The following is a 57,671-nucleotide window of genomic DNA, read 5'->3' as shown; positions in this document are numbered from 1 at the left end:
ATCCACTCCCCTTCGCCACTCGCTGACCAGCGTGTGTTAAGATCGCCGTCGATTGTATATGCGACGATATTGCCATCATCTCCGCTGGCCATAAGTTGTGGTAAGGTAATCGCCAACTTGCTTGCGCCTGGCGGAGATCCGTTCGCGGTGCCGTAGAGTTCAACTTCAGAATAACTGTTCCACAGGTTGGAGGAATTGCCGTGCCCAACGATCCTCACATAGCGGGTAGAATCGACATCCGGAAAATCGAACGTTTGCAGACCTTCCACAAGGCTGCTCACAACTCCGCTGCTGACGGTCGTAAAGGTGGAACCGTCCATTGACGTCAAAATATCAAAAGTAGAAGTGCGGCTTGACCCATTCAGAAATGCAATTTTGATGAAAGACAATTTGCGATTTACGCCCAAATCGTACTGGATCCATTGCATGTCGCCATTCGCCGACCAACGTGTTAAGAAATCGCCGTCCACCGTGTTGGCTGGAACGTTGCCGTCATCTCCGCTCGCCGTCACGTCGGAGCTGCCAATTGTGAACTTTGTATCAGCCGCACTTGCCGTTCCTGGTATTAACGCAACCAGCATACAGATCAAAATAATGAACGTCATACTTTTGGTTCCCATAATTCATTTTCATCCTTTCCATTATGAAATGATGGTTATTGAATCATTCCCTTCGTTCCGTCCGGCACCTCCTCTCAAGAATACGAAAGCCGGGAGGAGCTTCCTGTCCTCCCGGCTTCGTGATTATGGCCTTTGACCCCGCTTAAAAAACATGCTGGCTCCAGCCTTTGCTCTTCGCCAAAGCTTCAATATAATAGTAATCGCCGTATATCAGCGATACGTTGATGTTGGTATTGACTGGTTTATGACCGGTTGCGCCGAGCAGGATGCCTTCATACTCCGGCTTGTCGAGCGCACTGTAGTTGTTCGACAGCGAGCGAAGAATGCGCGTGGCCGCGCGCTGATATAAAGCGGCTTCCTCAGGAGCCACCTGCGACGCGATATCGATCAAGCCAGATGCTGCGCAGCTCGCCGCTGAGGTGTCGCGCGGCTCGTCCGTCAAGTCGGTCGCCGCACGGAAATCCCAATGCGGCACATCGTCTTCCGCCAACGCGCTGATGAAATAATGTGCCACCCCCTTCGCCGCATTCAAGTAACGTGCTTCTCCCGTATAGCGGTAAGCGCAGCTCATCCCGTAGAGCGCCCAAGCTTGGCCCCGCGACCAGGACGAATGCGGCGCGAAGCCCTGTCCGCCGTCATAACGCTCCACTTCGCCCGTCTCCGGATCAAAAATAACGATATGACGCACCGAGCCGTCGCCTCGGATGAATGAGCGAAGCACCATATCTGCATGGGCGACCGCAATATGCTTGAAGCGCGGATCATCGCTTTCTTCACTCGCCCAGAACAGAAGCGGCAAATTCATCATCGAATCGATGATCGACCAACCCGTCTGGTTGCGGGGCCAGGCTCGAATGAACTGTCCTGCCGGGTTGTACCTGCCCGCCAGATAGTTGGCGGCGAACAGGCCGCGCCGCCGAGCGTCCGGGTCGCCGGTCAGCTTGTAGCGGATAACCGATGTCGGCAGGAACTGAAAGCCAACATCGTGGTGGAAATGGTTGTCCCGCAAGTAACATTGCTCCATGCGTTCGTCCCAAGGCTCCGCCTCCTCCCGATAACGTTGCTCGCCGGTCATATCGTACAGAATCCACAGAATGCCCGGCCAGAAGCCTGAAATCCACTGATCCACTTTGATCTGGTCATATTTGCCCGCCGCCGAAACATGTGGCGCTTCTGTCCAGCCCGCTTCGATCATATGATCAACTTTAATCTTCACTTTATCCCACCAAGCCGTCAGCTCGGATGGTTTCAGGTTCACATTTTCATTGCTCATCTCTGAATTCCACCCCTTCTCTAACCTTTAATGGCACCGATCAAGGCGCCTTTCACAAAATATTTTTGCAATAGCGGATAGACCAAAAAAATCGGAAGGGTTGCTACCATAATCGTGGCGTATTTCAATGTTTCGCCCAATATGATGATCTCATCCTGGGAGGCTCCTTCCGCCATGGAGTTTGCCTCGCCAATAATCAAAATTTCTCGCAGGATCAACTGCAACGGATACAGCGACCGATCCTGAAGGAAGATCATGGCGTTAAACCAGGAGTTCCAGTGGCTTACTCCGTAATACAGGCCTACCACTGCAAGCACGGGCTTGCATAGCGGCAGGAAGATGCGGAACAGAATGCCAAAGTCATTGGCGCCGTCGATCTTGGCCGACTCTTCTAGCGCATCCGGCACTGCCTCGAACGATGTTCGCATGATAATGAGGTTAAATGCGCTTATTGCGGTAGGCAGGATCAGCGCCCACAGTGTGTCCGTAATGCCCAACCCTCTGACCAGCAAGTAGAACGGAATTAATCCACCGCTGAAAAACATGGTAAATACGATAAACAACGTAAGCTGCTTGCGATATTGCAATGTTTTTCTGGACAAGGCGTATGCGGCAAAAGAAGTAAGCAGCAAATTGAGAGCCACGCCTACAATGACAATAAATAATGTGTTGCGGTAGCCGAGCAGGATCATCGGGTTGCTGAATACCGCCTCATATGTTTCAAGCGAGAAGCCCAGCGGCTTCCAAAGAATGCCCTTATGCGCCATCATCAGCGCTGGTTCGCTGAATGAAGCAAATGCCACGTATAGAATTGGGTACACTGTTACAATCATGAGCGCGGACAAAAACAGCGTATTGCAAACCCGGAATATATGTTCACCCAAGCTTACTCGCATGCGAACCCTCCTCTACCACAAACCCGTATTGTTCAACTTCCGGCTTATCCAGTTGGAGCCGATAACAAGCGCGAAGTTAATCACGGAGTTGAACAATCCGACAGCGGAGCTGAAACTGAATTGAAAATCTTGAAGCCCGATCCGGTACACATACGAGGAAATGACATCCCCTGTCACATAAGTGGTCGGGTTGTACAACAGAATAACTTTCTCGAAGCCAACGCTCATAATTCGGCCAATGTTCAGGATGAGCAATATAACGAAAACGGGAAGCAGACCGGGTAGGGTAATATGAAGCATCTGCTTCCAGCGTCCACCCCCGTCGATCTTGCAAGCTTCATATTGCTCGAGATCGATCGCAGACAGCGCGGCCAAATAAATAATTGTACCCCAGCCTATATGCTGCCATATATTCGACGAAACGAAGATTGTCCGGAAAAAAGACGGCTCCAGCAGCATCGTAACCCTCTCACCACCGAAAAATGCGATAATATCGTTAATGACGCCGTCACTGCTCGTAAAATCTTTGATCATGCCGCAAATAATGACAAGCGAAATAAAATGCGGCAAATAAGTAATCGTCTGAACCGAACGCTTGAACAGTGCATTTTTCACCTCATTAAGCAACAAGGCGAGAATAAGCGGAGCGGGAAAACCGAAAATGAGATCGTACAAGCTAATCATCAGAGTGTTTTTTAACACCCGCCAAAAATACATACCGCCAAAAAAGTCTTTGAAATGCTCAAGTCCTACCCACGCGCTGCCCCCGATTCCAAGCCGGGGGTTAAAATCCTTGAACGCAATAATCGAACCGTACATCGGGAAATAATGAAAAATAATGAAATATAACAAAACAGGAGTAAGCATCATGTACAAATACTTGTTCTTAACCATGTCTTTCGCAATATTAAGCGGCAGACGACCGGCATGCGTGACTTTGCTGCGTCCCAGCTTCAATTGAGCCATCTCCTACTCCTCCTATCCAAATCCAGAATTATCAGCAGGGGATGGCTGCACCATTCCCTTGCCCCACGGCAGCCTGCAGCCAGCCGTGGGACGATACATGGAGTTATCTGTTGTTGTAGCGATCCAAAGCGCCTTGATAGATATCGATTACATCACGAATCCCCATATCTTCCAGCTGCTTCACAAAGCTGTCGAACTTGTCGAGCGGCTCGTTGCCCATTACAAATTTGATGAACATTTCTTCCAGATACGTGTTGATTGCCGTCATCGTCTGCGCTACCTTCTTGCTCTCATCTACAGTAGGCGTAATGAACGCGGGCAAAATATGTTTCGCCGCATCAGTCTCCGACCAAATCTGGACCGCCTCGTCCTGTTGTGGGAACGTGTTGGTCGTTTTTTGCTCATGCATCGGAAATGGACCGTTCGGAACCGTATACTGCGCCAACATCTGCTGTGAAGTGTACTTATCGTTTTTTACGATCATATCGGTAAATTTCGGAACGCCGTTGTCCATTGTGTAGCTTTCGCCTTCAACGCCGAAGTTGTACATCATGGTTCCTTGCTCGCTAAATGCGAAGTCCAGCCATTTTACGATCGTTTCTAGGTCTTTTGCCGATGTCGTCACGGCCGCGCTTGCTTTCGGGTTATATTTGAAATCGCGCTGTCCGGTGAACGGTTTTTCGCCTGCTTTCAATACCGGATAAGGAGCCGCTACAAGATCAAAAGCCGGATTTTGGGCTTTACCGGACTCCAGCCATTTGCCCATGCCGCCGCCCAGCAGGAAAACAGTCGCGCCGGACTCACCGTTCAGAAGCCGCTTATCCAGCGTGTCGCGTTCGACGATCGGGAAGTCTTTATCAATCAGCCCTTCGGAATACCACTGGCGGAACAGCGTCATAACATCCTTGTATTGCGGATCTAACGGACCGTATTTCACTTTGCCTAGGTCGTCAATATAGAAGCCGTGCGATGTTTTGTATGCGCCGAAGAACGCGTCCTGCAAATTCATTTTGTTCGCGTATAGCGCCGTCAGCGGTGCTACGGCGCCTTTTTTCTCTTTGAACGCCGTCAGAACCTTATGCCAATCGTCTATCGTTACAGGCAATTGCAGCCCTAGCTCATCCAACCAATCTTTGCGCAGCATTGGTCCGCGGAAGACTAATCCTTCCTCGTTTCGCACCATCGGGAAGACGTAATATTGGCCACTGTCGGTCTTCACCATTTTATCCAGCTCTGGATTAGCTTCCAGCATCTTCTTCAGGTTAGGCGCATATTGGTCGATCAAATCGTTTAGCGGTACGATAACCCCGTCTGAAATCGCCTTTTCCGGTCCACCCGGATAAATACTCCAGTCGTACTCCAGCACATCCGGCAGCTTGCTGGAAGCCAGCAACAAATTAAACTGCTCTTCAGCTTGACTTTCGGTCGGATGGATGTAATTCACTTTCACGCCGGTAGCTTCTGCAATCGCCTTCCCGATCGGCGCTTCCGCCAGATTCGTTGTAAATGTAATCAGGTTTCCGTTGATTGGAGCCCAGTATGAGAAAGTATCTTTTGTATCCAGCGGATACACCGGCATATCCGTTCCCTTGTTGCCTTTGCTTACGCCATCGCCGCCCTTATTGCTGACGGCGCTTTGAGTCGGCTCTGTCTTATCCTTGTTTCCAGAGCCCCCATTACTGGAGCATGCGGTTAACAACAATGAAAGTACCATTGCGATCCCCAGTGTGAGCTGCAGCCTCTTATGAGTCTTGACGTTGCGATTTTTCGCCATTGTGCCCTCCGTTCTTTTCGTCTCGAATATGTTGGTGTGAATACGCTTTCAACATATCGTTAATCCGGTGCCGCAAGCTATCGTTAAAACCTAAAATATACTGCAATTTCTCAAAAATGAGGGTAACAAAACCGCATGTATGCCACTTTTTCTTGAAAAGAAAAGCCCTAGAGCTACTTGACTTCCCTGTAGCGCCCGGGCGTTATCCCTTCAAATTTTTTGAATATACGATGGAAGGTATTCACATCGTTGTAACCAACCTTCAGCGATATTTCGCTGACCGTATATTTCCCGCCGATAAGCAGCAATTTGGCCTGCACCAGCCGCGTCTTGTTAATATAATCGAGCAGAGATTCGCCGGCAAGTTCCTTGAACAGTTTGGAAACATACGACGGCGTCATGGAGAAGGCTTCCCCGATCATCGAAATGTTCAGGTTCTCGTCCTGATAATACTCGTTGACATATTTCATGACCTTATCGATTAGCGGATTGCTGCAGTATTCGCGGTTATTATTAACGTAGCCGCACAGAAGCTCTAGCATATCGTAAAGCTGGCTGCGCATCTCCCCTACCGTCTGGCATTGCATCAGGCGTTCGATGGCGCGCACTCCGTCAGGCATATCCGGCTTGCCTGCGATGCGGATTTCGCCGATTACTTTTTGCAGCGTAGCCATTAGATCGAACATGAGACATTTGGCAGTATGAAAAGGAAACGGCTCCTTCGTCACATTTTTCTGAATGATCTCCCCGACGAACGCTTTTGCCTTATCGAGCTGCCCTTCGCGAACCATAACGATCAATTGCTGCTCGACCTTGAGCGGATAAAAATAACCACCTGGAGCAGCCCCTAGGTTGTCGTTACCGCTCAGGTCCCCATAATGAATAATGCCCCCGCTACCTACAATGATTCGGTATTCCATCGCCTCGATCGCTTCCTGGAACGCCTGGAAGATGCCATATTCGCCCTCCTGTTGCGCGCTGATGGCAGCGGTCAACTGTACATGAGCATAATTGGAGATGAACGACATCGTTTCTTCCGCGATGTGCCCCAGCTCCCCCCGCTGTTCCGTCGGCGATGCAAGCTGATGGTTGACGATGCAGGCGAGCAACTCCTGGTCCAGCTCTACCGCATAGGCGTTTACTGACTTTCGAGCGACCTCCTCGACCACGTTGGCGATCAGGAAGTGCAGCAATCGCTTATTATGGACCTGATCCTCATCCTTCCGATGGAACTTGCCGAAGTGCTCGATGCGCAGCAAAATAACAGAAAATCCGCCCAGCGGGAAACGCAGATCATAGGCTGAGAAAGATTCGTGCAACGGGATATGGCTGTCGAGTTGCCCCTTCAGCAGCCGCTGCAAAAAGTGCGATCTGAGTGTATTGTTATGCTGATTCAGCTTGTAATGAAGCTCCTCCTTCTCATGGAAGGTGCTGCTCAGCGCCTGCTCTAGAAAGGAGTATTCATTGGAGCCGCGATCAAAGGTAAAACCCGCCTTGAACGACAAGCTCTGGATCAGTGCATGGATCGGCAGGTAGTTCCGTTTGAGGAGCCAATACGTCACGCCACCGCCAACAATAAGGCAAAGCAAGATGCTGGCGATCGTCAATTGCTCTACCACGTTCATTTTCTGGTGATATACGTTCTCCGGCAGCGTCATCACATATTTCCATCCCGTAATGGATGAGGTTGTGTAGGATGCAACAAGCCGGTGACCGTCAGTCTCGATCTCAAGTTGCCCCGATTCTTTCGACATATCGCTGTATAATAGAGCAGGTTCCGACAGCGAATCGCCCGTAGACGCAATGAACCGGTTGTCTTTATCCAGAATAAAGATCGTACCTTTCTCAGGCGCCGAAGCTTGCTCTAGCAGCTTACTGCGGTCAATCATGAACAGTAAGACAGCTCCAGGTTGATTCATGATTGTTGAGTTCACATTTTGGGCATACATGACCGTTGGCCGCCACTCATTCTCTTCAGACACAACAACGGAGTGGTAGCCTTTAATGTACCCTTGGTCAAAATATTCTCGTAACGACTGGAAGGGCATATGCTCTTCAAGGCGAATATGGTCGTATAACGCTTCGATGTTCATACGGTTGTTGCGTGCGATGACCGTATCGCTATTTTTGTAGTAAATATAAATACCTTCAAGAAAATCGTTAGCGATTTCGTATACGCGCAAATCATTAGCGATTTGGTATACATCGTAGTGGTCCGAATCAGACAGATTGGTATCGGCCGAAATAAATGCTGCGATTCGCCTGTTGAGGCTCACCTCGAGGCTTAGATTCTCGATTCCTTTGAACTGGCTATCTATGGCTTGCTCCATCTGAAGAAGAATAGATTGGTTGGCACGGTTAATTTCAGCCTTTACAACGTTCAGCGTCGCGCCGTATATAACGCCGCTGATCAGAATGGGCACGAGCAGCACCGAGACGTAAGAAAGCATCCAGGTCATGTATACACTGCGATTTTTATGCCGGAGCTGCTTCAGATAGATTGTCCACCGGTTTCGAGTTTGGGCCATAGGTTCTCCTCCATGTTAGCTTTAGTCGGAGTCGGGACCGACGTCAATTCTTGTCAGAATAGCCGGACAACGAATATCCGCGACATCCGCTTTATGATTGTTAATACAAACCGCCGGAGACGGCCGGTATTCATAGATGGCCGGCTGCTCTTTGCCGCATATTCGATTGTAAGCGATTACACATTGCTCCGGCGCATAAGGAATCCGCTTGCCGAGCGTAATGCCGTGACGACAATTGACAATCGTATTATTCACTACGCTGGCTCGATAGACGCGCCAATGTTTCCTCAGTTCCTCCTGCGTCGGCGCCTCGGGATAGCCGTCCGATCCGCCATCGTAGTTGCCGCCATCAATGAGCAGCGCATCCAACGTCAAGTTTTCCATATAGTTTTCAAAAATGTGATGGTCGTTGCCGTAAATGCGAAATCCGCCCATTTCTTCCTTCACGCCATCGCCGATAAATACATTATTATGAAAGCGATTTCCATGTCCGTGACGCGCTGTCACTTGGCCGGCGGAGTTAAGGAACGTGTTGTACCGGACTGTATTATAGCAGCTTTTTACCGAAATAATCTCGGGCTCTCCGTCGCAATTTTCAAACAGGTTGTGTTGAATGGTAATATAGCCGTTCGAGAGAGAGATGCCGGACAGGCCGAGCCGGATCGCTTCAAGCCCATTGACGACACGCGGGCCTATATGATGAAAATAATTATATTCAATGACATCATGCTGCGAGATTTGTTCACCGTCGCCATCAAAAACAACGAGCGGTCCAAGGTCGGCCTTTGGCCCGAACTCGTTGCGTTCGATCCGGTTCCAGCCGCTGCCGCTTCCCAGCACTGACAGCAGGCTATACTCCGCCCCAACCTGTCGCGGCTCAAATCTATTCCGCGCAATCCTCACATGCTGCGAACCGTCCAGAATGATAGATTCGCGCTGCCCGACCTGGAAATGCAGTCCCCATACCTCTACATAAGCAGAGTTCAAGATGCGTATACTTGATTCTCCAGCGATCGTCGCTTTTCCTTTATTTACAGCGCGAATGCTTAATATTGCGGTGTCCGATCCTACTTTGCCTTCAATAATATAATCTTCATTCCGTTCGTAAACGCCGTCTGCCAACAAGATCGAAGAACCAGGTTCTGCCCGGCCAATGGCTGCCGCCAATTCGTCGCTACTCGATACCCAATAAATAGTAGTCATTTTCCCACCTGCTTCCTATAGAATAGGCGGATATGAACCGCAGCCTCTTCAGGATCATATCCGCAACTTCACAACCTCTATTATGAAAGATACGTTTCCCATGCCATAGTGTAAAAAAATGAAGCAATCATAAAAATGTAAACTGAGGCACAAAATGAGCGGGAATTACCGCCTTGCCAGCTGTAAATCGCAACCTGCCGGTGTACAATAAATGAGAAAGGACGTATCCCGACACCAAATCGTGGATACGTCCCCATTGTTGTTGCCTGCTCTGCCGCCCGCTTACCCGAAAAAGAAGTACGCAACCTTCATCTCTTCTTCTTTCAACAGCAACTTTTGTGCCGCTTCGAGCAAAGGCGTGCGGTCATAGACAAGACTTTTCATCGCTATTTTGCCATCACTAATCGTGAAATAGTGAGCTTCTTTCGATGGATCGTCGCGACGGCGGTAGGACACGCTTCCTGGATTCAGCCACAAACTGTCGTCACTCAAATAATGAATGCATCTGCGATGTGTATGTCCGAAAATAATGCGGCGATCTTCTTTGGCCCCAATTGTCCTGACGTTGCGTTCCGCCCAGAAAGCATCGTACTTGGGCAAGCTATCAATCGTCAAATAGTTTTCGTACAGATGTTGCATTGTATAGCTATAGCCGTCCATCTCGAATGTGCGGTAGACCGGTATGCTTTCGAGGAAGGAAATTTCCGCTTCGCCGAGCAGCCTTGCATTGTAATGCGCCCACTTGATCTCATCCTCCGCCACATCGTGACCGCTATTGCCGTTTCGGTACAGGTCGATAATAATGTCGTCATGGTTACCGCGAACACAATTCGCATCGTTCTTATGCACCCATTCGATAACTTCCCGCGGGAAAGGCCCGTAGTCTACAAGATCTCCCGCGCAATAAATCACGTCACAGTCGGATTCTGCCTTGCGGATCGATTCCAGCGCTTTGACGTTGCTGTGAATATCCGAAATAATTAAAGCTTTCATAATCGATTCAACTCCCTAAGATTCAACATTCTCAGCAGTACCGTCACCACATCCGCCACGTAGCTTTATCGTCTGGCATGAAATGGTCCCGCGGCAGACGCACCTCAATGATTCCGGCGGCAGACGCCAAGGAAACAGCCTGTCTTTCCCAGTCGGGGGTGTCTCCACTGTCCTCAAACCACTGCGGCGCAGGGGCGCCGTCCACAACATTGGCCGGGACATAATTGGAGGCTGGTTGCGACGAATTGGCCGTAACGGAACATGCGTGTAACCCTATTTGACGATTCCCTTCAGTCGGTAGCCTTCGGACAATATTCTGTTGACATTGCGTATCAGGCTGTTCTCCCATTTGTCGAGTGCACTCTCCCTCCTTTATATAAAAAGATGGAACCTTGATAAATCGTCAAAAGCTAAAATCGCCATCAAATAGTCCAACTTCTTATCTCCAATTTTTGGAATGAACATCAAATCTTAAAAAAGTCACTCACATCTCACGAATATGCATAGAAACATCTTTGTAGCTATTTTTATATACAGCATTCAATGTTCTTAAAACAAAAGTATCAACAACATGATCCTTTTTATTTGGAGAAGTAAACAAAACGACATCCGACCTTAGATGTTTTAGCAAGATTTCATTTTCACAACTCCCTATGTTCATTTTAATTATTATGTTTCTTGCCCTGGTCATATATTGTTTGAAGCCAATTTTGTAGGTCAGATCTTATATGCACAGAATCCTATAGTTGGGGCTCCGCCAACATTTTAACGAAAATATACGCTTAGCCCTGAATCGCGTCCAGCTTGGTGTATTCTCATACTCTTAGGTGGTCCGGGACGTATCACGAGCGGACGCAACGAAACGTATTGGACAATCATTTGTAAACATTAACGCGGTACTGTATTAAATGATTATGATATAAAAAAAAGCTGTCGAGACTTTCTTGACAGCCTTGCCGCGATTATCGCGGTTTCTATATGTTGCGTGTTTGTTCTTCACTCCCACCAATGCTTCATTTCACTGAATCCAACGTCCCATAGTTTAGCGTTCCCAGAAACGATAATCGTAATTTCGTTCACCTTGTCATAAAATGGTATATTTAAAGGTTCTGCTCCATTATTATATTGTTCATTGTACTGATAATGAACTCTTTGGTTTCCATCTACCAATATAGTGAGTTCTCCCTTGGAATCTCCCTTGTCTGGAATGCCAAAATAAGAATAAAACGTCACATCTTTTTTGTTACCCAAGATGTAGGTGTACGATTTTCTTTTATCTCCTTCACTGTAATACACGTTCATTTTGGGTTCTATTTTCTTGCCTGCCACGGTGAAACTTGGAAGATTTTCAGTCATAGGCATGGTTCCATTCATTTCTTTCACATCGTGTAATGCTTGAATTGGGCTTTCTCTTTTCGCTACAACATAATTGATGGTTTCCGAGATCACGATTACTCCAACAAGAAGAACACCGATAGATAGGGCTGAAGCAATAAGCTTTTTATAAGAAATTTTTGAAGAACATCCAACTTTATAGGCGATAAATCCTATCGCTGCACCTAATGTATTGGATATAACATCATCTACATCAAAGCTGCCAAGATGAGTTAAAGCCTGCATCGTTTCCAGAACGAGAATCGTCAAGACAAAAAAGGATATGAACTTCCCAAAACTGGAACGATACAACAGAGGAATTACTACTCCAAAAGGGATAAAGGCAGCAATGTTTCCAAAGTTGTATACCCATGAAAAAGTTAGTTTTGGAAATCGAAGTGGAACTCCTTCTGGAACAAGTATAAATGTGTATCCATAATCGTTGTTCCAATGATCTAATCTACTGAAAGCAAAAAACATAAAATATAATATCAACAGCGTGTACAAAATTGTTCCTACAAAGAGGAGTTTCCGTAATTTCACTTCCATAATATCTCCTTTAATAATTCATCGATGGGTTTAGTGTATCTTCCCAAAATGACATTAAAGTGACATTGAAGTGACATTTTAGTCACTTAAACGCTTATTAAATGATTTGTTTGTAAAATTGAATCCGATTCTATGTTTAATAGTCGTCGTAGTATAGTCTTATTCAACTAAAGCACCCGCTAGTAGAAGAGTAACACTAATAAATTATACAAAGAATGAATAATAATTACTGACCAAAGAGAATTACTTTTCTTATATACAAACCCAAATATAATACCCAACACAAAAACTGTTAATATGGAACTTAGAATATAAGGGAATTCAAACAGACCTTTATAAAACCAAATAGGAAAATGAATCGATACAAAGAGTAAAGCTGTAACTGTATTTGCTATCCAGAATCTAAAAGAATCCATAAGCTTTCTTAATAAAAAACCTCTAAAGACAATTTCCTCAGTAATACCAACCAATAGAATAGTATTAAGCCATCCGTTAAATCCTATTTGAAAATCGATATTATTATTTAAAACGATAAGATTTATTACAAAATAGAATAGTATCAAGGCTAAGGATACCCAACCTGTCCATTTTAGACTTTTTCTAAAATTATGATATAACTGTAAATAGGAAAACGGTTTACTTTTTTCCTTAATTATAACTAATAAAATAACAGGAATGACCCAAATAACTATTTTAATAGTGGCAGATGTTATAGCTCTTGGAACGGGTTCCATCAAATCTAAATATTGAACCAACCATAATTCTCTGATACACCATAGGGCGTAAAATATTATGAAATATACCCAAATATAATTTTTACTTACTTTGAATTCTATCAGAAACTCCTCCTTTACTTCTTCGACAATCCTGCCCCGTTAGTTGAATAAGATATAATTATAACTAGGCATCTCGTTTACGGTAAAATACAATAGCTACTGTAATAAAGCTCAGTGTCCATAACATTGAAATACCTGTCCCTTGCATTGGTGTAAGGACACTTATTTCATCAGAGGAAGACGGCATATACATATAAGATCCTGCCGTATCCGGAAAATAATTTAAAAAAATTTTATTACTAGGTAGAAAAACCCTCGTCAATGGACTGACAATGAAATAATAACCAAGCAGTACCACTAAAGCAGGAGTGGTTCGTCTTAATAAAGCACCTACAGCTGCACTGAGAAGTGTGGTTAATGTTAGATAGCCCGTTGCACCTATTAATGTTGTTATCATTGTGTCTATTTCTATCACTACTGTTGTGTCTCTCATCATAATAAAAGTATAGAGTACACCAGATGCAGCAATAATAAACGCCACAGGAATGGTTATAATCGCCAATGCCAAATGCTTCGTGGATAATTGAAACCCACGCCAAGGTATCGTAATTAAAGTAGTTCGAATCTGTCCACCAGTATACTCCGAACAAGTAGCTAAGATTCCAAGAATAATGAACCCTGCTTGAAGATATCCCATAGAAGCAAGTCCTATATTCAGTATATTTTGCGTACCTGTTGCCCCTTGTACACCAACAGAAGTAAAAGCTGCGGCTAAAACTAAATTTAGAATGAATGTACCCATAAGAGTGAACCATATCAATGGTAATGTAACTAATTTATCCAGTTCAGCACCAAGGATTTGTGTTAACTTTCTACTAGATGTGACACTCATGCTGCAACATTCCTCCTATGGAATACAACAGCTGCAACAATGAAAAAAACGACTACCCAGGCAAACATGACTAAACCGCCTGTGAAGGGGGTGTGAAACCCGTCGAATAAAGTGCCTGTGGACGTGTTGTCCGTAAACATAAACATTTCAGCGCCAGCCCTATCTGGTAAGTAAAACGCCAACTTTGTAACCCTATACAACAGGACACTAAATGATACAACGGATGAATTTATTATGAGCACAGCAAGCGGGAGGATGCCATTCTTAGTTACAAAAGTAATTCCAAGTGCTAAAAGAGCAGTGAATGTCCAGTAACAAACTACACCGATAAGTCTGGACCATTCAAATGCGGGGGCATATTCACCAAGGATAAGATACGTTGCTGACACAGTTGTCATAATAGCAACAATACAAAGCAGTATGCTGATCACAGTCACAGCACCTGCTTTTGCCAGTAAAAAATGAAACCGGGATGAAATAACAGTTAAACTCGTTGTTATCTGTTGTCCTCCACCAGATTCACTGCTCTCTGTCAAATACTCACTGCTGACAGCAAGCACACCAAGAATAATAACGCCTTGCACACCAAGAGCTAACCCGATATAGCCAACTTCTGATAGCCGTGTGCTAACTCCAGCTATAATCTCCTCTTTTTGTGCTATGCTGTCCAAGGCAGCAATAAGCGCTGGTGCAAACGCTCCAATGAGAAAAGCAAGCCAAATACCCGGTAAGGAGAACAATTTAGATAGTTCCGCGTTAAATGCTCTCATACAACATCACCTGTATTTTCAGATGTCAGGGCAAAAAAGGCTTCCTCCAGCGTGGAATGGTTACCTATTACTTCATCCAATGTTCCATCTGCAACGATGGTTCCATGCTTAATAATCACCACATCATCAACCGTCTCTGCAAGCTCTCCCATTAGATGACTGGATAATAACACTGTATTTCCAGATTCAGCACGTTCACGTAAAAATGTCCGAATCCACCGAATTCCTTCTGGGTCGAGCCCATTTACGGGTTCATCTAAAATCAATATTTTTGGATCACCAAGTAGCGCAGCTGCTATTCCCAGTCTTCTCCCCATACCAAGAGAATACTGCCCAACTCTTTTCCCAGCGGCATTAGTAAGACCTACTATTTCCAGAACTTCCTCGACACGTGAGTTAGACAATCCTGCAGCACGTGCAATCCAACGCAAGTGTGCCCGTCCTGTTCGCATACGATGAGCTCCAAAGCCATCAAGTGCGGCACCTACTGTTGCTAGAGGATTATGTAATTCTGCGAATGGCTTTCCATTAATGAGTGCGCTCCCTGAGGTAGCGCGGTCTAATCCAAGCAGGATGCGAAGTGTAGAACTTTTACCTGCCCCGTTTGGACCTAAAAAACCAGTTACTCTACCTGGTCTAGCTTTAAAACTGATACCCGATAAGATTTCCCTAGTTCCGCGATGTTTGACTAAGTTATTAATTGTAAGCAACCATAACACTTCCTTTCTGTTATGGTTCTAATTATAAAGAAGCAAAGTTACAACTCGGTTATCATGCTGTTTACTTCTGGGTTAACTTTAGGTTAAGATCTTCCGATAGCTACTCTTGTGCCACTATCATTTGATGTGAAATCAGCTTTCAGCTTCATTTTTTTCAACATATAATTTGAAGTCGATAAACCAATCCCCGCCCCACGCTCATAGGAAGAGTTATCCATACCTGGACCTCTGTCTGCAACAATGATTTGTTCTTTTTCTACATCAACCACAATATTTACATATTTCCCCTCTGCTGCATGACGAAGAATATTCTGAAATAAATTATCCAGAACCCGTGTCATCCATTTAGGATCTGCTTCCCAATAAAAAGTTGCCTCTGTCGGTAAATCAACCTCGATCTGGATTTCTATTTCTTCAAATACAGGATACCACGCAGCAACAGATGCTCTTACTAAACGTCCAATATCTGTTGAAGTGGGCCTAAAAGGATGTTTCCCTGATGTAAGCAATGTATAGGAAAGTAAATCATCCATTAGATCCCCCACTCTTGTAATCGTATGATTCATTTCTGTTAATGAATTTTGTCCTTCTAGACTCATTGATTCTTTATTTAATCGGGTGACATGTCCTCTCAAAATGGTAAGTGGCGTTCGTAAGTCGTGAGATAAATTCGCTATGAGTCGATGTCGTAACAATTCCTCTTCATGTTCTCGCTTGCGGCTGTCTTCAAGCTGCTGAATCATCCAATTAAAAGAATTGCCTAACTGGTCTATTTCATCCATACGATCACTTTGAACAGATATTGGTCTAGGAAATGAGTTATGATTAGCTGAAAATGACATGGCTTCCTGTAAGCGGGTGAGACGTTTACGAAGTCTTAAGAAGAAAATCCAAGATATTACAACAAATGCGACAATAATAAAACCAAACAAAAGTAGTACAACGTAAAATAGATTTAATGCATTCAGCTCTTCTCCATTAATAGGAGATTCAATGAACGCAGATAAGAAAATAAGTATAGTTGGAGGCAAAAAGATAAATAGAAAATGTCCTTTTAGAAAATGACGAAATAATGATTTAGTCTGTTTCATAGTTTCACCCGATAGCCTATTCCCTTCAACGTTTCAATAATCTCTGGGGAATCTGGATGACGTTCCAACTTTTGACGCAGTCGATGGATATGTACCATTAGTGTTTTATCGCCAGTTATATATGTTTCTTCCCAGATGGCTTCATAGATTTGTTCTTTTGGTAAAACTTGATTAGGGTGGCGTAAGAAGTACATTAAAATATGATGTTGTTTCGCTGTTAATATAATTTCTTCTCCTGTGCGTTTGTCAAATACCATTTGGCCTTCTGAGTCTACTTCAATATAATTTCCTAATGAAATGCGTTCGGAATGTGTTCCGCCACTTCGACGGATTAGTACTTCTAATCTTGCAACTAATTCATCCGTATGGAATGGTTTCGTTAAATAATCATCAGCAAATTGTAAACCTTCTACCTTATCATCTATCGATGTTCGAGCTGTTAACAGCAAAATAGGAACAGCAGGAGCTGCCTTTTTTAATCGTTTCCCCACAGTAAATCCGTCTAAACCGGGTAACATGATATCCAAAATAACGATTTCATGCTGATTTACCTCTTTTTCAGCTCCTTCACCAGAAAGCAGCCACTGAACTGAAAATCCCCGCTGTTCCAATTCTTCTTTTAGAAAGCTGCCTATTTTCTCATTATCTTCAATGTATAATACGTTTCTTTTCAAGTAACATCCCTCGCTCTAAATTGAATTCACTATTAGACAGATTAACACAATCTAAAAAATATTTGTTTAGATGCTCATGAAATCGGCAATGAGATCAAGTTCTTGTCTTAAGCAAAGGACAAGAACTTGATCTCATAAAACAGAAAAACCGCGCCAGGCGCGGATTCTAATGGGGCTATGTTATTGTTCACCGACACCAATCCATAGTCCAGATATTGAGCCTCCGACCGTTTCAAAATAAAAGCCCTAATCAATCATCAATTTTCTGGCCGCCTGCATCATTTTTTTCGGTCAGATCGGGTGCGGAGCGCTGCGCGGATGGTGCATTCTTGACGGATTTGGAAACACTGCCTCCATCGCCCGATGTAACTTTTGGCACCCCCATATATGACAATGCTTCGGATACGATCTCTTTAAACACCGGCCCCGCCGCAGCACCACCGCCAGCAGCATTAGCAGGCTCGTCAATGCCGACATAGACCACAATCTTCGGATTATTAGCCGGTGCGTATCCGAGGAAGGACGAGTGCACCTTATCGCGGTCATACCCTCCCTTACCGTCGGGTTTAATCGCCGTACCGGTCTTACCTGCTACACTATAGCCTTCAATATATGCATGGCGGCCGGTTCCATGGACCAGGTCTGCAACGACCTGCTCCAGATAGCTGCTGGTTTCCCTGGCGCTTTCCTCGGAAATAACCTGACGTACCACCTGGGGCTGGGTTACGGTAGTCTTGCCGGTATTCGGATCGGTGGTCGCCTTGACCACGTGCGGCACCATCAGTTTTCCGCCGTTGGCGATAGCCGAGATGGCGGTAAGCTGCTGAATCGGAGTAACAAGCACTTTGCCGTGCCCGAATGCAATCGTCGCGTTCTCTGAAGCATTATTCGGAGTCGGATTGACGATTCCGCTGATTTCGCCCGGCAGGTCAATACCGGTAAGATCGTTAAATCCGAAATCATCCACGTATTGCAGCAGCCTTTCCGGACCGAGCATTTCATAGCCAAGCTTGACGAAGGCCACGTTACTTGACCGCTTCACGCCTTCCAGGAAGGAGATTTCGCCATAACCGCTTCTCTTCTGGTCATACAGTGGCTTGCCGTACCCCTTGATGCGGATAGAACCGGACATGAAGGTTGCGTCCGAATCGAACAAATTCTCCTCCACCGCTCCGGCAAGAGGTACAATTTTGAACGTGGAGCCTGGTTCAAATCTTGTTTTGATGGCATGGTTGAAGAATACCCCTGGATCAGAGGCATATTTCCAGAACTCATTCGGGTTAAAGGTTGGCATATTCGCTAGCCCCAATATCTCCATGGTGCTGGGATCCGCGGCAATTACCGTAATACTCTTGGGTTTATATTCTTCATAGGCCTTCTGCATTGCCTGCTCGATATAATACTGGATTGTGCTATCAATCGTCAGCTTGAAAGTACTTCCATTGACCTCCGGCTGGTAAGTATCCTCCGAGTCAGGCAGCTTGATGCCTTTGGCGTCGCTCTGGTAGAATAGCTTACCATCCGCACCCTTAAGCTGCTTGTCAAAATACTTTTCGAACCCCATCACCGCGTTGCCATCGCGGTCCGTATAACCCAAAATATGTGCGGCCAGTGTTTGTTGCGGATAATAGCGCTTCTGCTCCCTAATCAGGCCGACGCCAGTCTCCAGAGTGTCATGTTCATCCTTCAGTTTCTCAATGAACTCGTTGACCTTGTCGCGCAGCTCCTGGTCTATCTTCCAGCCTTCATTACGGATCTCCCGGTTCTTCAGATACTTGCCGTTCTCGTCTTTGGCTTCCACGAGCGCCTTAAGCTCGTCCTCAGGCTTGCCGAGCAGTTCATGTAGGCCGGTGATAACTTCTCCCCCGATACTGAGAGCGTTAATCGCTTCCGGATTGACCACTACCGTGTAGGCGGGCACATCGCTAGCCAGCATCCTGCCGTTGCGGTCCTCGATCGTGCCACGCACCGCTTTAAACACCGAAGTATGGGCCCATTGCTTTGCGGCCTTGGTTTGCCAGAAATCACGATCCAGCACCTGAATCCAGAACACTCTGCCGAGTAAAACAAGAAAAAAGAGGGTAATACACCCTCCTATAAACAGCGTACGAAGTTTTATTCTCTTCACCATAAGCAAACCCCACAAACATATATATTGCAATTTTCGGCAAATCGCTCGTTAATAGTCACCGCGTTTTGTTCGCTGATATGAATGGTATCGTCGGCATTCGCCTCCTGATATCCCATATCCATGGCTAACTGAACAACCTTGGCACGGGATTGCTTTTCTTCCTTGTCCCAGTAAGGCTCATTATTGTAGGCATTGGTAATGCCAGGTTTTTTATTAGTTTGATAAATGATCACCTTAATGAACACCAGGCTCGTTACACATTGTACAATGTATAACAAGGTAAAAACAACCATTTTTGTGAATCCTTTGTCACTACGCTATTTCGCGAACTTAGGCAACATGTAATAGACAATTGGAACATCTTTGTGAATTCTCCATTTCACTGTATGCGGTCATTCAGATAAGGAGCGCTGAGCCAGCATGAGGTTGAGCAAAAATAAATTCAACAGCTGCCTGCTCGGCTTTATCAATGTAATCAGCTCAAATTCTAGAGTAATCTGCTAGAGTTATTCCTTTCCTTCAAGGGTGAAGGATTTAAAATTGTGGCGGCTTTTATCTTCTCAATTACCGCCATTTATGCCAAGAGATTAACAGCGTCTATTGATGTCCTGATCGTATCCAGCGCCAGTCTGTTCACCGATGGACTGATGCTCATTTTTCTGACTATGCTATGAAACCGTATGAATAATTCTTTTTCTTTTTGGATGATTTCAGAATGTTCCTCGTGCCATCTAATCCAGTATGACCATGTTGTTTGCTATAATCTCTTTAATATAAACGCTTTTACTTTATGAACATTACTTTTTAATTTATTTTAAAGCACCTAGACACGGCGAAAATAGTTGTGTTACATTTGTGTGAATAAAGTAATGCTGTTTGGCTAGTGATTTGTAACTTGTAGGTGAAAAGTGACGTTGAGGATGCGATGATTTCCTATTGAAGTGCGTACCTTCACATCTCTTCAGCATATATGTAAAATGTCACTTTCGCCCTAAAGTTAAAGCGCTTAAACTTTAGAGGTGTGAACAGCACTTATTGTTAAGCGGTTTACTTTGGAGATCAGTCTAAAGGGAAGGAGGATTCATTGACGTTAATTAAACTAACCATCACTAAAGGAGGAATTTTTGTGTACTCATTGAAATCGACCTCAGGCACAATGAAAGTGATGTTACTTGTCATGCTTTCGGCGGTTATGCTTCTAGCGACATTAGCCGCCCCTGCACCGCTTCAACGGAAAGCTCATGGAGCGGGTGAATTGAAACCGTTTCCTCAACAAGTCAGCTATCCGGGTATCATTAAACCAAACCACGTCAGTCAATCCTCGATGAACAGTTCTGTATCTTCCTACTATGACTATTGGAAGGCTACTTATCTTAAAAACAACTTGTCCTCCCTGCCCGGAGGGTACTATGTAAAAGGTGATATTACTGGCGAAGCGGACGGCTTCGATCCTCTCGGCACATCGGAAGGTCAAGGATACGGTATGGTTATTACCGTGCTAATGGCTGGATACGATACGAATTCCAGAACAATCTATGACGGTTTGTTCAAAACGGCTAGAGCGTTCAAGAGCTCTAATAATCCGAACCTGATGGGATGGGTAATAGCAGATAGTACTGGGGCTCAAGGGCACTTCGGTTCAGCAACAGATGGGGACCTCGATATCGCTTACTCCCTTATTCTAGCTGATCGCCAATGGGGCTCGACTGGAACGATCAATTATTTGGCTGAAGCCAAAAAGATGATTGGCGCTATTAAGCTTAGCAATGTGACAACTAACAACAGGCTGAATCTTGGTGACTGGGATACGAAGAGCGCCTTGAATACGCGTCCCTCCGACTGGATGCTCAGTCATCTACGGGCTTTCAATGAAGTTACTGGAGATTCAACTTGGCTAAATGTCATCAACAATCTGTATAACGTATACAGCCAATTTACAGCAGCTTATTCGTCTAGCACAGGTCTGATTTCGGACTTTGTGGTAGGCAACCCGCCTAAGCCGGCCCCTCCAAACTATTTGGAAGAGTTCCCTGAAACAAATGAATACAACTACAATGCAAGCCGTGTACCACTTCGTATCGTAATGGATTACGCTTTGTACGGAGACACCCGTGGTAAGGATATCGCTAATAAAATGGTAGTATGGATCAAAGGAAAAACAGGCAACAATCCGAACAATGTGAAGGACGGTTACCAACTGAACGGTTCGAATCGCGGTACTTATGCGACAGCGGTATTCGTAGCGCCTTTTATCTCCGCAGCGACGACTACCAGCACGCATCAAGCTTGGGTCAATGCAGGATGGGACTGGATGAAGAACAAAAAGGAAAGTTACTTCAGCGACTCCTTTAACATGCTGAACCTACTGTTCATCTCGGGGAACTGGTGGAAGCCTACCTACAGTGCAGCGGATACTCAAGCTCCCTCGGATCCAACGAATCTGAACGCAACAGCAGCTTCAAGCAGCCAAATTAATCTGAGTTGGACTGCTTCTACCGATAATGTCGGTGTAACAGGCTACTGGGTATTCCGTGACGGCGTGGAAGTAGGAGCGCCTTCAGACACATCCTTCAGCGATACCGGACTTACCGCATCGACAGCTTACAGCTATATGGTAAAAGCTGTCGATGCCGCAGGCAACCTGTCTGCTAACAGTAATACCGCATCAGCAACTACAAGTTCAACTCCCGCTGCCGGTATCAACCTTGCGCTGGGCAAGACAGCGGTAGCCAGTTCTATCGAAGGTGTAGGATTTGAAGCTTCCAAGGCAACCGACGGCAACTCTACTACCCGTTGGGCGAGCATCGAAGGAAGCAACAATGAATGGATTTACGTCGATCTGGGCGCAACCCAAAGCGTAAACCGTGTTAAGTTGAATTGGGAAGACGCTTACGCTAAAGGCTACAAAGTTCAGGTGTCTAACGATGCAACAACATGGACGGATACTTACGTAACAACGACCGGTAATGGTTCTATTGACGATATTACATTTACCGCAAATAGCGGACGTTACGTCAGAGTGCTCTGTACTGCTAGAGGGACCGTATACGGATATTCGATATTCGATTTTGAGGTTTACAGCTCTTAATTGAACAAATCCTGGCGGATATGAATCTGTCAGGATTTGTTTCTCTAAAAGAGCAGAATGTAACTTCTCGGGGGGGTCGTTAGTAAACGAATGGCCTCTTTTTTGATCTCATATGAGTATGTCTTAAACTTCTACCCTTTAATCGCCATAAAAATGCACCCCCTAGAATTTCATCGGACAAACCATGGGGTTTATCCAATATCTATTCTAAGGGGTGCACTTCAGTTATCATCAAGATTTTTTGATGATAACTGAAAATGAAATATTCATAATTATTCAGCGATTGCCTTTTCAACGTCCTCGAAACGAATCTTTATGAGACGCTGCAGTGCATGTTAGAGGGTTTCGTGTGTAGCTGCTATTGTTAGCGAATACTAACGAATACTACTTCATGATACTAATGGATTTCGTAGTATTATTGAAGAATACATCTGCACCAAAATATTCAGCAATGAAGCGTAATGGGAGCATAGTACGTCCGTTTACCAGTTCAGCTGCAACATCCATTCCTGGTGCAAGTTCACCGATCGCAATGGACAAAGTCTGACCTTCCAAGGTAATCATTACGGTTTTCGTAATGTTATCCCAGCCTACATTTGCTCCTAAGCTCTCAGCAACGAAGCGCAGTGGCACTAACATTCTTCCTTTAACTACTATCGACTCAACATCCATACTCATTTCGATTCCGTTTAATTTATACCCTTTCTTACCTAGAGTAAGTTCTAATTTCATAGGTTCAGGTTTGGTTGTAACAAAGATATAGCCTAGTCCTTTTGCCGTGAAGGTAAATTTACCTGTCTTATGGTCATATTTGCCGCCTAAGCGTTCCATGTTACCGTCTAATCGAAGCATGACACCGCATAACATGCTAATATCGTTAGTCGACAACTTCTCTTTTGTCAGATCGAAGGTTACTGGTATAAGCCCTGTATAATCCGTTACTTCCCGGCCATCTGCGAAGATCTTCAACTCATATCCCCGCCCTATAACTCCGTCTCTATCATTTACAGGTTTAATGACAACCTTCATCCTCTTGCCTGTATTCAACTGCTTCAACAATTCAGGGGACAATTCAACAGATACGGTGTCATTCGTAACGGTTAGCGGTTTGTTGGCTTTAATAATCGCACCGATCGTATCGTTTTGAATCTCAAGCTCATCTTTTCCGGCTGACATCGTCAATGCAATGGAATTGCCTTTCATCAGCTGTTCTTTGATTGTAGTATCAATAAGATCTGCTACAGGTGATTCTGGAGAAGGAGTCGGCGTGCTGATTTGGCCACCTGATCCTCCGCCGTTATTATTTGCAGTAATTACGATAGTTAACTCTATCGTATCCATACCAGCATGGTTAGAGGCCGTAACAGTGAATTTGTATGTTCCCGCTTCAGTAAGCACCCCTGAAATAACACCCGTAGCTCCTTCTAAATTCAACCCTGCAGGTAAATAATTATCACTCACTGTCCAGGTAATCGGTTCGTCGCCGTATACCGATAATGTTACCGTATAAGGTTCTCCAACTTTGCCGCTTGGCAGATTCTTAGTGATAATCTCCGGAGCTGTATCAACTGGCATATCCTCTTTAATCTCGATGCTCAATACTCGCTTATCTATACCAAAATCATTCGTTGCTGCAACAGTGAATTCGTAATATCCTGCCTCTTGAGGCGTACCCGAGATAACGCCTGTTGCTTCATCTAGGTTCAAATCTACTGGTAAATCTCCTCCCTGGACCTTCCAAGTAATCGGTTCGCTGCCGTATACCGCTAATGTTACCGTATAAGGTTGTCCAACTTTGCCACTCGGCAAAGTCTTAGTGATAATCTCCGGAGCTGTGTCAACTGAGACATCTTCAGTGATCACTATATTGAACGATTTCGAGTCACTGCCTGCGTCATTGTTAGCTTGAACTTTAAATGTAAATTGACCCCATTGATCCGGTGTACCCGAGATAACACCTGCATCTTCATCCAAACTAAATCCTGATGGCAATTGACCCTCTACAACAGCCCATTTGATCGGCTTATCGCTGTCAGTGGTAAGAACTGCCGAATAAGGTTGTCCTACCTTGCCATCCGCAAGTGATTTCGTCGTAATCATTGGCGCAGTACCTGCGTCTTCAACCCATTTCGCATATAATTCAATATCCCTTGTAACAGGATCAGCAACGAAATCCCAGACATCGTTTAATTCTGCATCTTGATACCAACCGCCGAAAATAGTGTTTTCTTTTGTCGGCGCTGTTGGCTCGGTAATTGTCCCGCCCATATCTGCGAACTTCATCACCACTTCGCTGCCACCGTTGGAATCAAAAGTTACCGCATAAGGGTTGTGTGCGCCGATGGAAGGCGTTCTGCCGCTAAGTGGATTGCCGAAGAAGTCTGTTCTCTCCGTCATATGAGGCAGAGCGTTCGCGCGATCCACATATGGGCTTACAATCTCGGCACCTGCACTATAGGCCAGGTTATTACCGTCAGCAAGACGGAACCCGTTCATCGCACTGTAATCAAGCTTGGCATCCACTGTTCCGCTGTTGGTAATCCAATGTTCCGGCGCAGATTTATAATCATTTAATATAGAGTTAAGTTCCTCTTCCGATACATAGCGGTTGTCTGTTGCTGTTACGCCTGCACCTAGATACCCGCCTCCGCCTGCGTTCATGCTACCAAAAAGATTAGCCGGATATACAATGTTGTTCGTAAAACGTCCGGCTGCAAATGAAGCTGATGTTCCCCCGCCTTTCAGACCAACTTGGTTGTTTGCCCCAGTGTAGGCAAAAATATTATTTTGGAAATAAATATGCAAGTTGGAGGCCGTCGGATCAAATACTAACGAACTGCTATTCTTCAATGGTGTGACGATGACATTGTTATAGTATAATCCGCTTAATTCCTCGCTCGTTGAAGAACCTCCCGCAAGTAATATAAGACTGTTAAAGCTCTTGTTAAAATCCGGGCTGCGACCGTCGTTCACGCTAATGTTATAGCGAACGATATTGCCCTTGGCAGCATTCATCTGTAAGTACCAACCGCCATAGTTATTTCGGCTGTAATTGTATTCATACACATTGTCCTGACAATAGTTGTCAATGTCCCAAGCCATACCGTCATTACTTGCATGATAAGGGTTATCCACGGCTTCATTATAGCGGAAGATCGTACCTTTACTTGCCATAATCCACGCTGCCGCATAGTTTTGCGAACCTAGATATGTTGGCGTTGTATTATTTGGCCCCCAGTTCGTAACCAGGTTGCCGCTCTTATCGCTTAAATAGCTGTATCCGCTGTCTGTAACCACATTTCGTTCCACAAGGGAGTTGTTCCCGCCGGACATGACAATGCCATCTCCAACCGAACTAGAAATCCAGTTGTTTCTAAACACAGCGTTTGATGCCCAAGGATAGCTTGAGTTACTCCAAGTAATGCCTGTGTTATTCGTCCCTGGATTGCTTGGCCCGTAGGCATTGTTGCGAATACCTTCGTTATCGCAGCGAAGGGTTTTATTCCCTTCAACCAATATATCTACATAACCATTAATAATGATGCCGCCGGACACCTTACTTGCTCCATTTGCTTGGTGCAGCCCATTTACATCATGAACGTAGTTATCTCGAATGACGATGCCTTGCATACGAGCATCAGCATAATCTTGAATATTAAACTGACCTTGTCCCAGCTTGGAAATCCGTGACATTACAGCGATACCAGAACGGCCGTCACCTGCTTTATTGCCGATGTTCGTTACTTCAATTCCACTGACTACCCAATAGTTAACGTCATATAACTCAATGGTACCGTTTAAGGAAATGCCTGATGGGCTTGACGCTGTTCCTCCACCATTAATTATCGGGCGTTGGTTAGGGTCGGTCGTATTATATTTTGTAAGCGTAATCGGATTTCCTTCCTCACCATTGCCGCGCAGTCTGATTTGTTCATTCCATACGCTATTCGCATCCAGATAAATGGTTGAACCTGGCATAAATACATATTCATTAATCTTGGAGATTGATTTCCATGCCGTAGCCGGTGTGCGTCCATCTGCATGATCGTCACCGTTATTGGAGAAATAATAATCACGGACTTCAAGTGGTAGAATGTTCAACTCGAATGTGATTTCGGCAGGATTCAGATCCAGTCTAACGGTATATTTTCCTGGCACGATATTATTTCTTGCGAATGATTCTTTGTTAATTTTCAATACATTACCGCTAACCGTATAATCCACATCCCGCTGCAGTGTTACAGCGCCGATCTCTACTCCAGCTAGATCTGCTAAATCAGGATTTACGGTGATATTATAGTCGTCCAGACCAATAACATATGTGCTGTCTTCCAAGTGGCTATACTCTTTGGGCATGAGCTTTAGCGTAATAGAAGATGTTCCGGTTTGGGCTGTTATTTCACTATCGATAACATATACGTCATCGATAAAGTGCCTGTTCTGTATATCCTTAATCGTTCCAGCCTTGTTGCCCCAGTTCGTAGCAAGCTGCAATGCATCAATCTTGGAAATATTGTTCTTAACTAGGGTATCAAAATTGCCGCCGTCAGTTGATTGCCTTTGAATGTCTTGTCCATCGATTTTATAGGTCGTTCCCGTTGATGTAACGAACCATTGGAATTTATGCCAGCCTTCGCTTCGCTTGACATCTACAGGATAGAATCTCCCGGATGAACCGGGTCTGACTGCGTAATTGGTCAGATTTCCGGCCCAATCGCCATCTCCATTGCCATAATTTATTGCGATATGTTCATTGGATGATGGGGTTAAACCAAAGACAGCGTGGTCATTGGAAGCCGCTCTGCCATCATCATAATACCAAGCAGTAACGATTGTTGTCTTACCGGTTGCGGGGGTGTAATTATAGGTACCTGGAACAGTAGCCACCTGACCGGCGCCGCTTAATGTTGCGGCCTTTCCTCCGGTACGGGACATCACATCGCTGTGAACATATCCGTTCGCACCATTTGAAAATTTCTTCTCCCCTTCAAATCCATCGTAAAACATAGTGTCAGCCTTATTGAAGTAATCAACGCTCACTTGAACAGTGACCTCTTCGCTCCCTGTTGGAACATAACCTTTCTTAACCGTCACGAATCCGGCATCATCAACTTCAATCTTATCCTTGTCTTGATCTGCCGGGCTGAAGCTGATGTTATCAGCAACAAACACATCAGAAGTATCAACGATTAACCGCGTTCTATCTCCAGCTCGTAAAGTATCGCTCTGGCGAATTAGCGCAATGTTGGCTGAATATTGTGCACTCTCTCCTGATTCATCAGAGTCTAAGAATCGTGACGTTGCGTTGCCGTTTGCTTTTATTTTAAATGTATCATTTAAAGTCGGGGACAAAGCCGCATCATTGCTTGTTGCTGCAATCGGGCTTCCTTTAGCCACTCCATTACTGAAGAGTTGAACCGAATAGGCAGATGCGTTAGCGACACGGTCCCATGTAGCGTATGTGCCGTTCCATCTGACATTTACCGGTACAGGCAATTTCTCGATCTTTAATATTCCGGATGCTGCAACTTCTTCACTGATGTCCCCCGCATTATTAATGACAATGGCTGTAACCGTGTAGTTGCCCACTCCCAGTGCCCTTGCATAGGGCAGAACATGATGCCTTTCATGATTGTTAGGCTGGTCGGGTCCTCCATTTTTCGATAAATAATAACCAACAGGTCCACCGTCTTTGAACAGCGTTACAAGGGTGTCACCGTAATTGGAAGCGCCACTATAAATGCCCGTGTCCGAGTCAAGCGTCGGGTTAATTGGCGCATTCACCTGTGTATTGGTGGTTATCAACAACGGTACAGCATTGGATTTCACCACAATTCCGTCTGCCGTAGACACTTCGCAATAATAGAAATTGCCTTGTTGTGAAGCTGCGTCCACATTGGGAAGCGTTAATAGCGCCTTATCAGCTCCGCTGACTTTTGTCCCGTTCAAGCCAGACTCGTCGTCAGATACATACCATTGATATGCTGAAGCAGCGGCTGATGCCGCAACGCTAAATGTTGCCGTCTCACCTTGTTTCACTTCTGCCGCTGTTGGCTGAGTGATTATTTCTAAATTTGGCAATCCACCGGGAGGTACCAAATTCAATGTTAATGTTCTGGTTCCTGTTGTTGTAGCTACATCTTTAACAACATAAAAATCGTCGATTAGATGTTTATTTTTAATATAAGCTTTGTTGCCTGACTGGTTGTTCCATCCTCCTGCTATTTTAGGCTGAATGGTTGTACCGCTCTTCATAGCTTTGTAAATATTACTTTGCGCTGAATCGGATATTAATGTTCCGTCTATTTGTAAAGTCGCACCATTCGGTGTAATGAGCCACTCGAATTTATGCCAGCCTGTGGAACGTAAAGCCCCGCTATCTTTCCAACGGTTTCCTGCTGTACCCGCTGATGATGGTGCATATGCCCAAGTATATCTAGTCGGGTTATGAATAACATCAGCCTCTGAACTTTGATAGAATGTCCCGGCAAAGGTGGCATTTTTGCCATCTACAATAGCAAATTGAGTTCTATCCGTCGCTGTCTTCTCCTCATCAGGATACGGGTCAAAATACCATGCCGTCATCTTATAATTGCTACCTGTCGGCAATGCCACGTCTTGGGCAACATTTTCATTATTCGTATCACTTGAAGGTGTAATCGCTTTCATTCCAGAACGGGACTGAGCATCGGAAAGCGTGTATGACGAACCTAATTTGCCAGTTGATGTCATTGGACCATTGTTGTTCTCGAAATCCTCCATGAATAATACATCTGAGTCATGGTAATAACTCGCCGCGGCCGTGATTGTCACCGGGATGCCCGGAGCACCTGGCAACGCAAATGTATAACCGCTAGCTAAAGTAATGTTCCCCTGATTATTAACAGTTAAAAGATTCGCATTGCTGGAATCATAATTAACCTCGTCAATAACCGGTCCTTTCACGAGACTGCTTAAAGGCGAACCTTTATAGGTAAGATTCACCCTGCCTGCCTGACCTGCCGCTTGTGTCAATTCTAGTACAACAGAGTCAAAAGATTCGCCCCCTCCCGCAGCTGACACTTCAGATGAAGGCGCCAAGCCGAACAGACCAGGGAACACCAACGAAGTTGCCGTAATCATCGACAAAGCTTTTTGCATCCATTTCGATCGTATCATCCAAAAACTTCCTCCCTTTGAAATTAATAAATTAATACTTTATAAAAAATCTGCATCTATGGAAGCCTCAATAGACATAGATTTTTATAAACTTAAAAACATAACTATTCTAGTTCACTACTAATTCACTGAATCGATTACCGTTATATACGATCTTCAACTTATTCGTATTTGCAATTAACGCTCGCAAGTCAGACTCCGCCGATCCGTATAGAATGGAATCTTTCACTTCTTCCAGTTTAAGCTTGGTGATTTCCGGTTTTGTGGTTAATGTGGCAACGACATCCTCGCCCATATATTTACCGATTACTGTCTCACCTACAGAAGCAGCAGCTAAAGACTCCCAGAACTTAAGAGACTCGGTTTCTTCTTTGGATATATCCAAACGGTTTAGCACTTTCTCTTCCTTGGCCTGTCCCGCTGTCGCTAACGCAGCCGTCAATTCATTTGCAACACGAACATATTCCGCACTTTTTGATGCATACTCAACTTGCAACTCTGCTTCGCTCATTTTCGTTTTTTTAACCTGCGTTTCTACCAAATCCGGCCAACGGGCGCCACTTAAATATTGCATGTATTGATTTAAATCAAACTGAGGCAATCCATAGTAAGTCCCTTCTGAATCATCCATCTTAGCTCGCTTAACATTTTCATCTTCCATGTCGGATTTTAGCTCATCAAAGCTTTTGTAAGGGGCGATCCCCCGCTCATCTGCAATAAATTGCTCCTGCTTGGTCTTTAGCAATGCAGTCATTGCAGATTTTTTGGCGTATTCAGTTGGGGTTTCATGATTTTCTCCGTATTGACGTGTCCAGAAGCCCTCATCTACTTGGACCCCATAAGTTCTGAAGAAATAGTCTGCCGTTATAGCTCTATGCTCCTTGACATAAAATTGAAATTCGTCCTCTGTTACGGCGTATCCATCTACTGTAAATATCCAATCTTCATGTAGCTCCGCCTTTTTGTTAGTTAAACTCAACACGAGTAAAGCAAGAACAATCAGAGTGGTAAACAAAATAATCACGGTTGCTTTTCGTCTAGTAATCCCCATGACGCCCCCCCCTTTCAAATATTCAACCTAGCTTTGCAAGAAAGCCTATGACAGTGAAATTCATCGCCGTTGCTGGAGAAGTTCCCAAATTTAAATGGTTAGACATAATTGTAAGTTTAGCTGCCCTCTAATGTAAGCGCTTATTTAGACTGAATTAAAACAAATTTGACTAATAAAAAAACAGTTCTAGTTCGCAATTTTGTGTGTGCTAGGGGATCAATATCATATAAAGGAACTGTCGTTTTGACAAAGTAACACCTCAATTTTGGTTTTCAAAAGACAGCCTAAAGGGAGCTGTCCGTTATAATCCCCAAAACACTAATGGCTTCGCCCTCTGAAAACAAAGGACGAAGCCATTAGATATTAACGTTTAAATGTAATTATGGATGATTATTTTAATGTTGATATCTCGTTCTGATTCATTACTCCAGGAAAAATTGCATCGTCCGGTCGGACGAACCCGGTAAATACTCATGTCCAAAGTCAGGATAAATAACAAGCTGCTTCATCGTGTTCATTTTATTGTATGCTGCAAATTGCGTAGATGGCGGGCATATGGTATCCATTAGCCCGACGCTCATCATGACCTCGCCACGAATTCGATCAGCTAGAAATTGTATGTCAATGTAGCCGAGCTTCTCAAATACATCATATTCGCGTTGATGAAGCACATCATAGTAGCGAAAATACGTACGCAGCTCGCCATAAGCTTCTTGATCTAAATCCATGTCCCATGTACGCTTGTAATCACTAAGAAAAGGGAAAATCGGTGCAAGCTTCTTCACTCTCGGCTCCAATGCAGCACAAGCTATCGTAAGTCCACCTCCCTGAGATCCCCCTGCAGCGTAAACGCGTTCAGGATCGACTTCAGGCAGCTTCATCGCTATTCCGGCAAGCTGTGCAGTATCTAAAAAAATGTGACGAAATAGCAGTTCATCCGGGTGATCATTTAACCCGCGGATAATATGTCCGTGATGCGTATTTCCCTTTACCCCTCCTACATCCTCCGAGGTTCCCCCCTGGCCGCGGCAATCCATGGCAAGCACAGAGAAGCCTAACGATACATAAGCCAGTTTCTCGCTCCAATCCCCGGCATGGCCGGAATAGCCGTGAAACATAACGACAGCCGGATGAGGGGTTTCCATATTCTTAGGGCGCACGTACTTCACATGAATTCGCGCTCCCTTCACGCCCGTGAAATACAGGTCAAAGCATTCGGCATGGGGTACTTGAAAGCTGCTGGGCACCAGCTCAAGCTGCTGATCAACAGTCCGCATCTCTGCCAGAGCACGCTCCCAATATTCATCGAAATCCGCTGGGCGTGGATTCGTTCCTTCATAGGTTTTCAATTGTTCTAACGGCATATCAACAAGTGGCATAGTTCTTCTCCTTATTGCTTATTGGGTCGGCATCATCCACTGCATGGAGCGGAATAAACTCGGTCTTTTCTCGGAACCGATGCCGCTTGCCCATTCGATCCAGCCTCGTCGTCCCTGTCCATCATGAACCCGCCATTGAACTCATTGTATACATTGAAACCGATGAGCTGATCCTTGTACTGCTCTATATAAGCTTTAGCGTATTCCGCAAGTCCCCTTCTTCCTATATCCGTGTAGGGTGTTGCATTATTATCGTAGAATGGGTTGTTAAATGCCGCCACAAAAAGCAGCTTAAGATCATTCTCCGCAAGCTTCTGCATATAATCATCCGGTGAAGGGGCGAAGGTATAGACGCCTTTTTGTTTCTCGATGCTGCTCCATTCCATGCCATCCCGAACGAAGGATGCGCCCATATAACGGATCAGTTTACTCAGCTCTTTGCTCCACCCGGAGGCAGTCCAGTTCAAATGCGTGCTGACACCAAACGGTGATTCCCCATTACCGGGTGGCAATGCTGAAGAAACAACGGCGTAAGCTGTACTTCGGACCAGTGGTTCACTGCCGGGTCTCTCCGCAGTAACTTCAAGCGTAAAATAGCCCAATTTGCTGAAAGGCACCGTGATCTGAGCTTTCCCGGCGACCGGACTCTCGCTTCCCGAAGTAATCTGTGCGCCATAAATATCATATGTGGCCCAACTTACTGATGGTCTGTTTGTTCTTACAATAAAAACGTTCGGTTCAGAATCCAGAAAAATATTGCCAAGTGCTGTTTGCTGAATTTTCAGCTCTGGCTGCCAATCACCCATCTGAGCCGTCATGTGGTCAACCAGGATAGTGGCCGGTAACGCGGCGTTCTTCATATCAAATCGGTCGAAAAGGATTGTGATGGCGTTTGCCGGTTTATGCCATACACCGTCATTTGCTCCATTCCAGTAAGTAAATGTGTTCGATCCCATCTGACTTACGACAACCTGCTGCCAATTCGATGTATTTTGCAATGTAATGCGCTGTTGGAATGTTTGCCCTGTCGAATCTGTCGTTCGGATTCGCAGTGATTTCAAGTCCGAGGTTTTGACCCAGAACGCCAGTTGTTCAATATCTAGCTCATCCACCTCTTTTTTTATGGATGCAAATGGCGATCCCGTTGGTCTTAGGCTGAAATCTGCTTTTATTTGTCCCATATGGGCTCCGTTGTAACTCTCAGCTGATTCGATCCGATTGAAGCTTCCCTTCACTTCAGGCGAATCGCCTATGCAAAAAGCCAGTTATCGTCCCCTTGCTCAAAATCACTTAGTACTGATTAAAATCCGCTGTTGCATGCGCAGGGCTGTAGAACAATACCAGATTGGACAATAAAACCATGACAGTCACAATCGATATTCTCTTCATACAGACGAAATTCCTCCTAAAACATTTTTGTATGCGCTATCATAAAACATTTTGAATGGACCCCGAGGCGTCTGTAATCTCCGTCTATCTCTATTGTTCATATCGTTGTTTATCCTTTGACAGCTGAGCTTGAGAAGCCTTGAATAATATACTTTTGGCCCAGGAAGAAGACAATGAGCAGCGGCACGACTCCCGCTGTAGCGGCAGCCATCATCATGTTATAATCCACTCCCGCTTCCAGCATGAAATTCTGCATGCCTAACGGTACCGTGAACAATCTTTTGTCTAACAGGAAGATCAAGGAATTCTCGTAATCGTTCCACGTCCATGTAAAATCAATAATTGCGAAAGTTGCAAGCACTGGTTTGGATAGTGGCAGAAACAGTTGAAAGAATATCCGGAAATGACCGGCTCCGTCAATGAAAGCCGCTTCCGATATTTCATGGGGAATGCTCATGAAAAATTGCCGAATCATAAAGACGCCGAACACCGTAAATAAGCCTGGGAGGATGAGCGCCCAATGGGTATTATATATTTTCATCCAATCAAACATGATGAATTTCGGGACAAACAACACTTGCTGTGGAATCATCATCAGACACAGATACAGCAAAAAGATGGCGTTCCTTCCCTTAAATGGAATCCGGCTGAAACCATATGCGGCAAAAGCGGCCAACAAAGGAGCTCCAATCATCAAAATCAAAGATATTTTCAAGGAATTGAAATAAAAAAGCGAAAATCCGTCTCCAGTCGTCCAAACCTTAAAATGGTTGGTCCATACAGGATCGTGTGGAATCCACTGAATCGGATAGGTAAAAACGTCCTTCGGCTTCTTAAACGAAGTGCTGATCATCCAGATCATAGGTGACAGCAGCAGCAGACTGGCAAGCGCCATGATGATCGTATTGAAGGTTCTCATCACCTGTGTTCTGATTACTCTTACATTTCTCCTAGCCATTGTGCGTCTCCCCTCTGTTAGTAATGGACCCATTTTTTCTGACCAACCCATTGAATAAGCGTGATGCACAGGATGATCAGGAACATAGTCCACGAGACAGCCGACGCGTACCCCATTTCATAGAAGTTGAAGGCTTTTTTATATGCAAAAATCGAGAAAACCGTCGTACTATTGCCCGGTCCGCCTTGGGTAATCGCATAAATCATGCCAAATCCCTTGATCGAGCCGATAAAACCAGTAATCATTAAGAAAAACGTCGTTGGACTCACTAATGGAAAAATAATGAGATGCAGCAGTTGCCCAAATGTTGCTCCGTCTATCTTCGCGGCTTCCAGTTGCTCGGCGGACAATTCCTGCAAGGCAGCTAAATAAATGATCATGTTATAGCCAATGCCACCTGCGGTCATCATAATCAGCACTGCATACATTGCTGTATCCGGGGAAGCAAACCATTGTGGAGGATCAGTTATACCAATGGAGTGCAGGAAGGCATTTATCGGACCACTACTAGGCTGAAATAGTACCATCCAGACGAAAGCAATGGCTATGCCACTGGTAAAATACGGAGCGAAAAAGAACGCTCTAAGTGTCTTTTGAAAATACGTCCGATTATTAAGCATGACAGCAATCAGAAACCCAAGCATGATAGAAATCGGTACAGGGATCAGTAGCAGCAAGGTGTTTTTGACCGATACTAGGAATAAATCGTCTCTCACCAGCATCCTGAAATTATCCAATCCAACGTAGTGCGGGGCTTCCCCACTAGCGAATACCCAATCCGTAAACATTAAATAAAAGGAGAACAGGGCCGGAATGAGCATAAACACGGTCATTCCGATAAGATTGGGAGCGATAAACACATAACCAATCAGCCTCTGTCGTTTCATCCAGCTCACGATCGGTCACCGCCTTTCTCTCTAAATAAGGTAACTTGCATCATCAGGCAGCTAGCGGTGTATAGAGGGATACGGTACGAATCACCCGCCCCTCCTTGGCCAGGTTGTGCTATTTCGATGATGCCTGCAAATTCTTGTTATGCACCCGTGCTAATTCTTTCGCGCCATTTTCAGCTGTCAGCTTCCGAGAAAACACGTTGTCATAGATAGCTTGTTGCTCGCTTCCTGTCTTCCGGTCCAAACGGCTCAGACCCAGCGGCAGATCACCGAACATGACCCGTTTGATTGAATCCAGATCATACGTGTCTTCCACACCTTTGAACATTAGCGCGACAGCCTCATCGACCGGGAAGTCCTTGGAGGAAGGTACTCTTCCGCCCGCCGCCATCGGCAGCATCCCTTCATCTGCATACCACTGTATAAATTTCCAGGCAGCTTCCTGATGCTTGGAGCTCGGATTGATGGAAATCACATCTCCCAGGCCACCGGCGTTAATATAATCGGTCTGATCCTTGTTCACTTTGGGAGCTGGTGCCGCTGCCACCTTGAACGACCGGGGAAATTCAGCTATATTATTCGTCGTGCGGAAGATCTGGTTCGTGGAGAACAACATTGCGGCTTCTCCTTTCACGAACATCTGGTCCAAGGCAGGCTTCGAAGTGATCTGCTCAGTATGAGGCATCAGGCTCTTATCGGTGAACATCATGTCCGAATAGACCTGAAGCGTCTTGACCGTTAGCGGGTTATCAAAAGCGGAAGTTCCATCGTCTTTGGTCAGTTGCAAACTTTGCTTCTGCAAGGACCCGTTGATAGGCACGGTGAAGTAATAATCGCTCTGTGCCAATCCCCATACCTTGTTACTCTTCAGTTTGGCAGCGTAATCTCTAAACTCTTCCAGCCCCCAATCCGTCGGAACCGGCAGTCCTTTTGCATCGAGCATATCCTTGTTCAACCAGACAAAAGACAAGCCTTTTTGGGTAGGCAGACCATAATACTTGTCGTCTACTTTCCATAGCGCAGCGCCTTCCCCCATCTTATCGTCCACGTTGTAATCGGAGAATTTGCCCAAATCAAGTGCGTTGCCTGCTTTAATCCGTTTCTCGTAAAGGCTGAAATCATAGTTGACGTACATGTCCACGGGCTGATTAGAGATGAGAGCTGTATCCAGCTTCAGGTTCCCAGCATCGTCATTGACGAACCGCACATACTCCACCTGAACATCCGGATTTTGCTTATTCCAGTTGTCTACGACCTCTTGTGGGCCATTCTCGGATGGTACCGCTCCCCACAGGGTAAGTTTGATCGGCTCACTGCTGGTCTTAGTTGCTCCAGGAGAAGTCGCTCCCTCCGCTTGCTTGCCACCCCCGCTTCCACCACAGCCGGCGAGTGCCAGAGGCACGGTCATAAACAGAGCAAACCCTGCCATCATCCATTTTCTGTTTCTCATCTTCCTGCAACCTCCCTTTGATTGGATTGTTTGATTCCACCCAACTATACCAATCAATCCCTTGCCTCATCAGGGTTGAAACTTACAGATGAATAGTACAAAACTTAGGTATTATTCTCACGCCTGAAGGAGCTAGGCGTTTGTCCAACCATGCGTTTGAACACCTTAATGAAGTATGCATCATCGGCAAAGCCTGTCTGAAAAGCGATCTCCTCCACATTCAGTTTGGAATGCAGCAGAAGACGCTTCGCCTGCTCGATCCGGATGTTTTGCAAAAAGGCGATCGGTGTCAGTCCGGTTTTTTTACCAAAAACGGTGCTTAGATAGTCGACGTTAATGGATACCAGCTTGGCTAAATCCGCAATCTTGATATTTTCTTTGAAATGCTCCAGCATATATTGAATCACCCGATTCACCTCAGGATGATCTGTAAAACTTACATGTTCTTCCTTCATTTGCTGGATTAGCTTATGTATGACTTGCTGTACATGAACAAGCAGCGATGCATGGCTGATGGCTGAGTCAAGTTCCTGCCGGTACTCCGATTTTCGTCCTGCCAGCATGGCTAGCATATGAACAAGATGGGCAGCCAGTATCTTCACTTCTACATGGGAGAACAAAGAGGCTTCCATGCTCTTCCACATTAAAGCTGTCACCTCGGTGCATTGGCGTTCGTCGCGTGCTTCGAAACGCCGGATCAGCTCTGCTTCCAGCTCTGCGATCGGCGGCAGTTCATGCCGCTCCTTCAACTGACCTCCCATTGAGCCGTACCAATATCCGTTCAACTGATTCAGTGCTAAGCGCCAATCCTGGGACAACTGGCTCAGACTGCTGCCGTAAGCCATTCCAATCGAAAGGTTATGTTTATGTCTGTTTGCACACGCTGCCTTCTTCCCAAAGCTCCAGCAAAAGAAAGTTGTCTGTCCTCCTTCATGGAAGAGTTGAACCAACAGATATTCCTCTGTCTGAATATTCATCTTTTCCGCAGCAGCGGGTACAGCTCCACTCAGTATGGTATAAATTTCAAGTTCTAAGCCGTGGAATTTCTCCGTTACCGCAATTGTTCCAGTCTGATCTTGATCGGCCGCTGCGACTGTTCCCCGGATACCCGACCAAATACGGTGAAAATAAGGATAAAGTGCCTCACTAGCTACACTAAGCTCCTCAAGCAGTTCTCCCTTAATCCGCGCCAGATTCTCGAGCAAAACTTCATCATTCAAGGAAAGCTTCAAGAGATAATTGAAGGCCCCGTATTGAAGGGCATCCCGGGCATATTCAAAATCGCTCATAGCCGTCAGCATAATAAACCGGCTGCGAATTCCCGCTTTCCGTGTCTCCTTCAACAGTTCAATCCCGTCCATCCCCGGCATAACAATATCCGCGATCACGACGTCAGGCTTAAGCTCCAGAATAGCCGTAAGAGCTTCCTTACCGTTCCCAGCCTCACCCACAACGTAAAATCCTTGCCGCTCCCATTCCACCGTATCTCGTAGGGTCTCCCGGACAAATACCTCATCTTCCACTAGTAAAATCGCCCACATGCCCATCGCCTCCTTCCTGTGAATAAGGTGTTGCTATCAGTAAAGGCAGCCGGAGCCGGACAAGGGTCCCTTCCGCGCCTGAAATAATCTCCATGGAACCTTCCCGCTTAAAAAGCAATTGTAGCCTTTCTCTCAGATTACTCAGTCCGATGCCATGACCGCTACGTCTTCCCGGTTTTAGTGCGGCCGCTTCCATGCCGATACCATTATCCGCCACCTCCAGGATAAGTTCTCTGCCCTCCGCTCTCACCCTCACCCAAATCGTGCCACACCCGTCCGTCATGTCAAAGCCATGGACGATAGCATTCTCCACCAGAGGCTGAAGACTAAGCTTGGGAACGAGAGCATGTTGAACCGGCTCATCCAATTCATAGCGGACGATGAAATGATCCCTGAAGCGAAAGGACTGAATGGATTCGTAGGAACGCAGCAGCTTCATTTCTTCTTTAAGGGGAATCAGCTCAATTTCCGAGTTCAGGCTGGCCTCCAGGATTAGCCCCAAAGAAGTGCAGATGCCAGCGATCGCTTCCTGCTTTTCTTTTCTGGCGATCCATTTGACCGTATTCAAGGTGTTCAACAGAAAATGCGGGTTCATTTGGGAGAGCAGCATTTGAAAACGTACCGCCTGCTTCTGCCGCTCCTCCAGCTTAAGCTTGTTAATGAGTGCGATGACATCATCTATCATGTGGTTAAAGCTGTCACCCAGGGAACGCACCTCGTCAGTTGCCCCCTTTCCGATACTGATTTTGACATTCAGCTTCTTGTCCAATGCCTCCTCCATGCTCCGCTCTAAGACAACCAACGGCTTCGTCATACGAGCCGATAGGATGATGGTTACTAGCACGTAGACGATGACCAGAATCGTCAAAAAGAGGAATGCGATAAACCTTAATTGCCGGATTTCCTGCTGAAGTTCGCTTAACGGCATTTGACTGACCACATACCAATCCAGATCTTCAAGATAGCTGTAATTGACTAGGGATGAAGAACGTTTATCCTCATAGTGTCCTTCCTTTGCCTGTAGCGACGTAATTCTATGTAACATATCCATACTGAAGGTTGTTTTCTTACTTTGGAGAATAGTCTCTCCTTGTCCCGTAAAGATGGTCAAATCCTGGTTAGCCGGACTATCCTTTAATGTGCTCAGGAACCATTCCTGAATATTGATGCTGATGCGAGCCAGTCCGAAGTTTCCACGCAGTGGGTCATCCAGGACTATGTACAGGCTTAAAACCTTGCTTCCTTTACTGCCTATTACGTCATTCCAATCATCCGCCACCCACCGGTATGAATGTGTCCCGCTATGTAGCTTATCCTGCCAATCTTGTAAGGTTTTGAGCTCGTTAGTCAACCGGCCGGCAGGTGCATAGGAGGTGTATACATTGCCCTTCAGGTCGATGAATCTAAAATACAGTTCTGTTTGATGGAAGAAGAAACTGTTGTTGATGCCAAACATCTTACTCTCGATGACTTTCTTTCGCTCAAGGGGATCGTACTTGTCCGGATCGTGCATAATTTGGATCAGGCTCTCGTCCTGGCTCAGCATAATATTCGCCTTATAGGCGAATGCCATCATATCTGTCAAGGACACATGAACCTGCTGCATGTGCTCGGACATCCGATCCATCATATCCTTCTGACGAATCGATTCAAAATGCTGGAACAGATAAAAAATAGCTATGCACAAAGGAAACATCAGAAGGGTGATATAAGCCATGATCAGCCTGTACTTCAATTTGTTCGGAAGCAAATAGCGCCAGTTGAACATCGTGTAGGATCCACTCCCAAAAATGTAGTTGAATGTTCTCATTGTCTGAAGAGTTTCCAGATTTCTCGAATAGGCAAAAAAAACCTCTGTTTCAAGAGGTTTTATTCCACAAGTCAATCGTGGGTATTGGTGTATGGAGTATGGTTAACAATACTAGCCTTGCAGAGCCACTTCCGATACTTAAGTCCGGATCATTCATTGATCTTGCCATGAATCTCTCTTTATTCATTCGATTATATCATCTGTAAAACGAATCCAGAAGATATAAAACTTGTTGATTCATATAACGATTCTTGGGAGTTGCAGAACTGCAGACAGGTCTTTGTTGTCTGCTATTCGTATACGCGAATCTCGAAGATCTCGGCTCTCGGGCAACCGTTCGTCGCTTCTACCACAACGCGAAGCCGATTAGAGGTAACCAGCCGTTCTAATGAATGGACAACTCTGCGTTTTCGGTTGTCTCGGCCTTCGGCAACGGTAATCCATTCGCCATCCACATCAATCTGCACAAGGTAATCCTTGACTAGTTCGGGAATCACTTCGAACGTTGTGCGGTGATGATGAAGATTGATCAGATCCTCGTTCACATCGTCGTTAAATGTGATATGCACCGTGCGAATGCTGACCGGTGCTGGCCAATTGAGCTCCAACCACTCCGGTGAGTCTTTCCGAAGTGAGGCTGACGACCACAGATGCGGCCCAGCAAACGGTCGGTGATATCCGTCGATAACCTTATCCGCTGCGTATGCTTGCGTTGGCGAGAGGAGACGGAAGCAGATCGGTTTGCGGTTAAATGGACGCATATTCCACTGCACGACCGGCTGACTTGGTTGATGATCTCCGAGATCCGGAGAAACCACGGGGCGTGGCCCTTTCGCAAATGAAAGCACTCCAAATTGAGACTCATCAGACAGATGTAAGGCAAGCCGTTCGTTGGCTTTGACCACGAGGAATGCGTTTTGTGGGGTGGTCGGCTTCCAATGGAGGTTCACGATCACATGTTGTCCTGTGCCTTTTGTTACCGGTGTCAATGTTGCAAGTTGTTTCGTATGCGGGACATAGTTTTCACCGCGACCGGTGTCCCATAGCTCCAGCTCCAATGTCGTGTTCTCTGCGGCATCGACGAATAGAGCGATTCCGTTCAGCTCCGGGTCGACCGGCAGAAGCAGGCCGGTGTCGGAAGCAAGTGGATAGGTTTCGATCGGCTTCTCCACAACTAGTTGCGTCAATGTACTGGAAGCTTTTAACTTCGCGCTCCGTGCCAAATCGGTCACATCATCATTGCGTAGACCGATGATGGACGCACCTTGGTGAAGCAGTGTTTGCTGAAGTTCACGTAGATGAGTCTGGTATAGCTCACGTGGGACGACCCCTTTCTCAGCGCATAATGCAGCCCCAGTGCCGGCAGCCTCGCCGATGACGGCACATGTAGCCATGACACGGGTCGTTCCGAAAGCCACGTGCGATGCGCTGATGTTGCGGCCGGCCATGATCAAATTGTTCACATTGACAGAATACAGGGAACGGAACGGAATATGATAGACTCCGTCTGCATGCAAATGCTTGGAGCCACTTTCAGTCGAATACATCCCTTGTGGCGGGTGCAAATCGATAGACCAACCACCGAAGGCCACACCGTCTTCAAACTCGCGCTGAGCAACGATATCGTTCTGGTTGAGCATATAATCACCAATGAAACGACGGTACTCCCGCTTGCCTGGAATCGAGCCCACCCACTCCAGCGTCATGTTGTTGGCATTGAAGTTGCCGGAATTTTTAATATAGTCCCATAAGCCATAGATCACCGCCCATAACTCGTCACGGATACGTTCGTTGTCGAGAACCGTATCCATTTCACCGCCCCACTCGATCCACCAATAAGCGCATCCATTATCGCCACTGCGGATGACGCGCGTCATCGGAATGGTCGTCTTCGTGATATCCTTCGCAAAACTTGGCGGTATAAACTTGACCTGATGGCCTGCATCCTTCGTATAGAAGAACATTGTACTTCCCAGTGTAATGTCATCCGCAACGGGCGGTGCCCAATCCTCGTTGTACTCTTCCCTCGCTTCTCGGCCGATACGATGCTTGGCCCCGGCCAGAAATCCAACCAGTCCGTCGCCCGAGCAGTCTAGAAACATGCCACTTTCAAAACGAATACGCTGCTCTGACCCCATCATCCAACCGGTAACTGAACGGATGACCCTATTGTCTGTATCGCCGTCAGCTTCCACCTCATGAACATCGGTATTCAAAAACAAACGGATATTGGGCTCTGCGCGAACCGTTTCAAGGAGAACCATATCCCAAATATACGGATTCCCGTCGATATTGCGGTACTGGTTTTCAAGAAAAAGCTCACCCATTATGCCGGTTTCTCGCGCATACCGATTCGTTCCGTGAGCGGTAGCCCCGCACACCCATACACGTACCTCGCTGCTTGAATTTCCGCCTAGCACAGGACGATTCTGAATAAGTGATACGGACCTTCCCAAACGGGCTGCAGCAACAGCTGCACTTACTCCCGCCAAGCCGCCGCCGACGACTGTAATATCTGATATGATAACTTCCTGCCTCATGATTGAACATCTCCTTTTAAAGAACTATAATATCCATGATTTCATCGTATGTTATCAACTTTTCAATTTCCATACACCATGTTACGATAAGGCATATACTTTATTTCATAACATTGGTGGCGATAAAATGCGAAGTGACTTTGCGATCCGGCTAGTGACTCACTTTTATTGGGACAAGAAAGAGTCGTTTGCTCTCGACCGGGATATTTATTCCTATTGGACAATATTGGCTGTGGAAGAAGGCCGATTCACTTACCGCATTGAAGATCAAGAAGGCGAAGCAGGGTTCGGCAGCTTGGTGGTCTGTCCTCCAAACACCTGGTTTCATAGGAAGACACTTGAGCCTTTGACCTTTCACTTTATTCATTTCACATGGAACACGGAGCCTTCGCTTGAAGAGCAGCGCTCGTTGACTGGCAATCTGATGATCGCGGACATCGAACGCCTTTGCTCCGACTACCGCTACTTGCGACTAATTGCGTTGGAACAGGATAAGGCCGCAATAGAGCGAAAACAACACCTCGTAAGCGATATGTGGCGTTTGTACGAGCTGGAGAGGAACGTGCCGAAGGAAATAGGGTTAACAGTGGTGATTGCTGATGAGGAGATGCGGAAGGCGGCCCACTTCATCACCGCCAATATTTTCGGTCCGGTCGATATGAAGAGCTTAGCGCTCTCGCTACAGCTTACCCCGGTGCAGTTGACGAGACGTTTTCGTGCGGCTTACGGAATGACCCCCTCTGAATATATGACTCGGCTACGGCTGGACAGGGCTAGCAAATTGCTGCTAGAAACAGAGTTTAGTATCGACAAAATTGCGCAGCTGTGCGGATATGAGAACGGCTTCTATTTGAGTCGTATATTCCGGAACAAACGGGGGATGCCCCCTTCACAGTATCGTAGCCTGCCTCGCGTCTAGGCTTAGATCCGACGGATGAATTCTCTTGCACAAGCAATTTAGGGTATATGGGGATAATGAATACAATGCAGTGGTAACATCAGTTAATATAAGAACGACAATCGGAGCATAATCTTGGCTCTTTTCGATTGAATAAAAAAACCGCGATTTACGCGGGAATTAATCGGTATATGTTGTTGCCGCTCGACACTCGGATCTTGTTAGGTTGTTTCTCTTTCAACTATCCTGCCCTTGGGACTTGATCCCGAGCGCCATAATGTTCACCTCTACTTCTCATGACCATAAATAAAACGGACCGCCTTCAGTAGACAACACTGGAGTTGGTCCGTTCTCCATCTAATATCCGACGCCTTTTTCCTCATCCGGGTGCAATCCTGCTTGTTTCAATTCCTTAGCTAGGATTTCTGAAGCACTACTACCTGTTCGTGTAAATATCACTCAGTTGTGAGCCTTGAAAGATTAGCATTTTACATAGTTCAATAATAAATTCCAAGAAATAAAAAAGCCGAATGGATCGTTCTCATCCACTCAGCTCATAGGTTTATTTTACAATAATCTGTATAGTATCACTTTCCGTTGTTCCACTTCCATTCATAAACTCACAGCGATATTGATAGATGCCAGGCGATTTCCCTGAAATTTGTGTAGTGGCCGATTGAGCACTTGGTGTTTGTGAAGATAAAGATTGCGTTTCAATAAGTTCGCCATTTTCATATAATCGATACTGTGTTGCGTTCGTGCCCCACCACATATTAGCAGTAATGTTATAGTCCCCATCTTGATCCCAGTTGTCACTAGACAAAACAGGTTTGCCGGGCTTCGCATCAGTCACGGTGACGGTGTGTGGATCACATGAAGTCGTTCCATACAAATTCGATAACTCACATGTATACATATAGGTTCCATTAGGCTTTCCTTGAATAGGCATAATGGAAGTCTGAGCAGCTGGCGAAACATCGGTGAGTGACTTCGTTTGGATCAATTGGCCATTCTCGTACAGCTTATACAGTGTGCCATTGTTTCCCCACCACATATTCATCGTAACCTCATAATTGCCATCATGTAAGCCTGTCGCAACACCGCTATTATTCGATAGTGTCGGTTTACCTGGCACCCCATTTGCAAGCAACGGCAGACTACTGGAATGCCGTTCGAACTTGACTGCATCAGCCCTGGTATAAATCATATCGGCAGGTAGAGTTGGCGGATCTACCGTTGTCGGAGTAACCCTTGTTAAACGAACATACTCGCTGCCGTCTCCAGTAAAGTCGAACGTTCCTAGATTAACCCAACCCGACGAGCCAACGGTTGCATCGATATACGTGACCTCGGTAACCGACTGATGCTTCACTTCCACTTTGACATAATTGTCATTTGCCGTCGTATGGACGATCTTGTAGATGGAGACCGTATATTTCCCCTCTGGAAACTGGCCTTTCCACGTCGCTGAGGATCCTTGAACGGTAGAGTAACGGGACTTCACACCAATTTTGTATCCGGCTAAATTGCTTTGGCTCCAAGACCCTTCTGTCGTGTACAACCCAGTCGTATTCGTGCTGTCGACAATAACCGTTAATTCCCTGATCGCAATTCTCAAAGGCGGTGTTGTTAAGGTCACACCGTCAATCGTTACAGTGGCCCATACCTCAATGTGATCCTTTTCCCCGTCGAGACTTAGAAGGGTCAACAAACCGCTACTGTCCACTTCAGCCAGATCGGTTCGATCAACGAAATACTGCACATTTGCCTGTGATAGATCACCAATCAGACCATTATCCAAATAGCCGGTTACGCTTAGTTGTGCGGTTTGAGTCATCTGCAGTTCGTTCCGATCCGACAGGATCACCGCAGACTCCAATTGCGGTATCTTGTTCGGGTCCACCCACATCATCGCATCGGCGACAACCCGTGACTTATTGGCCTTATTGGTTAATTCCACGTACCCACTATCGCCTGCTGCAAAAGGATAAGCACCCAGGTACACCCAAGTACCATTGGCCGCTGTCTCATCTACGGTAACCGTCTCGGAGCCTCCGCTATAATAAACGGTAAATGAGGCATTCGTTGCCCAATTTTCACTAGCAGCGGTTATTTGCGGAAGCTTATAGTACACACTGTAAGTAACACTTTCCGGCAGATCAGGTCGCCAAACAATTCTGCTTGTCGCTGTGCCGGCAGTCGATTTGGCATACACATAGTTATCATAATAATAGTCGTTAGCCGTTGTATCCCGTATCCAGACGCCTTCTGTCTCTGCCTCCGTATTATCCACAATGATAGATGAACCCTCCTGCCAATCCGGTTGAACTGGAGTTTCGGTTACCTGATCAGGCAGATAGAGTGTCCGCTTGCGAGTCTGTTTCCCGTCCGATTCCACATAATAAGTGAAGGTTTGGGATAAATCGTTTACCCGTATCGACCATTCCATCGGATAGATCTTATCTGGAATGGTTGTATACGTAGCCCCGCCATCCAAGGAATAATGGATCGTCGCTGGTTTCGTCGTTTTTGCCTGCACATAAGCATCGTAGGCCGTTTCGTCGGGTTTGACGATCAGCATGCCTTTAACCGCATCTATTGGACTGTGGATATCGAAGAAATAGCTTGCATCCGATGTTTCAGCAGTTCTGACCTGGTGCAGCGGCACTTCAATGTTGAGTCCTTCCACAATGATAGCGGTTATTCCCTTGCTTGAAACCGTGGCTTGAATGATTCCGCCACTCATAACCGCTTGCTCTGGTGTGCCATTGTCGCGGATGATGGTTACGGTATAATCTTGTGCCGGGTTGAACCCAATGATTTGCGCATTCAATTCGATCGGAGTCTGAACTTCAGCTGCCGATTCGTTGCTTAACCCGATGTAGAATTTATTCCCGCTCTCTCCCGTTATCCAATTCAATTGAGAATGGTTGGTCTGAATTATCCCCTTAGGCATCCAGAGCCAAACGTTGGAATTACCGTAAAAATGACCTGGTTTATTTCCATAGAGGTGATATTTGAACCATAGAAAATTAGTTTCAAATACAGAAGGAAATGTAATACTTCCATTCGATTTCAACGATTGTTCGCTGATCAAATAATCTATCGTTTGCCCGAGCTGTCCCGGTATATGGTGATAATAGATGGATGTAGCCCCGCTTGGGCCTTCCAGAGGAAACTCCGGTTCAAGTTGACTAACGGCGAAGCCCTTATAATAATACCCTGGATAGCTGGAATATCGTCCGATGACTGCATTATGAGCAATATCCTGCAGCAATTTATCGCCTGTATAGAGCGACAATCTCAGCATGAATGGAGCTTCCTGAGCATTCATCCGATAATAACCAGTTGTACTTCCCGCTTCAAACGTCAATCCATTGGGAGAGACAAGCCAACTATCCGCTTGTACGCCTCCGGCTACATCTTCTGGGAGCTTGATCCGAGGATATTGATATTTACCACTTTCCGGCCAATGGAACGACTCCGCGTAATTATACGTCTCAGGCTGCGGAATCGTAACGGCACCTTCAGGAACCGGACGAGCAACGAACATCGTTGCATACCGTTTGGCTTCTTTATAAGCAGCATTTAAGTATTTGATATCCTGAGTTTCCTCGTAAAGCTCCAAGATCTCCATCCACAGCTTGCTATAATAATAAATGAACTCATTTTTACTCACATTTACAGATGCAGGCGTATCAATATGCTGCATGATATAGCTGTCGGCTGCATCCTTGGCAGCCTGTAAATACTGCGCATCTCCCGTCATACGATACATCATCAGAGGCTGAATGACAGGACCCCGGTCTTTCTGGTCAGGATCACGCACGAGGTACTCTTCCTGTGCCAGCGCCCCAATTCCTGCCGAAGTCCCCATCATCTGATTGACAGCGGCTACGCTTGAAAAATCAAACGGCAAGGTTGCCATTTTCCATAACGACGGCACACCGTATACTGGCTTCTGCGTCGGCGACCAGCCTATACCATTTCGCGATAAGCCATACTGGACGGACGGCAATGCTCTAGTATCGTAGAGCTGATCATCCCCAGTCAAATAGTAAGCCCCCAAAAGAACCGCATTCGAGCTTGTTCGAACACTATCCTCGTTTTCGATGTCAATAAAGCCCTTGGCACGGCTCCACCATCCGCTGGGTGACGGGACATAATCAACAGAGTCATCCCCTTGCGGCTCTATCTTAAGTAAATCGATCATATTGAACATCGCGTCAGTGAGCGACTGATCTGATACATTTTCCCGGTATGCGGAATAACTGTACTCATTGCGAAGAATATCCGCGTAGGACTCATACAAATTGCTTTTTTGAGCGATTAATCCCATATGAAATTTATAAGTGCTTTCTGCGGCCATTTGCGAATAAGTCCCTAATTGAGGAGCATACAAGATTGGCTGCACGCTACCTTCGTTGTTGACAAGGCTCATGCCAAGCCTTTGTTTCGTAACACCTCCCGTCGGTTCAAATTCAACCGGAAGCTCATCCGAAGGTACAAATACCCCATACGTCAATGGATTGCCCGAACCGTCATTCTTTTCAACCAGACTCATTGGAGCGCTTAGCTCCCTTAAGCTTGTTGATTCCACCGAACCTACCATTTTGGCGTGTGACCTGAAACCATTTAACACTTCATTGACGCCAGAGATCTGCTCTGTTGTGAAAGACTGATAGCCAATCACGTAATTGCCATCCCGGCGGGGTGTAAAAGCAAAGGAAACATCAGGTTTGTCCCCTGACATGGACCAGTTCACTTGTAAATCGTAATCGCTTCCATGTGAAGAATCGGTTAATATCGACGTATGGCTGTCAGGGAAATCAATCTCGTCGAATGTAATCCAGCGTTTGTTCATCGTATCGTAGTAATTGGTTAGACTCCCCGCATTCCCATCCAATAAGACCCATTGCTCTTCAAGTCTTTCCTCCACATTATTGACAGGCACCCAGTTCCCCGTATCCGTGTCCTTGTAGAACATATCACGAACGATGGATTTGCCACCATCCCAAGCTGCTTCATAGAAGGTTACTTTGTAGCTGGCATTCTCGATGCTGCCTTTTTCCGTGTAACTGAGATTCGCCAATGTACGGCTGCGCAGCGGAGGCAACGGCGGAGCTTGCTGCCTGATATTCCCTTCAAACTTGACCGCATCGGCCCGCGTAACGATCTTTCCGGTCGTAGGTTGCGTTCGAGTCAGTCTGACAAATTCGCTATCATCACCACTGAAATAATAGGACCCCAAATCAACCCATCCGGCCGATGGGCCTGACGAGGGCCTCAGATCCATAAACATGACATCCGTAATCCCATTGTGAACAATTTCAATTTTAACATTACTGTCTGCTTTATCCGCCCAATCAAGCTTGTTGAATGAAATTTTCGCCGTCCCTGCTTCCAATCGCGGATTCCATGTGATGCTTCTTCCTACTGCATCGGTAAATTTGGAACTGGAATTATTATATCCCTTCACTCCCGTACTTGTAGTCCAATAAGGAGCGGAGAACCCGTTATTTGCGTTATCTACATCAGTGGTGACGACATCATCAATCGTGATGCTTCCATCATCAATGATGATCGTCTTATGCGGCTCTTTTTGCTGAATATTCCCTTCGAACTTGACCGCATCTGCACGAGTAATTATCGTGCTGGTTGTGCTGGTAGACCGAGTTAATCTAACGAATTCTTTACCAACTCCGGAAAAATAGTACTCTCCCAAATCAACCCATCCCGCAGGAGCACCAAATGAAGGCCGCAAATCCATATAGAGAACATCGGTCGTTCCATTGTGGACGATTTCAATTTTTACATTGCTATCTGCTTTATCTTCCCAATTAAGTTTGTATAACAAAATTTTCGCCGTTCCCGCTTCCAATCGTGGATTCCAGGATATCGTTCTACCTGCTGTACTCGTATATTTAGAACTGGAGCTATCATATCCCTTCACCCCTGTACTTGTGGTCCAATTCGGAGCTGAATATCCGTTGTTCTCGTTACCCACATCAGGTGTCACAACATCATTGATCGTGATGCTCCCGTCATCGATGATAATCGTCTTATACGGTAAGGGCTCCGCGTATGCGGTCCTTATTCCGACTAGGCTGAAAGGAACTAATATCGTCACGATGAAAACGATTAAGAAAAACAGTTTCCTTTTTATCATACAACTCACAGCCTCCCTTGTGTTGATAACGCTTACAAAATAATGTTACCCTCCTTTGTTCGAAGATCGTATAGAAGCAATTAGCCTTATCCTTCTGACTAAGCCCGCTCTGTCGGTTTTATCATAGCATGTTACAGAACTGTGAAATTTCTTTGATTTTAAGAATTTCTTATAAGATTTTAAGCAAGAAGAAACGACTTTGTCGTCCTTTAAAAAAGAGACCTACATCATAACTGTCCGCTCAACTGCAGTCAGTTATGATGTAGGTCTACCAATTGTACAAAGCCTAATGATTAATTATAATGGCGGCTGCACTAATAACAACTTCCCAAGCTGAATCACCGTTTGATCATACCAATCTGGATGCTGCCTAACGTGCTCTCTACTTCGTTCATTGCCGCATGCCTCAAACACGGCCGCTTTGTCTGTCTTCTCGGTATCGATTTCAAAGCGAACCGTATGTTTTCCATTCGGGAGCTCCGGCAAGAATACATACTGATTTCGATTATGATCGTTGTGTAGTGTGAATCGATCGATAATAAAGGGTTCCCCACCATCCACCGACACCTTCAATCTGCCAGAATCAGGCCCCCCGATATCGAATAACCCGATATGGGTGCCCTCGAACTGCACCGTGATAGCCTCTCCAGGATCGACTGCTCGCCATAGGCCGGGGAACAACCAATTGTACTCGCGCACTAAAGCAGAATCATCGGGCGTCATGTAAGACCATCCTGCGGAAAAAGTAGTAAGACTATCCAGTGACAGCATGGTCGCATACTCCCAAGGATTAGCCGGAACCAACGGATTCTGAGGTAAGTGATGTACTAACCTTCCCTGATGACCTCTGAGTTCGATAATTGCCTCAAATGACCGGGTGATCGTATCCGTGTAAATCTGGTGTCCTTCGGGAATAGTCGGATGGATCGAATCATGCGTAAAAACAACGGCTCCAGAAATATACACGTCTTCCCTTGAGGTGAAAACGAGTTTTCCCTCCGACACCAAGTGACTGACCGCTACGCCCAGATGAATCGAAGGAATACCATAATAGTCGGCCACTTCCTCTTGCATTAGAGCCCCCTTCTGGTATTCCCCAGACTGAAATAAGGCCACATCCCGCTCCTTCAGCGTATAAACGAACAGGATATCGGTAAACCGGCTCCGCTTGCGGATCTGACGGACAATCCCTTCGATCCGCGCCTTGGATTCGGGATCTCCGCCATCGTTACCGACAAATTCAACAAATACTAGATCAGGCCGATGACGCAGTACATCTGTCTCCAAACGGGCACAACCCAAATCCGATCCTGTCCCATTAATGCCTGCATTCACAGAGCGGATATCCGCCTTAGGATATTTCTCACGAAGCCAATCCGCCGTCATGACCCTGTAGCCTTCAGAACGGGTATTACTGCCGCCGAAATAGACGATTGTTACGGTATCCCCATTTTCCAATTTCTGAATTATATTGGGGAGCCCATTACGTGGGAATAATTCCTTCATCGTTACTTCACCTGACCTCATTTATCAATTTTAGGAGCAAACAATTTTACTGCAAACACTTCAAAATAAGGCGAACCATACGTTGCGCAGAAATTAATCCGGATTCGGGTTACATGTTTCGCATCCACCTTATGTTTATTCAACGTGAGATAATTCCCACGAGTTATGATTGTCCTCTCGGTTCCGTCTTCTAAGGTCAAGGTCATATCATAATCTTGGATAAGGGACTCGATCGGGTCGTTGAAATGCTCCAAATCCAACTGTGAATTGAAAACAAGATGGATTTCGTCTACATTTTTGGGGCTTGCAAAACAGAATTCCAACCATTCCTGTTCTTCCGTACGTTCAGAAATCCAGCCGTTCGGTAGACCATAAGGTCTGGAGAAGCCGTTGACGACATTCTCGGGATTATACATACTCTGGGACGGTAACAGATCCTTGAAGCAAATGCTCTTATTGAATTTCTTCAGCCTGGACGGCTCTTCCGGCCTATAATGGAAGCTGACCGCTCCTGTTATTTTTTCTTCATTGCCGTAGACGGCAAGGCTCGCCGTACCTTCCAATACGATGTAGATTTTGTCGTCAGCCGGTTTCTTGCAGCCCAAATTTAGCGTAATCCAGTCGTCATGACCGGCTGCAATATCCAAGCGGTAATCTTTCAACTCGCTAGTGGGAATGTAGTTTTCCTTCCGTTCCCCGGCAAACAGCTTTACATGCAAAGTTTCCGAATGCTCGGACCTATTTTTAATTTTGATCCGTACACTTTCAGCCACGGATGTCTGAATCGGCAAGACCAAACATAACCCTTTCTCCAAGGGAATCTCTTCAGTTGGATGAGGATTATCATAGCTGCGCTGAGACGAGGCACGAATAGTTAATCCGTCAGCGAAGTAAGGATTCAATTCCTCTTGAAGCCCTACAATCGTTTGGCCATCTCGAAGCAGCAGCGCCTGCAGCTCCTCCATATGAGATTCGACTATGGCCGCAGGGTCTATCTCATATTTCAAGCATAACGAAGCTGCCGTTCCAACCGCCTGCCCCATACAACCGCAGGTTGCCATTACCCTAGTAGATCCGAAAGCCACATGGGTAGCACTTATATTGCGACCAGCGAACATGAGATTAGGAATATTTCGTGAATATAAACTGCGGAAAGGGATATTGTACAATCCAGGCACGAAATTCCATGCTGTAGCTGGCCCCTCATCGTAGATGCCCTTATTCGCATGTAAATCCATATACCATCCACCGACGGATACAGCATCTTCGAAATGCGGCTTTGCTGTAAGATCGTTCTGAGACAACATGTGGTCCCCTATGAACCGCCTCGACTCCCGCTTTCCAGGAATCGGGCATACATAATCCAAGATGAGATTGTCTACATCATCAAATTCGCCGCTATTTTTGATATAATCCCAAATCCCGTACACCAATTTCCGCAGTTCCAATGCGATGTCTTCATTATTCTTGATAATATCCATATGTCCACCATATTCCAGCCACCACAATCCGCCAAGCCCATTGATTTTTCTTGGTAAAGCCCGATGGTTTAAGCCTTTTCTGATACTATCGAAAAAAGCCAACTTCGTAATATCATACGCAAAGCCAGGGCTTTTGAATGGAACGGAATATTCTACGTCACGGGCTTGAAACAGGATCGTATCGCCCATGGTGTAATGGTCCGCCACTTCAGGAGCCAATTCTTCCATGTATTCATGCTTCGCTTCTCTCCCCCAGCGGAAGAGAGCACCTGCTTGATATCCGACAACTCCATCTCCGGAGCAATCAATGTAGGTTCTGCTTTCGAAACGAAATTTTCTTTCTGAAGCCAATTGAAGGCCCTCAACCCATTTAATTCTGCCGTTCTCCATGCCCGTTTCATGCACGCATGTATTCAGAAATAGAGAAATGTTAGGCTCAGCATAAACCATATCCAACAAGACCGTATCCGAAAGCGAAAGCATAAGCTTCTTGTTGTATAACGGATTATAGTGAAAAATCTTCAACTTGAGTTCTTCCACCAATCCGCCCTCGCGTGCATAATAGGATGGACTGTTTCCGAGATATGCTGACCCGTTGATATGAACCCGGACCTCGCTGCTCGCATTTCCTCCAAGAACCGGCCGATCATTAATAAGTGAAACCTGCAGCCCTTGGCGTGCGGCAGCAATGGCAGCGCATATCCCAGCAATACCTCCGCCTACGACGGTTACATCTGCTTTAATAAGCTCCATTTTGATAACCTCCATGATTAGATCCTTCTATCATGGTAAGCCTTTTGATGCCCTTTTTTTTACATGATTTCGCGAGAAATTTATACATTTTTTGCAACCTTATTTGGATTCATACCGTGTCATTTTTATCCGATATTGCTTAGGCGTATCACCCGTATATTCTTTAAATAATTTGCAAAAATAACCTTCATTTACAATTCCTACTTCCTCGCACAATTCCAATAAAGAATAATCCTGAACATTTAACAGCTCGAGAGCTAAGTGAATTTTTTTGCGGTTGATGTAGCTGATAACGCCCTCGTTCATTGTTTTTTTGAACAAGCTGCTAAAATACGATGGAGCTAAATTCACTTCCTCAGCAATAGCCTCAAGCGTTAATCTCTGTTTCAGGTTTTTCTCTATAAACCGCATAGCACTCATGATTTCTATACGATGTAAAAGTTGGCCAGCGTGTACATATTCGAAGGTGAAGTCGCCAATATAGGCAAGCTGCTCCCGAAATGTCATGAATTTTATGGGAAACTCTGATGCATCCGTGGTCAACGAGTTCCCCGATTTAAATTTCGCAGTAATGTCTCTGTACAAGCCTTGAAGCATAGGTGCCATGATGGACTTATGAATTTTATAATCTGTCACAAATTGGTTTAAAGCAGAGAGTTCTTTCTCCAGCGCTTCCTTGGAAACTTTTCTTTGTATCCATGTGAGAAAATCAGCCAGTTTCAGCTGAAAGTCCTCCTTTTTGTCATTACGGTAATGGAACCGATGCATGGGTGTTTTGACTACTTTCTCTTCATGATAATAGAAATCCTCACTCACGTTATTAGCTTCCATGTAAGCTTGTTTGATGGATTCCCAGCCTCGGTGCGGACCTCCAAAAGCTACGGATACCCTTTGATTCAAATATTGATGTAAATGGGAGACGATCTGACTACCCAATGAATGGCAAGCATATTCCGTGTCCATATCGCTGCGATTATTTTCCCAGGAAAGAAAGCCAATAAAACGATTATCGGATAGATCCGCAGCTACACCTCTGCCACCGTTCACCACAGTTTCTTCGATTATATTCGTAATCGCATATTTCAAGATGTTTTGATCAGACGCTGAATAATCGTTTCGGAAACTTTCATACAAATTCATTTCAACAATGAAGCAGCAATAGTTGGCTTGAAAGAAATGGAATTGCATGCGATTGGCAAAATCCGATGCCCGATGAGAAGGAATTTCGCCTCTGATAAGCTCATTAAAAAATTGCTTTCGGACTCTATATTTATTTTCAAGCACGGATACGTTTAACGATTGAAATTCCGCTTCTTTTTTCTTAACCTCATTTAAAATCCCGGCTGCCTTATCTAAAGCACGATCTAAATCCTTTTCCCTGAGTGGAACCTTAACAATGTACTCCAAGACGTTGGCTTGAATAGCTCTCTGGGCGTATTCAAAGGATGAATAAGCGGTCAGAAGAATGTATTGGGTATGGGGAAGCTTTGGTTTTAGCTGCTCAATCATGGAAATTCCATCCATTCGAGGCATAACGATATCAGATATCACGATATCCGGCTTAAGCTTTACGATCTCCTCTATCCCCTCCAGACCATTTTTTGCTTTTCCCACTAAATGAAATCGCTTATCCCTATGGAAGAGCTCGTTAAAAAACAATTCCAATCTCTGAATGATTAGATCTTCATCATCAACAATGAAGCAGGTGTAGTCTCTCACCATCATGCATCTCCTTTAAACGAGCCTGCTGGGAATAAGGCTTGAACACGGGTTATTTCCTTAGGTATGCTTATGATTTGAAGCCCGAATTGTTCTCCGTAGTGAAGTTTTATTCGGTCATGAATATTATTTAACCCGATTCTTTTCCTTTTCAATTCCACATCACTCGGTTCTGAAATCAAAATATGCTTTATTTTATCAGTTGGAATTCCCTCGCCTAGATCAACTACTTCTATGATGACGATGCCGCCCTCCCTGTACGCATGAATAGTAATAGGGCCTTCGATCCCCCCTCCGTTATAACCATGGAAGATACTATTCTCCACAAGGGGCTGCAGCAGCATTCGAAAAACTGGGAAATCTATTAAATCTGCTTCGATATTTTCAATCAAGTGGAAGTTCCTGTTATAGCGGATGTTCTGGATCGCGATATAGTCCGAGACATTTTGCAATTCCTGACGTAGTGAAACCTTCTCCGAAGCATCAGCTATCCCATATTCCAATATTGAAATGAGAGACTCGATCACCACATCTACTTTCTCTATTTGTCCGAGTCGTATGACATTGCTGATAGAACCAAGCGTGTTATACAGAAAATGAGGGTTTATTTGAGACTGAAGCACTTGGATTTCCAGCTTCCGCTCAAGTTCATTATGTAGCTCTGCTCCCCGTATCAGTTCCACAATTTGCTGAAGCATACGATCGAATGCTCGGGAGAGATCTCCAAACTCATCGTTTCGGTTAATCGATATTGTAGTTGTGAGGAGGCCTTGCTCCACCCGCTTCATTTTTGTTTTGAGCGCATAGAGAGGGGTCCTTATATATTTGGCAATAAAAAAGGAAATGAACAGACTTAAGAGAAGACCTGCAGCTAGAAGCCCGATATAATAGGTTTCCAATCTGGACAAAGCAGCTTTCAAGCGTGATTCATCGTTGATCGAGATGATGGTCCAGTTGAATTTCTCAGTCGGTTTTTTCAGAAGGGAGACTGGAATACCATCCTTGGTATGTAGTTGAAGGCTTGTTTCTGTAGTATCCAGAATTTGTTCCGCCGTCGTTTCACCGATTGAAAAAGTATGATCTTGAATATTCATGGGTCCTTTATTTTCCGAAAATCCGGCAATGATTTTTCCCGATGCGGTGATTAGAGCCAAATCCATTTGTTCTTTTTTATTAATCTTGAACAAGGTTTCTTCAATGGCATTTAGATCCAAATCTACCGCAATGGCCATAGGAAACGGAGCACTGTTCAGATATCGAACCATCGTAACTGTCCAGCCGGAATATTTAGATTTGTAAGGATCACTGACAAATGTAGTCCTTCTGTTCTTGTCAGCCGCATCAAACAAAGGTTCTCTTTCAGCTAAAGGTTCATCGAATATTCGGGTAGGTGTACTCCCGCCTAGAATGGATAAATCGCTTTTGATCAAATAAATATTACTGACGTAATTACTATTGAGTTCATACAGCTCTCTTAATTGCTTTTTAATCACTTCTGTATTGTCAATGTTGGCTTTCACCGATGTTTCGACCGAGAACAGGATCGTCTGGAAGGAGGAAAAATTAACTGTGAAATACTGATCTACTTTGTCTAGTATTTGGTTTGTGTAATAAATGTCAGTTTTTCTTATTTCCTTTTGGACATAGTGGTAAGACAATTGACTTATCAAGATTATGCAGCTTAATACAAATGCAAACACGATAAAAAATAATTTTAAAGGCAAGCTGATTCTTCTTCGCATCTATCATCTTCCTTTTAAATCTGTATTAAACAAATAATAGCATATGACAAGAAGAAACGCCTTCGGCGTCCTTTTTAAGGACGATAAGCGTTTCTTTGAAAAATAGAAGGAAAAAGTATAAAGTAAAACTTATACTTTCTTATATTTCAATAAAGAGAGGGGCTATTTATAGCCTCTCTCTTTGTTTAAAAGATAAGAATTTATATGCTTCGCGCATAAATGTTCCTTATCTTTCTCGCTGAAACGGTACCGTCCTTTAAAAGGACGGCGAAGCCGTTTCTACTTGATTTACTTAATTAAGCCCGCTTCTTTAAATTGCTTGATTACTGTGTCCTTATATTTCTGCATGTCAAACTTGGTATCCAACGTATTGAGGAAATTCTCCCAGTTAGAAAGAGGATCTTTTCCGGTCATAAATTTGACCAAACTTTCATTAATGAAACGTTGGCGGTCAGCTGCCAATGTATCGTTCGGGTCTTCAGTCAGTAAATTCCCGGGCAAAGTAGGCGCCACGTATTTCTGATTGTTCTCAAAAGCTTCTGCCGTCTTAGGATTCTGGAAGCTGAAGTACTCAGCATCATCACCACGACGCGGCATTCTATAATGGTCAACCCATAGGTACTTTTCTTTCATTTCCTTTGATAATTCGGAGGTTTTATTCTTGATCTTGCCGTCCACTAAATCCCAATGAATTCCTTTAATTCCGTATGCAAAATTCGGATATGCTTCTTTGTCCGTAAAGAGATAATTCAGCATGGACAAGATCCGAATGATTTTGTCCTTATCCGCTTTTTTGGATATGGCCCATGAATTGCCTTGGAACGATTTTCTCTCTACAATTTGATCACCATAAGGACCTATCATTGGAGGAATGACGATCCATTCCGGCACCTCTCCACTGATTTCTTTCATTTTCT

At 45.3% G+C, this 57,671-nt stretch carries 36 protein-coding genes and 1 pseudogene (2 of these 37 only partly in view); 4 read left to right on the top strand and 33 right to left on the bottom strand.

Going from position 1 to position 57,671, the window contains the following annotated elements:
- The 17 genes from NSS87_RS16170 to NSS87_RS16090 form a co-directional block, all read right to left on the bottom strand.
- On the bottom strand, positions 1-620 hold the 5' end (the start) of the coding sequence (locus NSS87_RS16170) for a chondroitinase-B domain-containing protein (protein WP_339241222.1). It extends 1,675 nt beyond the left edge of the window; only the first 620 of its 2,295 coding nucleotides appear in the window; the start codon lies at positions 618-620; the stop codon falls past the left edge of the window.
- Between the two features lie 142 nt (positions 621-762).
- Positions 763-1,815, bottom strand: a complete 1,053-nt coding sequence (locus tag NSS87_RS16165; RefSeq protein ID WP_339248591.1) for a glycoside hydrolase family 88 protein — start codon at positions 1,813-1,815, stop codon at positions 763-765.
- 98 nt (positions 1,816-1,913) lie between these two features.
- Positions 1,914-2,789: a carbohydrate ABC transporter permease gene (locus NSS87_RS16160; protein WP_042188472.1), complete on the bottom strand. Its 876-nt coding sequence runs from the start codon at positions 2,787-2,789 to the stop codon at positions 1,914-1,916.
- 12 nt (positions 2,790-2,801) lie between these two features.
- Positions 2,802-3,755: an ABC transporter permease subunit gene (locus tag NSS87_RS16155; RefSeq protein ID WP_042188470.1), complete on the bottom strand. Its 954-nt coding sequence runs from the start codon at positions 3,753-3,755 to the stop codon at positions 2,802-2,804.
- A 103-nt stretch (positions 3,756-3,858) separates the two neighbouring features.
- The gene (locus NSS87_RS16150) at positions 3,859-5,529 is read right to left on the bottom strand and encodes an extracellular solute-binding protein (protein ID WP_339241219.1); all 1,671 of its coding nucleotides are present in this window, start codon (positions 5,527-5,529) and stop codon (positions 3,859-3,861) included.
- 173 nt (positions 5,530-5,702) lie between these two features.
- Positions 5,703-8,057, bottom strand: a complete 2,355-nt coding sequence (locus tag NSS87_RS16145) for an AraC family transcriptional regulator (protein WP_042188468.1) — start codon at positions 8,055-8,057, stop codon at positions 5,703-5,705.
- A gap of 21 nt (positions 8,058-8,078) precedes the next feature.
- The gene (locus tag NSS87_RS16140) at positions 8,079-9,260 is read right to left on the bottom strand and encodes a polysaccharide lyase 6 family protein (protein WP_052404304.1); all 1,182 of its coding nucleotides are present in this window, start codon (positions 9,258-9,260) and stop codon (positions 8,079-8,081) included.
- A 282-nt stretch (positions 9,261-9,542) separates the two neighbouring features.
- A complete protein-coding gene (locus tag NSS87_RS16135) occupies positions 9,543-10,253 on the bottom strand; it encodes a metallophosphoesterase family protein (RefSeq protein ID WP_042188466.1) in 711 nt (236 codons plus the stop codon).
- A 996-nt stretch (positions 10,254-11,249) separates the two neighbouring features.
- Positions 11,250-12,176: a VanZ family protein gene (locus tag NSS87_RS16130; protein ID WP_042188463.1), complete on the bottom strand. Its 927-nt coding sequence runs from the start codon at positions 12,174-12,176 to the stop codon at positions 11,250-11,252.
- Between the two features lie 179 nt (positions 12,177-12,355).
- Positions 12,356-12,931: a CPBP family intramembrane glutamic endopeptidase gene (locus NSS87_RS16125; RefSeq protein WP_052404303.1), complete on the bottom strand. Its 576-nt coding sequence runs from the start codon at positions 12,929-12,931 to the stop codon at positions 12,356-12,358.
- 145 nt (positions 12,932-13,076) lie between these two features.
- A complete protein-coding gene (locus tag NSS87_RS16120; RefSeq protein ID WP_339241213.1) occupies positions 13,077-13,844 on the bottom strand; it encodes an ABC transporter permease in 768 nt (255 codons plus the stop codon).
- Positions 13,841-14,614, bottom strand: a complete 774-nt coding sequence (locus tag NSS87_RS16115) for an ABC transporter permease (RefSeq protein WP_339241211.1) — start codon at positions 14,612-14,614, stop codon at positions 13,841-13,843. The genes NSS87_RS16120 and NSS87_RS16115 overlap by 4 nt, the downstream gene beginning before the upstream one ends.
- The gene (locus NSS87_RS16110; RefSeq protein WP_339241209.1) at positions 14,611-15,324 is read right to left on the bottom strand and encodes an ATP-binding cassette domain-containing protein; all 714 of its coding nucleotides are present in this window, start codon (positions 15,322-15,324) and stop codon (positions 14,611-14,613) included. The genes NSS87_RS16115 and NSS87_RS16110 overlap by 4 nt, the downstream gene beginning before the upstream one ends.
- Before the next feature lie 92 nt (positions 15,325-15,416).
- Positions 15,417-16,424, bottom strand: coding sequence for a HAMP domain-containing sensor histidine kinase (locus NSS87_RS16105; protein ID WP_339241207.1), 1,008 nt, complete (start codon positions 16,422-16,424; stop codon positions 15,417-15,419).
- On the bottom strand, positions 16,421-17,098 hold the full coding sequence (locus NSS87_RS16100; protein WP_042188454.1) for a response regulator transcription factor: 678 nt from the start codon (positions 17,096-17,098) through the stop codon (positions 16,421-16,423). The genes NSS87_RS16105 and NSS87_RS16100 overlap by 4 nt, the downstream gene beginning before the upstream one ends.
- Positions 17,099-17,348: 250 nt before the next feature.
- On the bottom strand, positions 17,349-19,229 hold the full coding sequence (locus NSS87_RS16095) for a penicillin-binding transpeptidase domain-containing protein (protein WP_339241204.1): 1,881 nt from the start codon (positions 19,227-19,229) through the stop codon (positions 17,349-17,351).
- On the bottom strand, positions 19,223-19,462 hold the full coding sequence (locus NSS87_RS16090; protein WP_339241201.1) for a hypothetical protein: 240 nt from the start codon (positions 19,460-19,462) through the stop codon (positions 19,223-19,225). Before NSS87_RS16090 ends, NSS87_RS16095 begins: the two co-directional genes overlap by 7 nt.
- A gap of 309 nt (positions 19,463-19,771) precedes the next feature.
- Here NSS87_RS16090 and NSS87_RS16085 point away from each other — a divergent pair, with 309 nt between their 5' ends.
- From NSS87_RS16085 to NSS87_RS16075, 3 genes and pseudogenes are all read left to right on the top strand, one after another.
- The gene (locus tag NSS87_RS16085) at positions 19,772-19,903 is read left to right on the top strand and encodes a hypothetical protein (protein ID WP_256716327.1); all 132 of its coding nucleotides are present in this window, start codon (positions 19,772-19,774) and stop codon (positions 19,901-19,903) included.
- Positions 19,904-20,457: 554 nt separating this feature from the next.
- Positions 20,458-21,624: pseudogene (locus NSS87_RS16080) on the top strand (glycosyl hydrolase family 8); the annotation flags it as partial.
- Entirely contained in the window at positions 21,601-22,317 is a 717-nt protein-coding gene (locus NSS87_RS16075) for a discoidin domain-containing protein (RefSeq protein ID WP_339248588.1), read from the top strand. The pseudogene NSS87_RS16080 and the gene NSS87_RS16075, both read left to right, overlap by 24 nt.
- A gap of 384 nt (positions 22,318-22,701) precedes the next feature.
- Here the strand turns inward: NSS87_RS16075 and NSS87_RS16070 are convergent, their stop codons facing one another.
- The 10 genes from NSS87_RS16070 to NSS87_RS16025 form a co-directional block, all read right to left on the bottom strand.
- Entirely contained in the window at positions 22,702-29,475 is a 6,774-nt protein-coding gene (locus NSS87_RS16070; RefSeq protein WP_339241197.1) for a stalk domain-containing protein, read from the bottom strand.
- Between the two features lie 109 nt (positions 29,476-29,584).
- A complete protein-coding gene (locus tag NSS87_RS16065) occupies positions 29,585-30,526 on the bottom strand; it encodes a hypothetical protein (RefSeq protein WP_339241195.1) in 942 nt (313 codons plus the stop codon).
- Positions 30,527-30,948: 422 nt separating this feature from the next.
- Positions 30,949-31,905, bottom strand: a complete 957-nt coding sequence (locus tag NSS87_RS16060; RefSeq protein WP_339241192.1) for an alpha/beta fold hydrolase — start codon at positions 31,903-31,905, stop codon at positions 30,949-30,951.
- A 32-nt stretch (positions 31,906-31,937) separates the two neighbouring features.
- Positions 31,938-33,140: a hypothetical protein gene (locus NSS87_RS16055; RefSeq protein WP_339241189.1), complete on the bottom strand. Its 1,203-nt coding sequence runs from the start codon at positions 33,138-33,140 to the stop codon at positions 31,938-31,940.
- Positions 33,141-33,403: 263 nt separating this feature from the next.
- Positions 33,404-34,252, bottom strand: a complete 849-nt coding sequence (locus tag NSS87_RS16050) for a carbohydrate ABC transporter permease (RefSeq protein ID WP_339241187.1) — start codon at positions 34,250-34,252, stop codon at positions 33,404-33,406.
- 17 nt (positions 34,253-34,269) lie between these two features.
- Positions 34,270-35,139 carry a sugar ABC transporter permease gene (locus NSS87_RS16045; protein ID WP_076283800.1) on the bottom strand — a complete coding sequence of 290 codons (870 nt, stop codon included), beginning with the start codon at positions 35,137-35,139 and terminating at the stop codon, positions 34,270-34,272.
- 118 nt (positions 35,140-35,257) lie between these two features.
- On the bottom strand, positions 35,258-36,595 hold the full coding sequence (locus NSS87_RS16040) for an extracellular solute-binding protein (protein ID WP_339241185.1): 1,338 nt from the start codon (positions 36,593-36,595) through the stop codon (positions 35,258-35,260).
- A 104-nt stretch (positions 36,596-36,699) separates the two neighbouring features.
- Complete coding sequence (locus tag NSS87_RS16035) at positions 36,700-38,136, bottom strand: response regulator (protein ID WP_339241183.1); 1,437 nt, start codon at positions 38,134-38,136, stop codon at positions 36,700-36,702.
- The gene (locus tag NSS87_RS16030; RefSeq protein WP_339241181.1) at positions 38,108-39,904 is read right to left on the bottom strand and encodes a histidine kinase; all 1,797 of its coding nucleotides are present in this window, start codon (positions 39,902-39,904) and stop codon (positions 38,108-38,110) included. Before NSS87_RS16030 ends, NSS87_RS16035 begins: the two co-directional genes overlap by 29 nt.
- A gap of 332 nt (positions 39,905-40,236) precedes the next feature.
- A complete protein-coding gene (locus NSS87_RS16025) occupies positions 40,237-42,486 on the bottom strand; it encodes an FAD-dependent oxidoreductase (RefSeq protein WP_339241178.1) in 2,250 nt (749 codons plus the stop codon).
- A 127-nt stretch (positions 42,487-42,613) separates the two neighbouring features.
- On the opposite strand from NSS87_RS16025, the gene NSS87_RS16020 reads away from it, so the two are divergent.
- Positions 42,614-43,405 (top strand): helix-turn-helix domain-containing protein, encoded by a 792-nt coding sequence (locus tag NSS87_RS16020; RefSeq protein WP_076283679.1) that lies wholly within the window; start codon positions 42,614-42,616, stop codon positions 43,403-43,405.
- Between the two features lie 541 nt (positions 43,406-43,946).
- Here the strand turns inward: NSS87_RS16020 and NSS87_RS16015 are convergent.
- The 6 genes from NSS87_RS16015 to NSS87_RS15990 all read right to left on the bottom strand — a co-directional run.
- Positions 43,947-49,553, bottom strand: a complete 5,607-nt coding sequence (locus NSS87_RS16015; protein ID WP_339241174.1) for a hypothetical protein — start codon at positions 49,551-49,553, stop codon at positions 43,947-43,949.
- Between the two features lie 297 nt (positions 49,554-49,850).
- Positions 49,851-51,059 carry a GDSL-type esterase/lipase family protein gene (locus NSS87_RS16010; RefSeq protein ID WP_339241172.1) on the bottom strand — a complete coding sequence of 403 codons (1,209 nt, stop codon included), beginning with the start codon at positions 51,057-51,059 and terminating at the stop codon, positions 49,851-49,853.
- Positions 51,060-51,076: 17 nt separating this feature from the next.
- Positions 51,077-53,308 (bottom strand): FAD-dependent oxidoreductase, encoded by a 2,232-nt coding sequence (locus NSS87_RS16005; protein WP_339241171.1) that lies wholly within the window; start codon positions 53,306-53,308, stop codon positions 51,077-51,079.
- Positions 53,309-53,392: 84 nt separating this feature from the next.
- Positions 53,393-55,018: a response regulator gene (locus NSS87_RS16000; protein WP_339241169.1), complete on the bottom strand. Its 1,626-nt coding sequence runs from the start codon at positions 55,016-55,018 to the stop codon at positions 53,393-53,395.
- Positions 55,015-56,754, bottom strand: coding sequence for a sensor histidine kinase (locus NSS87_RS15995; RefSeq protein ID WP_076283684.1), 1,740 nt, complete (start codon positions 56,752-56,754; stop codon positions 55,015-55,017). Before NSS87_RS15995 ends, NSS87_RS16000 begins: the two co-directional genes overlap by 4 nt.
- A 288-nt stretch (positions 56,755-57,042) precedes the next feature.
- A protein-coding gene (locus NSS87_RS15990) for an extracellular solute-binding protein (protein WP_076283685.1) crosses the window boundary here: on the bottom strand, positions 57,043-57,671 show its final stretch. It continues 958 nt past the right edge of the window; the window shows 629 of its 1,587 coding nt (coding positions 959-1,587); the start codon falls outside the window, past its right edge; its stop codon occupies positions 57,043-57,045.

Source organism: Paenibacillus sp. FSL F4-0243 (assembly GCF_037963295.1).
GTDB lineage: Bacteria > Bacillota > Bacilli > Paenibacillales > Paenibacillaceae > Paenibacillus_AQ.
Note: the sequence above shows the minus strand (reverse complement) of the source record. Positions and strands in the feature narration are given on the sequence as shown.

Coding starts and splice junctions, on each gene's coding strand:
- NSS87_RS16160 (WP_042188472.1), bottom strand. CDS start 2,789: ATGCGAGTAAGCTTGGGTGAACATATATTCCGGGTTTGCAATACGCTG.
- NSS87_RS16155 (WP_042188470.1), bottom strand. CDS start 3,755: ATGGCTCAATTGAAGCTGGGACGCAGCAAAGTCACGCATGCCGGTCGT.
- NSS87_RS16095 (WP_339241204.1), bottom strand. CDS start 19,229: ATGGTGAAGAGAATAAAACTTCGTACGCTGTTTATAGGAGGGTGTATT.
- NSS87_RS16065 (WP_339241195.1), bottom strand. CDS start 30,526: ATGGGGATTACTAGACGAAAAGCAACCGTGATTATTTTGTTTACCACT.
- NSS87_RS16145 (WP_042188468.1), bottom strand. CDS start 8,057: ATGGCCCAAACTCGAAACCGGTGGACAATCTATCTGAAGCAGCTCCGG.
- NSS87_RS16005 (WP_339241171.1), bottom strand. CDS start 53,308: ATGGAGGTTATCAAAATGGAGCTTATTAAAGCAGATGTAACCGTCGTA.
- NSS87_RS16130 (WP_042188463.1), bottom strand. CDS start 12,176: ATGGAAGTGAAATTACGGAAACTCCTCTTTGTAGGAACAATTTTGTAC.
- NSS87_RS16035 (WP_339241183.1), bottom strand. CDS start 38,136: ATGTGGGCGATTTTACTAGTGGAAGATGAGGTATTTGTCCGGGAGACC.
- NSS87_RS16030 (WP_339241181.1), bottom strand. CDS start 39,904: ATGTTCAACTGGCGCTATTTGCTTCCGAACAAATTGAAGTACAGGCTG.
- NSS87_RS16045 (WP_076283800.1), bottom strand. CDS start 35,139: ATGAAACGACAGAGGCTGATTGGTTATGTGTTTATCGCTCCCAATCTT.
- NSS87_RS16020 (WP_076283679.1), top strand. CDS start 42,614: ATGCGAAGTGACTTTGCGATCCGGCTAGTGACTCACTTTTATTGGGAC.
- NSS87_RS16015 (WP_339241174.1), bottom strand. CDS start 49,553: ATGATAAAAAGGAAACTGTTTTTCTTAATCGTTTTCATCGTGACGATA.
- NSS87_RS16070 (WP_339241197.1), bottom strand. CDS start 29,475: ATGATACGATCGAAATGGATGCAAAAAGCTTTGTCGATGATTACGGCA.
- NSS87_RS16165 (WP_339248591.1), bottom strand. CDS start 1,815: ATGATCGAAGCGGGCTGGACAGAAGCGCCACATGTTTCGGCGGCGGGC.
- NSS87_RS16140 (WP_052404304.1), bottom strand. CDS start 9,260: ATGACTACTATTTATTGGGTATCGAGTAGCGACGAATTGGCGGCAGCC.
- NSS87_RS16040 (WP_339241185.1), bottom strand. CDS start 36,595: ATGAGAAACAGAAAATGGATGATGGCAGGGTTTGCTCTGTTTATGACC.
- NSS87_RS16025 (WP_339241178.1), bottom strand. CDS start 42,486: ATGAGGCAGGAAGTTATCATATCAGATATTACAGTCGTCGGCGGCGGC.
- NSS87_RS16010 (WP_339241172.1), bottom strand. CDS start 51,059: ATGAAGGAATTATTCCCACGTAATGGGCTCCCCAATATAATTCAGAAA.
- NSS87_RS16060 (WP_339241192.1), bottom strand. CDS start 31,905: ATGCCACTTGTTGATATGCCGTTAGAACAATTGAAAACCTATGAAGGA.
- NSS87_RS16120 (WP_339241213.1), bottom strand. CDS start 13,844: ATGAGTGTCACATCTAGTAGAAAGTTAACACAAATCCTTGGTGCTGAA.
- NSS87_RS16000 (WP_339241169.1), bottom strand. CDS start 55,018: ATGATGGTGAGAGACTACACCTGCTTCATTGTTGATGATGAAGATCTA.
- NSS87_RS16135 (WP_042188466.1), bottom strand. CDS start 10,253: ATGAAAGCTTTAATTATTTCGGATATTCACAGCAACGTCAAAGCGCTG.
- NSS87_RS15995 (WP_076283684.1), bottom strand. CDS start 56,754: ATGCGAAGAAGAATCAGCTTGCCTTTAAAATTATTTTTTATCGTGTTT.
- NSS87_RS16150 (WP_339241219.1), bottom strand. CDS start 5,529: ATGGCGAAAAATCGCAACGTCAAGACTCATAAGAGGCTGCAGCTCACA.
- NSS87_RS16050 (WP_339241187.1), bottom strand. CDS start 34,252: ATGGCTAGGAGAAATGTAAGAGTAATCAGAACACAGGTGATGAGAACC.
- NSS87_RS16115 (WP_339241211.1), bottom strand. CDS start 14,614: ATGAGAGCATTTAACGCGGAACTATCTAAATTGTTCTCCTTACCGGGT.
- NSS87_RS16105 (WP_339241207.1), bottom strand. CDS start 16,424: ATGAAACAGACTAAATCATTATTTCGTCATTTTCTAAAAGGACATTTT.